The organism is Streptomyces sp. NPDC050164 (genome assembly GCF_044459945.1).
Taxonomy (GTDB): domain Bacteria; phylum Actinomycetota; class Actinomycetes; order Streptomycetales; family Streptomycetaceae; genus Streptomyces; species Streptomyces coeruleorubidus_A.
Genome location: NZ_JBITJK010000032.1, coordinates 53,799 through 110,071 on the forward strand (window position 1 = coordinate 53,799; position 56,273 = coordinate 110,071).

A 56,273-nucleotide genomic window follows, 5' to 3' on the forward strand; every position below is an offset into this window, starting at 1 on the left:
AGAAGCGCAACCGTGGCACCGTGGCCCTGCTCGCCGCCGTGGCGATCGTCGCCGCGGCGATCGGCGGCGGCACCGCCTACGGCATACAGGAGCTGACGGGCAGCGACACCGTCGCCTCCAGCTCCACCAGCACCAACGTGGTGCCGTCCAGCCAGAAGGGCACGGTCGCCGGCGTCGCCAAGGCGGTCAGCCCCAGCATCGTCGAGATCAGCGCCGACTCCAACGCCGGTTCCTCCACCGGCTCGGGCGTGATCATCACGAGCGACGGCGAGATCGTCACCAACAACCACGTAGTCAGCGGTGCCTCGCAGATCAAGGTGACGACCAACGACGGCAAGTCGTACTCCGCCAAGGTCGTCGGCACCGACAGCAAGAAGGACCTGGCGCTGATCAAGCTGGAGAACGCCGCCGGCCTGAAGGCGGCCACGCTCGGCGACTCCTCCGGGTTGCAGGTCGGCGACCAGGTCGTGGCCATCGGCTCCCCCGAGGGCCTGTCCGGCACCGTCACCAGCGGCATCGTCTCCGCCCTCGACCGTGACGTCACGGTCCCGACCGACGAGGACCAGGGCCAGCAGTCCCCGCAGGGCGACGGGTGGCCGTTCGAGTTCGGCGGGCGGCAGTTCAACGGCGACACCGGCTCGGACACCACGACGTACAAGGCGCTCCAGACCGACGCGTCCCTCAACCCGGGCAACTCCGGCGGCGCGCTGATCGACATGAACGGCAACATCATCGGGATCAACTCCGCGATGTACTCGCCGGCGGGCGCCGCCTCCTCGTCCTCCGACGCGGGCAGCGTGGGCCTGGGCTTCGCGATCCCGATCAACACCGTCAAGGCCGACCTCGCCAAGCTGCGGGCCGGCGCCACCGACTGAGTTCCCGCGAGTGAGGAGTACGGCGATGATCCAGCAGGTTCCGCACACGGTGCCGGGGACCGACCCGGCGGGGTTCGCGCTGGCGCTGGCGGTGGCGTACGAACTGCACGCACCGGCGACGGCATCGGCGACGCGAGCGCCCGAGGTGGCGACGGCCAAGTCCCGGCCCGCGCGCAGGGCCGCCGCCCGCCGGGCCGCCGCCGCCCGGCGCCGCGAGGTACGGGGCTGATCCGGGGGTGATCCTTCTCCCGGCCCTCCCCGCCGCCGTGCGAGGCTGAGAGCGTCAGCGACACCCCGCCCCGCCACACCACACCCGAGGAACCCGACCCATGAGCCCCGCAGACGGCGACCGTGACTCCCAGCGCATCCTGATCGTCGACGACGAGCCGGCGGTACGCGAAGCACTCCAGCGCAGCCTCGCCTTCGAGGGGTACGAGACCGAGGTCGCCGTGGACGGCGCGGACGCCCTGGAGAAGGCCGCGGCGTACCGCCCCGACCTGGTCGTCCTGGACATCCAGATGCCCCGCATGGACGGCCTGACGGCAGCGCGCCGCATCCGCGGCACCGGCGACACGACCCCGATCCTCATGCTCACGGCCCGCGACACGGTCGGGGACCGGGTGACGGGCCTCGACGCGGGCGCCGACGACTACCTGGTCAAGCCCTTCGAACTGGACGAACTCTTCGCCCGCATCCGCGCCCTGCTCCGCCGCAGCTCCTACGCGGCGGCCGTCGGCGCGGGCAACCCGGCCGACGAGGACGCCCTCACCTTCGCCGACCTGCGCATGGACCTCGCGACGCGCGAGGTCACCCGGGGCGGCCGGGCAGTGGAGCTGACCCGCACGGAGTTCACGCTGCTGGAGATGTTCATGGCACACCCACGCCAGGTCCTCACCCGGGAGCAGATCCTGAAGGCGGTCTGGGGCTTCGACTTCGAGCCGTCGTCGAACTCCCTCGACGTGTATGTGATGTACCTGCGCCGCAAGACCGAGGCCGGTGGCGAGCCGCGCCTCGTCCACACGGTGCGCGGTGTGGGCTACGTGTTGCGGCAGGGCGGCGCGGAGTGAACAAGGTCGTACGCCGGTTCCGCTCCCTGCCGATCCGGTCCCGGCTCGCGCTGCTGGTGGCGGCGGCGGTGGCGTTCGCGGTGGCGGCGGTTTCGGTGACGTGCTGGTTCATCGTGCAGGGGAAGTTGTACGACCAGGTGGACGGCGATCTGAAGTCGTCGTTCCGGACCCTTCAGGCGGACGATTTCGACGCGCTGACGAAGACGTGCCCCCAGACGCCCTCGAACACGCTCGGCGGGGCCCCGCGCCCGCAGACCTACGCGCAGGTCGTCAGGTCCGACGGCAGGGTCTGCCTGTTCAGCAACCTCATGCCCCAGGTGAAGGTCACGAGCGGCGACAAGGCCGTGGCCAGGAACCCCGACCCCACGACGGCCCAGCTGCGCAACGGCACCGACAGCGACGGCAACTCGGTGCGGGTGCTGACCACGGCGGTCGTCGTGAAGGACGGCCCGTTCCAGCAGGGCGTGGCCGCCGACTACGCGCTGGTCATCGCGGTCCCTCTCAAGGGCATGGAGTCCACGCTCAACGAACTGGCGCTGATCCTGCTGCTGGTCTCCGGCGTAGGGGTGGTGGGCGCCGGGGCGGCCGGGCTCATGGTCGCCCGGGCGGGCCTGCGCCCGGTCGACAAACTCACGGAAGCCGTCGAGCACGTGGCCCGCACGGAGGATCTGGACGTCCGCATCCCCGTGGACGACGCCGACGAAGACGAGGTGGCCCGCCTCTCCCGCTCCTTCAACTCCATGACCTCGGCCCTGGCCAGCTCCCGGGCACTCCAGCAACAGCTCATCGCGGACGCCGGCCACGAACTCCGCACGCCGCTCACCTCGCTGCGCACCAACATCGAACTCCTCACCCGCAGCGAGGAGACGGGCCGCCCCATCCCCGAGGCCGACCGCAAGGCGCTCCTCGCGTCGGTGAAGGCACAGATGACGGAGCTGGCCGCGCTCATCGGCGACCTGCAGGAACTGTCCCGGCCGGACACCGGCCAGCACTCCGGCCGGACGCAGATCGTCTCCTGGCAGGACATCGTCGACTCGGCGCTGCGGCGGGCGCGGCTGCGCGGCCCGGAACTGACGATCACGGCGGACGTACAGCCGTGGTTCGTGCGCGCGGAACCCTCCGCCCTGGAACGGGCGGTGGTCAACATCCTCGACAACGCGGTGAAGTTCAGCCCGGAGGGCGGCAGGATCGAGGTGCGCCTGTCCGAGGGTGTCCTGACGGTCCGCGACCACGGCCCGGGCATCCCCGCCGACGAACTCCCCCACGTCTTCGACCGCTTCTGGCGTTCGCCGAGTGCGCGCGCCCTGCCCGGCTCGGGCCTCGGCCTGTCGATCGTGGCGCGCACGGTGCAGCAGGCGGGCGGCGAGGTGTCGCTGTCCCACGCCGAGGGGGGCGGCACGGTGGCGACGGTACGGCTGCCGGGGGCGGCGGTGCCTCCGCCGGACAGCCCCGCCCTCGCCGACGAATAGCCCGGATCCGGTATCGATATATCGTGGTGTGTCGCACTGACGGGCGAGGAGGGTGACGCATGGCCGCGACGGCGGAACTGGATTCGGGCGATCTGATCGAGGTGTTCAAGGCCCTCGGCAACCCTGCCCGGCTGCAGATCATGCAGTGGCTGAAGGATCCCGACGCGCACTTCGGTGAGTACGAGCCGATCGCGGACCGTCGGGCGGTCGGCGTGTGCGTCACGCACATCCAGGCGAAGGCGGGACTCGCGCAGTCGACGGTCTCCAGCTACATGAGCACGCTCGAACGGGCGGGACTCGTGCGTCCCACCCGGGTGGGCAAGTGGACCCACTACCGGCGCGACGAGGAGCGACTGGGCCGGCTGGCACGGGCGATCGGCACGACCCTCTAATTGACGAATCGCGATACGTCGATATGATCTGCCCATGTCGACCTTCGCCGCTGCGCCCACAGCCCTGATCGTTCACGCCCACCCCGAACCTCACTCGTTCAGCACCGCCCAGATGGCGGCTGCGGCCCGGTCCCTGGGCGAGGCCGGGTACCGGGTCGACGTACTGGACCTCTACGCCGACGGCTGGGCCCCGGTCCTCGCCCGCGAGGAGTTCGCTCCGGTGGACGGCCCGTTCAAGCCGCAGGCCGAGCAGATGCGCGCCGTCGAGGAGGGGACGCTGGACGCGGCCGTCAAAGCCCATCTGGACCGGCTGCTCGCCGCCGATCTGCTCGTACTGTCGTTCCCGATGTGGTGGTTCTCGCTGCCGGCCGTCCTCAAGGGATGGGTGGACCGGGTCTTCGTGATGGGCGGGGTCTTCGGCGGCGACCACGGGCTCTTCGGCGACGCGGCGCTCGCCGGGAAGCGCGCGATGCTGCTGTTCACGACGGGCGGGCCCGGCGAGTCGTTCCGACCCGGTGGAGCCTTCGGTCCGATGGACGACTTCCTGTTCCACATCCACCGGGGAATGCTGGAGTTCGTCGGCTTCCAGGTCCTCGACCCCGTGATCACCTACGGCCCGGCCCGCATGACCGACCAGGAACGAACAGCGGCGCTGGACGCGGTCAGGGAGTCCGTCGCGCGCATCGCGGCCGATGCCGGAACCACCGTGGGCTGACGCCGACGCCGGCTGGAACCGGTGCCGTCACGTCTCCGTCCGGTACATCAGATCCACCTCGTGCGTGACGAACCCCAGCCGCTCGTACACCGACACCGCCGCCTTGTTGTCCGCGTCGACGTACAGCATCGCGGTCGGCACGCCCTGGTCCGCCAGGTGCCGCAGGCCGATCGTCGTGAGGGACTTGCCGAGGCCGCCGCCCTGGGCGCCGGGGGCGACACCGAGGACGTACACCTCGCCCAGGCCCTCCTCGGCGTGGACCTTGGTCCAGTGGAAGCCGATGAGTTCGTCGCCGCGGAAGGCGAGGAAGAACCCCGCGGGATCGAACCACGACTCGGCCTTGCGGTCGTCGAGGTCCCGCTGGGTGAGCGAGCCCTGCTCGGGGTGGTGGGCGAAGGCGGCGGCGTTGACGGCGAGCCAGGCCGCGTCGTCCTGGCCGGGGACGAAGGTGCGGACGGTGACGCCCTCGGGGAGGGCCGGCTCGGGCGCGTCGAAGCCGGTCAAGGGGCGGCGCATCTGGCGCAGTTCGCGGAACAGGGTCAGGCCGAGGACCTGCGCGAGGTGCCGGGCGGCGGAGTGGCCGCCGTGCGCCCACACCCGCAGCCGCTTGCCGGACGCGGCCAGCAGCGCGGAGCCCAGTGCCCGCCCGTGCCCCTGGCCCCGGTGCCCGGGGTGCACGACGAGTTCGGCGGCCGGCGGCTCCACCGGGTCGGTGTCCTCCAGTTGGGCGTACCCGACGAGTTCGCCGTCGACGGTGAGCAGCAGATGGGCGACGCCCGCGCGTTCGCCCCCGCGCAACTGCAACCGGCCCTGTTCGGAGACCGCCTGCTGCCCGTCGGCGCGGGCGGCCTCGGCGAGCAGTTCGAGGACGGCCTCGGTCTGTTCCGGGGGAAGCGCGGCATATGTGTCGATCGAGCGGGGGCGGCCGGGCCGTGCGGTGTCGTCGCTGGTCATGCGTACGAGGGTACGGGGGACTGCCGGTAAATCGGCGGCAAGAAGCAACCAGGATGTGACCCGAAAGCTCTGTCGCGCTACGCGCGTTGACTCTAGGCTGCGCCGGACGACATCACTGTCCCAGCAGAACCACAGGGGGGCGTATGCCAGCCACTTCACCGGCACCGGCGCACCAGGAACGCCGCAGACGTCGCACGAACCGTCTCGTCGCTCTCGCCGCCGGTGTCGCCACCGTCGGCGCGCTGGCCGCGGCGACGGTGCCCGGGTCGGCGTCGGCCGGCGAGAACCACAGCGGGGGCGGCCACTGGCCCGGCCGCTACCAGGACGTCCAGCTGCTGTCCTTCAACGACCTGCACGGCAACCTGGAGCCGCCCACCGGCTCCTCCGGCCGGGTCACCGACGGCACGACGAAGCCCATCGACGCGGGCGGTGTCGAGTACCTCGCCACCCATCTGCGTCAGGCCCGCGAGGGCGAGAAGTACTCCATCACGGCGGCCGGCGGCGACATGGTCGGCGCCTCCCCGCTGATCTCCGGTCTCTTCCACGACGAGCCGACCATCGAGGCGCTGAACAAGCTCGACCTCGACGTCACCTCCGTCGGCAACCACGAGTTCGACGAGGGCGCCGAGGAGCTGGCCCGCCTCCAGAACGGCGGCTGCCACCCCAAGGACGGCTGCTACACGGACCAGGAGTTCCAGGGCGCCGACTTCCCCTACCTGGCCGCCAACGTCCTCGACGAGAAGACGAAGAAGCCGATCCTCAAGCCCTACTGGGTGTGGAAGAAGAAGGACGTCAAGGTCGGCTTCATCGGCGTGACCCTGGAGGACACCCCGGGCGTCGTCTCCGCCGAGGGCGTCAAGGGCCTCTCCTTCAAGGACGAGGTCGAGACGATCAACAAGTACGCCAAGGTGCTCCAGCGGCAGGGCGTGAAGTCGATCGTCGCGCTCATCCACGAGGGCGGCTTCCCGGCGTCGACGTCGTACAACTACGACTGTGACGCCCCGGGCGCCGGCGACGGCATCTCCGGCCCGATCGTCGACATCGCCAAGAACATCACCCCGCAGGTGGACGCGCTGGTCACCGGCCACACCCACGCCGCGTACGCGTGCACCATCAACGACCCGGCGGGCAAACCGCGTACGGTCACCTCGGCCGCGTCCTTCGGCCGGCTGTACACGGACACCACACTGACGTACGACCGTTGGACGGGTGACATCGCCCGTACGGCCGTGGCGTCCGCGAACCACGTGGTCACCCGGACCGTCCGCCCGGCGAGCGACATGACCGATCTGATCGTCAAGTGGAACGACCTCGCGGCGCCCATCGGCAACCGCCCGATCGGACACATCGCCGCCGACATATCCAGCACCGGCACCGAGTCCCCGATGGGCGACCTCATCGCCGACGCGCAACTCGCGTACGGCAAGGGGCTCGACCCGGAGACGGACCTCGCGCTGATGAACCCGGGCGGAATCCGGGGCCCGGGCCTCGCCTACGCGGCCAAGGGGACCGAGGGCGACGGCGTGGTGACGTACGCCGAGGGCTTCACGGTCCAGCCGTTCGCCAACACCGTGAACCTCCAGGACTTCACGGGCGCCCAGCTGATCCAGGTGCTCAAGGAGCAGGTGACCGGCCCGAACGCGGCGGCGCCGAAGGTCCTCCAGGTGTCGTCCGGCCTCACCTACACGCTGGACCTCACCAAGTCCGGCGCCGACCGCGTGGTCACGGACTCGATCAAGCTGAACGGCGCGGCCATCGACCCGGCGGCCACCTACCGCGTCGCGACGAACAGCTTCCTCGCGGGCGGCGGCGACGGCTTCCCCACGCTCGGCCAGGGCACGAACGACGTCGTCGGCGCCGACGACCTGACCGCGCTGGAGCAGTACCTGACGGCCAACTCGTCGGCCACGAACCCGCTGGCCCCGCCGAAGGCGGACCGTATCGCGATCGTGAAGTAAATCGCATACAGGGGATTCAAGTTGCGACCAGGGGCGGTGCGCATGGTCGGATGAGACGATGCGCACCCCCCACCGCGTAGACACGCAGCACCTTTCCCAGGACCGCTCCGAGCAGCCCCACGACCGCTCCGAGCAGCCCCGCAACCCCTACGACGAACTCGGCGCACTCGACGACGGCCCGCTGGAGGAGACCCCTCTGGAGGACTTCCTCGGCGAGGACGCCGAGCGGCGGGACGAGCGGGAACCCCAGTGGTCGCCGCCCGACCACCGTCGTGGCGGACGGCGTCGGCGGAATCGTTTCGCCGGACTGCCGCTCGCGGTGAAGGCAGTGGTCGGGCTGGTCGTGCTCACCGCCTTCGTCGCCCTCGCCGACCGCTGGGCCCTGCTGTACGCCGAGCACCGGGCCGCCGACACGCTCAAGGACCGGCTGGACCTCGCGGCGGCGCCCGAGGTGGAGATCGGCGGCTTCCCCTTCCTCACCCAACTCGCCGACAAGCGGCTGGAGTCGGTGAAGGTGACCGTCCCGGACGTCGCCGCCGACCGGGTCTCACTGGCGAGGGTGTCGGCCACGGCGCACGACATCCGGCTGGACGCCGACGGCCTCACGTCCGTGCGCGGCGCCCACGTCCCCCGGTTCGACGGGGACGTCCTGCTGTCCTTCGAGGACCTCAACCGCGAACTGGGCGCCTCCCAGGTGACGTTCACCGGCGAGGGCCGCGACCGCGTCCGGGCCCGTGGCACCCTGCCCGTCGCCGGGCACGACCTGCGGCTGCGCGCCGAGGCCCGGATCCAGCGGCAGGGCGAGCGGGGCATCGCCACGGAGATCGGCGGGATGCGGCTCGACATCGGGGACCTGGCCACCTACCGCCCAGGCACCCGCGCCTCGGAGGGCCTGCACCTGACGCCCAAGGGGACCGCCGACCTCTCCCGGGAGACCCGCAAGGCCAAGGCGCTGCTCTCGGTCCCGGCGATCGTGCAGCGGATGGGCGTGCCCGAGGCGACCGTGCGCGAGGCCCTTGCCGACGACGGCAAGCTCGCCGAGCTGACCGGCTCCCCGAAATTCGCCCGCCAGGCCGAACGCCTCAACCTCATCGACCTGGCCCTGGACAACCCCGAGGTGCTGCGCCGCCTCGGCCTCGACCCCAACCTCCTCGACGAGCTGTCCGGCCTGACCCGCCCGGTCCTGGCCGACCGGCTGGCGCTGGCGTTCGAACTGCCGAAGCCGGAGCAGGGGGACGTACGGCTGGACGACGTGCGGGTGGAGGAGGACGGCATTCGGGTGCGGGTATCGGGGTCTGGGCTGACCGTGGGTTCGTAACCCTGCGGTCCGCAGCCTGTGTTCCTGATGAGATTTGGTGTGCAGATGTGTTGACCCCTGTTCGAGTCCTCTTCTAGTTTGCGGGAGCCAACGAGCCGCCGATCTGTACGCGAGTTCTGCGGACGCAACTGCTCGGAAGGGGACGTCGTGTCACGAGAGACTCATCGAGGGACAGCCGGCCTGGGGGCGCTGCTCGCCTGCGTCACGGCATTCGGCGGGGCCCTCGCCTCCCCCGCCGCCGCCTCCCCCGCCGCCCCACCGCCCGTCAGCGACTTCAAGGGCGTCAACTGGGCCGACCCGCGCGACAACTTCGCCGACGACGCGGTCGTGCCCTCGGGCCTGTCCGCCTCCGACAGCTACGCCACCACCTACGCCAAGTCCAGGGCGATCATCGGCGGGTTCTCCGAGCTGGGCGCCAACACCGTCCGCCTCCCGGTCAACCCGACCTCCGTGAACGGCCCGTTCTGGAAGTCGTACCGGGGCGCGATCGACGCCGCCACCGCCAAGGGCTTCAAGGTCATCCTGGGCTACTGGGAGGCCGACAACGCCAAGGACGGCAAGATCGACAACCAGGCCTCCTGGGACCAGATGTGGGCGCGGATCACCTCCGCCTACGCCCGCAACTCCAAGGTGTACTTCGAGCCGATGAACGAGCCGTTCGGCTACACCGCCCAGGAGTGGACCGACATAGCCGCGAAGTGGGTGACCACCCATGGCAACGTGCCCCGCGACCGGATGCTGATCGGCGGGTACAAGTACAGCGAGGACGTCAAGCCGGTGTGCGCCGACCCGCGCCTCAAGGGCACCCGGATCGCCCTGCACAACTACGGCTTCTGGCACACCGACTGGACCAGCGTCGACCAGTGGAAGCAGGACTTCAAGGCGCGCATCGGCGACTGCGCCTCGCGCACGATCCTCGACGAGTTCGGCGCATCGATGACGACCGGCCTGGACTACAACGGCCCGGTCAACGGCTCCAACGAGGTCGCCTACATCCAGGCCGCGACCGACATCATCCGGGAGATGGGCCTGGGCTCGGTCTACTGGCCCGGCCTGCGCAACGGTGACACCTACTCCCTCACCACGCTCCAGGGCACGGGCACGGACCTCAGCCTGAAGGTGAACAACCAGAGCGGCCTGGACCGGCTGCACTGGGCCTGGAAGCAGTAGAAGTCCCTACGGGGAACACCATGGTGGCCCTTCCGGGTCCGGCGCCGCTCGTCAGCCGGACCCGGAAGGGAGCCGTCAGGACGCCGAAGGCGTCCAGCCCGCGAGCCAGTCCGCGACCTCCTGGTTCGCGGCCTGGGCGTCACTCAGGTGCGGCCGGTTGGTGCTCGCCGGACCCGCGCCCGCGCCGTAGTTGCCGTACTCGGCGAACCGGTCGTCCTTCCACGAGAACCCGCTCATGTCGGTCCACGGCGTGGACTTGATCGCGGCGCTCAGGTTGGTGTTGCGGACCGTGGTCTGCGGGTCGAGCGAGGCGTCACCGCCCGCGTGCCAGGGCCGCCCGAGGTAGAAGCTGCCGCCCGACACATCGCCGTTCACCGTGGAGTTGGCGATCAGGATGCCCTTGCGGTTCGCGGCGGTGCTCGGCGCGGTGATGTACCCGGCCGAGGTGCCGTTCCAGCGCTTCTTCAGCGTGATGACGGACTTGTCGACGACGGCCGTGGCCCGCCCGAAGATGAAGTCGACGTTGCCGATGACGTAGGAGTTGCTGACGTAGACCCGGCCCAGCCGGTCCTTCGACGCGGTGTCGAGCAGCAGTGTGTCCTGGTCCCCGCTGACGATGATCCCGTCCAGGAACACCTTGTCGGCGGCGGTCCGCAGGGCGACGGCCTGGTGGCCGTTCAGACTCTGGTTCTTCGCCTCGTCGAAATCGTTGGAGATGGTCAGGTTGCGCGCCTGGAAGTCGTCGGCCTCGACGGCGACGGTGGCGCTGCCGGAGGTGCCGTACGTGCCACCGCCGGGCTTGGGCGTACCGGAGGCGTTGTTGTAGACGATCGTCGTGTCCTTGCGGCTGCTGCCGGTCCCCCGGATGGTGACGTGCGGCTTGTTGGACGGCACCTTCACCAGCTCCCGGTACGTCCCCGGCTTGACGGCGATCACGACCCGCGACGGATTGTTCGCCGGTACGGCGTTCACGGCGGCCTGCACCGTGCGGTACTGGCCACTGCCGTCCTTGGCGACGGTGAGGGTGGTGGCGGCCGCGGCTTTGGTGGAGGCGGCGGCCTTGCCGATGGAAGCGCGGGGCCCGGCACCGGACTTGAGGATCGACGGAAGGTCGGCGGCCTTGTCGAGGGTGTACCTGTAGTAGGCCTTCGGATCGAAGGCGGTCCCGCCGCTCTCGTTGCGCCCGCTGGTGCCGGAGAAGGAGTTCCCGCGCTGGACGATGGCGGCGCCGCTGTCCTTGATGACGGGATTCTTCACGCCCTGGAAGAGGGAGTTCTCCAGGACCATCCTGGTCGCGCCGCGCGCGTAGTTGCCGTAGGACGACTTGATGGCCGTGCCCGGGGCGTCCTCGAGGAAGTTGTTGTAGAGGTGGGCGTGGGCGGCGTTGTCGGTGGACGGGTTGCGCTGCTCGGTCTCGCGGATCCAGTTGTGGTGGATCGTGATGTCCGTCTTGACGTTCTCGGTCCAGCCGATGCCGAAGGTCTTGTTGTTGTCGCTCAGCTTGTTCCAGGAAACGGTGACGTTCGTGCTGTCCTTGCGGACGTCGATGAGCCCGTCGGCCATGTGCCGCAGATCGTTGTGGTCGATCCACACATGGTGGGCGCCGTCCATCTGAACGGCGTCGAAGTCGTGGTCCTTGTCGTTCCAGACGCCCTGGTACGAGTCCCGGATGGTCAGGTTCCGGATGATCACGTTGTGCACGCCCTGGCCGAGGAAGAACCCACCGCCGACGATGTGCCCGGAGGTCCCGGACCCGACGATGGTCTTGTCGGACTGCACCTTGATCTCTTTGCCGACCGGGTTCATGTTGATGGTGCCGGCGACGACGATGACGTACGGCTCGGTGGCCGTGGCGTACTTCTCCAGCTCGGCCTGCGTCTTCACGGTGACCGTCTTGCCGTCCCGGCCGCCGTACGTCCCTTTCTGCCCGAGGGAGTTGACGGAGGCGAACCCGTCGGCGGTGTCGGCGGCCCAGGCCGGGGCGGCGGCGGAGGCCTGCTGGGCGGTGGAGCCGAGGACGCCGAGGTCTGTGCCGTAGGCGAGGGTGCCGGCGGCGGTCAGGGCCAGCGGGACGCCGACCGCCAGGGCCGTGCGGCTTCTGCGGTGCCGGGGCTTGCTGGGCAGCTCACTCATGCGGCGAATCCGTTCCGTGCGGGGGGGGATGATCCGGTGGTGGGTCGCCGCCCCGCACGGAAAGGTTGCCGCGTCTTGCGTATGTTCCTTACTTGACGCAGGACTTGGGGTCGAGCTTCTCCTCGATCTTGTCCTCGCGGCCGTCGGGCTGGCCGTTGGGGAGGAGCTTGTCGGAGATGCCGTCGATGTAGTACCCGTGGGAGTAGATGGTCCGGTATCCCCGATCACGCCAGCTGTGCGCGGTGCGGTCGCCGTTGCCCTTGTTCCACTGGTAGTCCTCGACGTGGAAGACGGGGTTCACGCGCACCACGCGCTGATACGGCGTCCAGGTGACGGCGACCTGCCGGCAGGGCGGAATGGTCTTCTCGCTACGGGTCTCGAACTTGGACTCCTTCTCCCAGCCCCACTCGTAGCCGGCGCTGCCGCCCACGCTGCCGGAGAAGATGCTCTTGGCGAGGGAGAGGCTGATGGTCCCGCCGACGCTCTTCTTGGCGAACGTCTTGGTGCTGTAGCTGCTGACGAAGGTCTCCTTGTCGTCGGCGGAGCCCTTGTTGCCGATCCACCGGGACGTGCGGACGGTGTCGCCCTTGATGGACCAGGTCGAGGCCTCGGCGTACCCGCACCAGCCGCGGAACAGCTCCCACGGCCCGGCGGGCTTCCACAGCCCGAAGACGTCCCGCAGGTATTCGTCCTGGGTCTTGAACTCACCGGTCTCGACGTTGAGGGCGCCGTAGACGCCCGTCAGGCTCGCCTCCTGGTTGCAGAGCCGCTCGATCATCCGGTCGGTGTCACCGGGGTCGACGCCCCGGATGTTGGTCGCCCCGGCGGGCCCGGCCGTCGCGGTCCCCGCGCCGGCCAGCAGACCGGATATGGCGAGGGCGGAGGATGCGACAACGACGCCGCATTTCCTGAGAGTTGACTTGCGAATGAGACGCATGGGGGTGGCTCACTCCTGAGTGCGGTTCTGTGACGGCGATGAAGATGCCAGAACGGCTGCGGGAGTTCGCGGTACTGGTGAGTATGACAGGACATTGACAGCTGACCGGGTTTCATATCCTGCTTTATCGGATGTCGTCCCCACGACTACGACTGACCGCGACCCGCAACACGTCTCCCAGGGACTCCACAGCCCTCGTCAGTGCGAAGCGCACGGCGCGTTCACCGGCGTTGGGGTCCCCGAGTACGGCCTTGGCGCCCGCGAGGACCTGTTCGGCGGAGGCGAGTTGAGCGGCCTCGATGTCGTCGGCGAGCCGTGAGAGGAGGCTGTGGGGACTGTCGGTGGAGAGGTAACAGGGCTTGCCGTCGGTGCCGGTCCAGGGGAGCCGTCTCATGCGAAGACCTCCAGGGTGCGGAGGTACGGCCGTACGAGCGGGGTGTCCATCACCAGGGGCTCCTCCATGTCGAGGGGGCGGGCGGTTGGGGTCGGCGGGGAGTGGGGGATGGTCGCCGACCATCGGGCCGGCGTCGCTCGGTGACGCCCTCGGGCGGGCAGCAGGCTCCGCACGATGAGGAGCAGGACCGACTCGCAGAGCTCAGCGATACGCAGGCGCACGGGGGTGTCCCTTCTCAGGGCAGACGGGAGGGGTGTGACGAGCGGTGATTACCGTTCGTGCCTTCATCGTCACTGGTCGCCCGTACGCTGCGGAAGAGGCCAGGTGTTGCCTGGCGCTCCAGGCAACGGTGAGGGGTGACGGGGTCGAAGTGGTTGACGGGGAACGGGAGTCGGGGCGGGTTGCACTCGGCCGGACGCTGAGGTTCCTGCGCGAGCAGGCGGGTAAGTCGCTCGGTCAGTTGTCCGAGGACACGGGGTACGACAAGAGCTACTTGAGCCGCCTGGAGAAGGGGGAGCGGCTCTCCAAGCGGGCGGTCATGGAGGACCTGGACAGCTACTACGGGTCCGGTGACCTGCTGGTTCGTGAGTGGCGGGACGCGCGCAGGGAGGTCATCAAGGACAAGTACAGGGCGTTCATGGACCTTGAGGCCACGGCCCAGATCATGTGGATGTTCCAACTGCGCGTGCCGGGTCTCTTGCAGACCGAGGACTACGCCCGAGCGGTGTTGTCAGGGTTGTCTGGCGCGCAGACAACGGCAGGCAACAGTGAGGAAGTCGAGGAACAGGTGGCCGCGCGAATGGGGCGGCAGGAGTTGCTCTTCCGCGAGTCGGCGCCGGACGTACGCGTGATCCTGGACGAGGCGGCTCTGCGGCGGCCCGTTCCTGACGCGAAGGTGTGGGCAGAGCAGTTGTCACACCTCCTGGATGCGGCCGAGTTGCCGAACGTCGCGATCCAGGTACTGCCCTTCGCGGTCGGGGTACACGACCTCATGGATAGCCACCTCTGGCTCTTCTGGCAGCGCGTCGGCGATCCAGTTGCCTGGACGGAGGGCAACGGTTTTGGTGCGCTGATCCAGGATCCGGACAAGGTTCTGCACTTCCGTTTGTCCTACGATCGCGTCAGGGACGCGGCGCTGACTCCCGTGGAGTCGACGGCGTTCATCAAGCGCCTTCTGGAGGAGTGCAGAGAATGAACCGAGCCCCTGACCTCACCACCGCCGTGTGGCGCAAGTCGTCCTACAGCGACGGTGGTGGAACGAACTGCGTCGAAGTCGCCGACGACCACCCCGGCACCGTCCCCGTCCGCGACAGCAAGCAGTCGGACGGCCCGATACTCGTGTTCGGCGCAAGCCCCTGGGCGTCGTTCCTCGCCTGCGTCAAGGAGGAGAGCTCGGCGAACATCGCCGGGTGACTCGGGTGTCCGTGAAGTGATCGGCGTCGACATCAGCGACGCAAGGGGGACCGTCCCCAAGGACCGCTCGAGCGAACCTCCGCGCGTTGTATCTGTCGAGGGAAAGTGTTCGCTCGATCGAATGGTTGGGGGCGTCGAGGCGTGTCGTGAGGGTGGAGCGGGACAGGTTGTTGGGCGTCCCAACGACCAGTCGAAGGAGCACACCATGCATGTACGCCGATCCATGGCCGCGGCCACCAGTACGGCCGTGGCCTCCCCAAGCCGCCGGCGGTGGCGCCGTACGGCCGTCGCCACAGCCGCGATGTGTGCCGCGCTGAGTGGCGTCCTGGGCACTGCGACTCCCGCCGCCGCTGAGGTGTCCGGCGGCACCGGAGAGGTCCGCAACGCGAGCACCGGCCGGCACATCGGCACCTACGGCAACTACGGTCAGGTGCTTGCCGCGTTCACCGATGCGAACTGGCAGCTCTCCTCCGACAAGAGCTGGACCTTCACTCCGCGCGAGTACGGCAGGTACTACAGCATCCAGAGCACCACGAAGGGAACCTGCTGGACCTACAGTCCGAAGCCGGCAGCCGGTGGCGACTGGGATCGCTACGGCCCATGGGTCGTCACCCTGTCGCCGTGCAGCCCGACCGCCACGAACCAGCAGTTCCAGCTGCGGTCGGGGCCCTACTGGGCGCCGGGCGGGACGGTCTCCATTCACCCCCGGGATGACATCTCCACGGTCCTGAGGCGGACCAGCACCCCGCTCGGTGACGCCGGGACCTGGAACGCGCTGAGCCTGGAGAGCCCCCAGCACACCAACGACGAGTACTGGACGGTGCCGGTCGCTCCCAACGTCTAGTTGGTGATCCCGCAACCCTCCGGCACGTCCTCCTGACGTCAGGGCAATGCCGGGACCTCCGGTGCCGGAGCAAGACCGCGCTCCGGCACCGGAAGTGAGACATCTGTGGCAAACCGTCGACGGCAGGGAAGCCGCTTCTCCCGGCGGGTGCCGGGTCACGTCCGACACTCGTGTTTGGCGCGAACCCCCGGGCGTCGCTCCTCACGTACGTCACGAAGTAACGGTCGGGGCCGGCAGATTCTCTCGACTCACCTCGCCCAACTCGGCTTCCAGACCTCCCCCTCCGTAAGAAGCGGGCGCGTCGCCAACAGATGGTCGCGCAGGGCTGCCAGGCCCGGATGCGGATTGTCCGTGTGCCAGAGGAGGGAGTGCGGGTAGACCGGGATCGGGTCGCACACGGGCACGAGGCGCAGGTCGTGGTCGGCCGGCCAGACGAGCGGGGTTCGTTCACTGAGGAAGGTCGCCAGGGTCGAGGAGCCGGCGATGGTGTCGAGGAGGGCCTCGACACCGAAGTTGGGGCCGATCGTGTCGATGGCCGGGCCGAAGGTCTCGGCGAGTTCGTCGTAGTAGGCGGACCACTCCGTGCCGGGTGCGTTGCCCGGCATCCAGATCCGGTGCCCGGCCAGTTGCGCGGGTGTCACCGAGGCGGCTCGGGCGAACTCGTGGTCGGGGCCGACGCACAGCCGGAGCGGTTCGTCCAGGACGGGGACGGCCTCGATGCCGTCGGGGAGCCGATGCCCGGGCATGGTGACGGCACGGAACGTGGCGTCGACGGCTCCGTCCCGCACGGCGGCCACCGCCGTATCCGCGTCGAAGAGCGTGACGACGTCCAGGGCGATCTCCGGATGCGCCCGGTGGAAGTCCCGTACCAGTCCGGCCGTGGCGACCCGGCGCCCCAGGACGTCCACCCGCAGCGCGCGTTCCCCGGGGCGCACGGCTGCCACCGCCCGCTCCTCCGCCTGGAGCAGGGCCCGGGCGTGCGGCAGGAGCACCTGCCCGTCGATGGTGAGCTCCGCTCCACGCGGCGTACGCACCAGCAGCCGCACCCCCAGGTCCTTCTCCAGCGCGGCGATCCGCTTGGAGACCGCCTGCTGGGTGAGCGACAGGTCAACGGCGGCCTTCTGGAACTGCCCGGCATCGGCGATCGCCACGAAGGCTCGTACGGCTTTGAGGTCCACGGCGACATCCTAGATTTACAACCGACAGTTGTCTTCCAAGCCGACTGGTTGTTTGATCGAGCGAGCTCACACCCGGTTTCATGCGGAGAATGCCGAGCTCTTTCGCCCATCTGCACAACCACACGGAATACTCCATGCTCGACGGCGCACAGAAGCTGAAGCCGATGTTCGCCGAGGTCGCGCGGCAGGGCATGCCCGCGATCGCGATGAGCGACCACGGGAACATGTTCGGGGCCTATGAGTTCGCGCAGACCGCGAAGGGCTTCGAGGCCGTCAAGCCGGTCATCGGGATCGAGGCGTATGTGGCGCCCTCCTCCCGGTTCTCGCGGCGGCAGGAGTTCTGGGGGCCGGGCGGGCGTCGGGCCGTCGGTGAGGACGGAGAGGGGTCGAAGGACGTCTCCGGCGGCGGCCGGTTCACGCACATGACCATGTGGGCCCATGACGCCCGGGGGCTGCGGAACCTGTTCCGGCTCAGCACGCAGGCCAGTTACGAGGGCCAGTTCCCGGCCGGGAAGCCGCGCATGGACCGGGAGCTGATCGCCGAGCGGCCCGACGGCATCATCGCGACCACCGGCTGCCCCTCCGGCGAGATCCAGACGCGTCTGCGGCTCGGGCAGTACGACGAGGCCAGGGCCGCCGCGGGCGCCTACCAGGAGATCTTCGGCCGGGAGAACTACTTCCTGGAGCTGATGGACCACGGCCTGGCCATCGAACGCGACGTCCGCGACGGGCTGCTGCGTCTCGCCCGCGGGCTGGGCATCCCGCTCCTGGCCACCAACGACGCCCACTACGTCACCGAGGACCAGGCCGACGCCCACGACAACCTGCTGTGCATCGGCGTCGGCAAGAACAAGGACGACCCGCGCCGCTTCCGCTTCAGCGGCTCCGGCTACTACCTGAAATCGGCCGCCGAGATGCGCGCCCTCTTCGCCGACCTGCCCGAGGCCTGCGACAACACCCTGCTGATCGCCGAGCGCGTCGGGTCGTACGACGAGGTCTTCGACCATGTCGACGAGATGCCGCTGTTCCCGGACGTGCCGGAGGGCGAGACACAGGAGTCGTGGCTGCGGAAGGAGGTCCTGAAGGGACTGGCCCTGCGGTACGGGGATCCGGTGCCGGCGCACGTTCTGGAGCGGTTCGAGACCGAGATGTCGGTCATCGGGCCGATGGGCTTCAGCTCGTACTTCCTCGTCGTGGCGGACATCTGCCGGTACGCCCGCGAGAACCGCATCCCGCTCGGCCCGGGCCGCGGGTCGGCCACCGGCTCCCTCGTCGCGTACGCGACCCGCATCACCGAGCTGTGCCCGCTGGAACACGGGCTGCTCTTCGAGCGGTTCCTCAACCCCGAGCGCATCAACCCGCCCGACGTCGACCTCGACTTCGACGACCGGCAGCGCGACCGGATGGTCCGCTACGTCATCGACAAGTACGGCGACGAGTACACGGCCCTGGTGAACACCTTCGGCAGGATCAAGGCCAAGAACGCCATCAAGGACTCCGCGCGCATCCTGGGCTATCCCTTCGCCCACGGCGAGCGCATCACCAAGGCGCTCCCGCCCGACCAGAACGGCAAACCCGCCCCGCTGGACGCCGTCTTCGACTCCTCCCACCCGCGTTATCCGGAGGCCGGCGAGATCCGGCAGCTGTACGAGAGCGAGCCGGACGTGCGGCGGGTGATCGACACGGCCCGGGGCGTGGAGGGCCTGACGCGCGGCACCGGTGTGCACGCCGCCGCGGTGATCCTTTCCAAGACGCGGCTGACCGACCGCATCCCGCTGCATCTGCGGGCCTTGGACGGCGCGCGCATCACCGGCTTCGACTACCCGTCGTGCGAGGCGATGGGCCTGGTGAAGATGGACTTCCTGGGGCTGCGGAACCTGGGCGTCATCGACCAGGCCATCGCCAACGTCCGGGAGAACCGGGGCATCCGGCCGGCCACCGTCGACCCCGGCGACGGCGACCCGGACACGGTCGTCATCCCGCTGGACGACGCCCGCACCTACCGGCTGCTCGCCGAGGCCAACACGCTCGGCGTCTTCCAGCTCGACTCCGGCGGCATGCGCGCCCTGCTCAAGGCGATGGCCCCCACCCGGTTCGAGGACATCGCCGCCGCCAACGCCCTGTACCGGCCCGGCCCGATGGCCGCCAACGCGCACACCAACTACGCCCTGCGCCAGAACGGCAAGCAGGCAGCGACCCCGATCCACCCGGAGCTGGAGGAAGCCCTCGACCCGATCCTCGGCTCCACCCACCATCTGCTGGTCTACCAGGAACAGATCATGGCCATCGCCCGGCAGCTCGCCGGTTACACCCTGGGCGGCGCGGACATGCTGCGCCGGGCGATGGGCAAGAAGAAACCCGAGGTGCTGGCCGCCGAGTGGGAGAAGTTCCACGGCGGCATGACGGCGAACGGCTACTCCGACGAGGCGGTCAAGGCCCTCTGGGACGTGATGCTGCCGTTCTCCGGCTACGCCTTCAACAAGTCCCACACGGCCGGCTACGGCCTCGTCTCCTACTGGACCGCCTACCTCAAGGCCAACTACCCCGCCGAGTACATGGCCGCGCTGCTCACCTCGGTCGGCGACGACAAGGACAAGGCCGCGCTCTACCTCGCCGACGCCCGCGCGAACGGCGTCCGGGTGCTGCCGCCCGACATCAACGAGTCGGTGGCGGAGTTCACCGCGATCGGCGACGACGTACGGTTCGGGCTGCGGTCCGTGCGCAACGTCGGCGACAACGTCATCGAGGCCGTCATCGACGCCCGCCGCCACAACGGGCGGTTCACCTCCTTCTCCGACTTCCTGCACAAGGCCGGCCTGCCCGCCCTGAACAAGCGGGCGGTGGAGTCACTGATCAAGGCGGGCGCCTTCGATTCGCTCGGGCACTCCCGCAAGGGCCTGACCGCCGTGCACGAGGCCGCCGTCGACGCGGTCATCCCGGTGAAGAAGGCCGCGAGCTTCGGCCAGGACGACCTGTTCGCCGGACTGGGCGCGGCCGAGGAGGCCGGTCCCGCCTTCGGTCTCGACTTCCCCGTGGGCGAGGAGGAGTGGCCTCGCCGCCAACTGCTGTCGACCGAGCGGGAGATGCTGGGCCTGTACGTCTCCGCCCACCCGCTGGACGGTGCCGAACGGATCCTCGCCGCCGCCCGTGACTGCTCCATCGCCGAACTCCTCGCCTCCGGCCGCACCTCCGGGGAGGTACGGCTGTCCGGGCTGATCACCGGTGTGCAGCGCAAGGTGACCAAGCAGGGCAACGCCTGGGCCGTCGTACAGCTCACGGACCGGGACGCCGGCATCGAGGTGCTGTTCTTCCCCGCCGTCTACCAGCTCGTCCAGCACGCGCTCACCGAGGACGACGTCGTCTGCGTACGCGGCAGGATCGAGGACCGCGACGGCACACTGAGCCTCTTCGGCAAGGAACTCGCCGTGCTGGACGTGTCGCCTGCCGAGCACGGCGGCAGGCCCCCGGTCCACCTCGCCCTGCCCGCGCACCGCATCACCCGGCAGTCCGTGAGCGAACTGCGGCGGATCCTCACCGACCACCCCGGCGACACCCCCGTCCGCCTCCGGGTCCGCGGCTCCCGCACGACCACCGTCTACGCCCTGGACACCACGGTGAACCCCGCCACCATCGCCTCCGACGTGAAGGGCACCTTCGGGGCGGACGCCTGGGTGGGCCTCGCGTGACCCCGCTGGTCTGCGCCCGCTGCGCGGCCCCGGCCCTGCTGTCCGCCCGCTACCCGCACACCTGGCACAACACCGCCGGAGCCCCGGTCGAGGGCCTCAAGGAGACGGTCCTGTGCGGCACCTGCGACACGGACGATCCCGCGGCCGGACGGCTGCTGGCCCTGCTCGCCGAGGACGGCCCGCCACAGCAGGCCCGGCTCGCGGGGCTCATCACGGACTGGCTGACCGCCGTCCGCCACCGCGCCCCCGACCCCACCGCCCTCGCCGAGGAAGAGGCCCGCTGGCGGACCGGTCGCCTGTAGCCGCCCCACGCCCGGCGCCACGTCAGCGGCCCACCGGCACGGTGGCGGACCGGTGACCTGTAGCCCCCGTGTCCGGCATCCCGTCACCGGCTCACCGCCACACGCTGGGACACGGCCGGACCGATGCCCCGCAGGACAGGTCACCCGCCGGGCGCCACACGCCCGGACCCCACCCGGACCAACGGCCTCCGACCAGCCACCCAGAGCCAGCACCTGGCACCACACGCCAGGCCACAACCGGACCGACGCCCCGCAGACCAGCTCACCCACCCAGCACCCCACGCCCGAACACAACCGGGCCAACGACCTCCGACCACCTCACCCACCCGGCGCCACACGCCACGACCACCGCCGCAACGGCTCCACCACCCCCACCGCTCCCACGAGCACGGCCCCCGCCAGCACCACCGCCCACCGGTCGTGCGCCGCCGCCCACCGGTCGTCCTCCACCGGCACGAACAGCGCCCACCTCCCGGGCCAGAACAGCATGACCAGTACCGCCGAGGTCAGCAGGCCGGCCGCGACCCGCGGTCCGGGGCGCGTGACGTCGCTGAACCGCACCGCGACCGCCGCACCGGCCACCGCCAGGGCGAACGCCGCCCCGGCCTCCAGCGTGATGTCGGCGACCGGGGGCCGTAGGTCCGGCGGCACGAGCAGCAGTGCCGCGGTCCACCAGGCCGCCGCGGCCGGGACGACGAGGACCACTCGCAGCGCGACGCGGACCGGGCGCGGGGTCGGCACGGTGGCCGTGGTGTGCCGGGCCGGGTCGTCCAGGAGGAACACCAGGCCCATCGCGAAGGCCAGGACCGCGCCCCGCAGCAGGTGCAGGGAGAGCCGTTCGCCCGTCTCACCGGTGATCCGGGTGAGCGCGGCGAGGAGGAGTCCCGCCACGCCGGCCGTGCCGACCGCGCCCAGGGGCAGGGTCCGGCAGACGGGGAGGATCAACTGCCGTGTCAGTCCAGACACTTGTCGTCCCCCTCGGGCGCGCGCACGCCCAGCAACTGCGCCGCCCGGGCGGCCGTCACCTTCGGCGCGGTCAGCTCGGCCCACTGGGACTTCACGCGCGCGGTGACCTCGCCCCGGGGCCGGTCGAGCAGCTCGCGCAGGACCTCCGTCTGGGCGGCCGTCATGTACATCCCGTCCGTCGCCTGGAGCACGAGGGCCGAGCCGGTCACGCTGTCGTCGAGGCGGACGCGGCGCAGGGCCGCCATCGGGTCGGACTCCCAGCCCAGGGCCAGCCACATGACGGTGACCATGCGGCCGTCGCACATCGAGGTCGACGCCTTCTCGTTCCCCGCGACCAGCACACCGGCCACGGCCGCCGAGAACTCGGGGACGCGGTTTCCGCCCCACTCGGTGCCCACGGTCACCTCATGCGGACGCTCCAGGGGCATCAGCACACCCTGGCCGGAGGGCCCGTAACGGGCCTCGACCCGCTGCCGTACGACGACCTTCTGCTCATGGGCGCTGCCCCCGGCCAGGGACCGCACCCGGTCCACGACCCCGGCCCAGTCCGCGACCCGCGGTCCCCACTCGGGGAACGCGCAGTACGTCGACCCGTCCCGCCGGACACAGGAGTGCACTTGGTCCGGGTTCACCGTGGCCCGCTCCCGGGCCTTGACCAGCTCGGGCGAGTCGCCGCCCGTCTGCGCGACCCCGCCCACCAGCGTCATGGCCACCGCCCCGGCGACCCCGGCCATCACCACCGGCTTACGGCCACCGGCGACCAGCACCGCCACCAGGCCCGCGCACAGCGCCAGCCCGGCCAGATACAGCGCGTGCCACGCGGCGGGCCTGCCCAGCAGATCGGACGGCAGTGTGCCGACGGTCGGGTCGACGACCACCGGCATGAACCACCGGATCCCGCCGTCGCTCATGCCGCCCGTGAAGAAGAGGAAAAAGGACAGGAAGAACACCACCGTCAGCGGGCCGGCGAGAGCCGACGTCACCAGCCCGGCCATGAGCAGCCCGACCAGCCCGGACAGCAACACGGTCAGCGGTCCCACGAGCAGTTCGGCCACCGAGCCGTACCCGATCGCCCCGGGCCTGAGCGCCTCCCGGCCGAACTGCGCGGCCACGCACACGGCGGTGAGCAGGGCCGCGGCCACGACCGACAGCGCGTGGGCGACCGTACGCCGCCACGGTGGGAGGACCAGCACCGCGAAGTGCTGCTCCGTGCCGTGCCGTCGCGAGCGCAGCGCGGCGAGGTTGACGGACAGCAGGACCGCGAGGCCGACCAGCATCGGCGCGCTCTGGGTGGCGCGGTCGACGTCCTGGAGGGCCGGGTAGCCGTCCCAGTCCTTCCCGCCGCGCCACACGGTCCAGCCGAGGTACACGAGGAAGGCGATGATCACCGGCACTCTCGTCAGCAGCCGGCGCGTCTCGAACAGGGCCAGGGCGAACACGGCGGCCCGGGCACCGCCCGGCTCGGCCCGCAGGGCGGGCCCGACCGGCTTCTCCACCACCGCGGTCATGCCGCCACCTCCACGGCTTCACCGTCGAGGGTGAGCAGGTAACCGTCCTCCAGGGTGGGCTCGACGAGCTCGGCCCCGTCCGGCGGATCCCCCACGTTCCGGAAGGTCCCGGTCCCCGTACGCCACCCCGCCTTGGCACCCGGATCGCGCTCCGTGCTGCTCCACACCCGCCCCGCGGCCCGCGCCGTCAGCTCGGCCGGAGTGCCCTCGAACCGGACCCGGCCGCCGGCCATGACCAGCACCCGGTGACAGAGCATCGCCACGTCCTCCGTCTGGTGGGTGGACAGCAGCACCGTGCGCCCCTCCCCGGCCCCCGCGATCAGCTCCCGGAACCGCATGCGCTGTTCGGGATCCAGCCCGACGGTGGGCTCGTCCAGCACCAGGAAGCCGGGATCACCGACCAGGGCGGCCCCCAGGGCGACCCGCTGCCGCATGCCGCCGGACAGCTTGCGGATCCGCTTGCCCCGCACATCGGCCAGCCCCACCTCGTCGAGCACCCGCCGCACCTCGCGATGCCGGGCGGCCCGGTCGGTCATCTCCTTCAGGATCGCCACGTAGTCGACGAACTCGAAGGCGGTGAAGTCCGGGTGGAACCCCGGCGTCTGCGGCAGATAGCCCAGCCTGCGCCGTACCTCCTGCCTGCCCCGCGCGGTGCCCGGGTCGTGCCCGAGGACGGTGAAGGCGCCCCGGTCGGCCGGCAGGGCCGTGGCGAGGACCCGCAGCAGCGTGGTCTTCCCGGCGCCGTTGGGCCCGAGCAGCCCGGTGACGCCGCCGGTCAGCCGCAGCGACACGTCGTCGAGGGCACGGGTGCCGCCGTAGTGGAGGCTGAGCCCGGAGGCGGACACGGTCGCGGTCATACGGCACGTCCCTGGAAGAGATCGAAACGGTCACGGAAGACAAGGAGCAGCCCGGCGGCGAGCGCGGCGACCAGCGCCGCCACGCCCTGCCCGGCGACGGTGAACGGCGCGAGCGGCACCTCGGGCCCCGCCCGCAGCGCCTCGGCCAGCACCAGCAGCCCGACCCACGCCCCGCCGACCAGCGACGGCGCGAGCACCGGCCCCAGCCGGGGCGTCAGTGCCAGCCCGGTCGCGGTGAGCGCGAGCGCGGGCAGCAGCCAGGCCAGCGCACGCAGCCCGTACTCGGGCAGCGCGAGCGTCGCGAGCCCGTTCAGCCCCAGCACCACGCCCAGCACGGCCATCGTCCGGATCATCAGCAGCCGGAACCCGTGCATCGGCGCGACGACGGCCATCTCGTACGTCGGATCGAGCGCGGGCCCGTACGACAGCGCCACTCCCGCCAGCGGCAGCAGCGGCGCGAGGGCGAGGAACAGCGTGGGGAACTCTCCGCTGTGCGGGGCGTGCCCCGCCCCGACGCTCAGCAGCAGCACGGCGACGACGGCCCCCAGCCACGACCGCCGCAGCACCGGAGCCGCCGCCAGCAGCCGCGCGGTGTGCCCGGCCACCCCGATGCGCACCAGCAGCGACTCCACCACCCCCGCCCGGGGCGCGTCGAGCTCGGCGTCGAGCCGCTCCCACCCCGCGTCGAGCGCGACCGGGTCACTCACCTCGGCGAGCACGCCCCGGCACGCGGCACAGGCGCCCAGGTGCGCGTCGGCGGACCACAGAGCCGGTGCCGCCAGCTCGCCGCGCGCGTAGGCGCGCAGATCCTCTTCAGGCACGTGCCAGCTCATGCCAACGCCTCCCGCAACTGCTTGCGGGCCCGCATCGCCCGCGTCTTGACCGTCCCCGGCGGAATCCCCAGCAGCACGGCGGCCTCCCGGGTCGTCAGGCCGTCGATGACGGTCGCCTGCAACACCGCCCGCAGCTCCGGCGACAGCCGGACCAGCGCGCCGGCGAGGTCCCCGTGCTCCACCCCCGCGAGCACGCGCTCCTCCGCCGACACCTCGTCCCGGTGCCTGAGCCGCGCCAGCGCCTGCCGCAGCCGCCCGCGCGCTCCGTCACCGCGCAGCGCGTCCACCAGCCGCCGCGACCCGATGCGCCACAGCCACCCGGCCACATCGCCCTCCTCCCGGTAGCGGGCCTTGCCCCGCCACACCGCGAGGAACGTCTCCTGCACGACGTCGTCGACGACACCCACGTCGGCGCACCGGCCCCGCAGCCGGGCACGAAGCCACGGCGCGTACCGCCGGTACAGCTCCTCGAAGGCCCGCCGGTCGGCGTCCGCGGCAACGGCCCGCAGCAGCTCCCCGTCGCTTCTCGTATCGCTCACGTCTCCTCATCGGACGACCCCGTTCGACCGGTTCACGAAAGCACGCCCGACTTTCCGGCCGGCACCGAACGCACCCCCGCGATCCGCCCTGCGCTATCCCACACGTCATGTCTCCGTAACCATCGATTCAGACGAGCTTGCGAGGCTCAGCCAATGACTCCCGCCGTGCCAGAGCCTTCACCGCCCCGAGAGGGGCCTGGGAGGAACGGGAACACTCATGTGACGCCCCCGCTCCCTCCCGCGCTTTCCGACGCGCCCGTGATGCTCGCGGCGCGGAAGAATGGGTCCATGAGCCAGCCGAACAACCAGGCACAGGTCCAGCACGCGCAGCCCTCCGTGGGCTCCATAGCAGCCCACCGCCCGCACACCATCGCGGCAGCCGTCTCCGAACTCGAACCCGACATCGACGCCGACCTCGACGCCTACGAGGAGTCGCCGTACGACGGGCCCCAGCTGCCACAGGGCCGTTTCCTCGACCGGGAGCGAAGCTGGCTCGCGTTCAACGAGCGCGTTCTCGAACTCGCCGAGGACCCGAACACGCCCCTGCTGGAGCGGGCCAACTTCCTCGCGATCTTCGCCAGCAACCTGGACGAGTTCTTCATGGTCCGGGTGGCCGGTCTGAAGCGCCGTATCGCCACCGGCGTGGCCACCCGCTCCGCCTCCGGCCTCCAGCCGCGCGAGGTGCTGGAGATGATCTGGGCCCGCTCCCGCGAGCTCATGGCCCGGCACGCCGCCTGCTACCACGAGGACGTCGCCCCCGCACTCGCGGAGGAGGGCATCCACCTGGTCCGCTGGAACGAGCTCCAGGAGAAGGAGCAGGCCCGCCTGTTCACCCTGTTCCGGCACCAGATCTTCCCCGTGCTGACCCCGCTGGCGGTCGACCCGGCCCACCCCTTCCCGTACATCTCGGGCCTGTCCCTGAACCTGGCCGTCGTCGTGCGGAACCCGGTCACGGGCCACAAGCACTTCGCCCGGGTGAAGGTGCCGCCGCTGCTGTCCCGCTTCCTGGAGAGCTCCCCGGGCCGCTACGTCCCCATCGAGGACGTCATCGCCGCCCACCTGGAGGAGCTGTTCCCGGGCATGGAGGTGCTGGAGCACCACGCCTTCCGCCTCACCAGGAACGAGGACCTGGAGGTCGAGGAGGACGACGCCGAGAACCTTCTCCAGGCCCTGGAGAAGGAGCTCATGCGGCGCCGCTTCGGGCCGCCGGTGCGCCTGGAGGTCGAGGAGTCCATCGACCGCGAGGTCCTGGACCTGCTGGTGCGCGAGCTGAAGATCAGCGAGGCCGAGGTGTACCCGCTGCCGGGCCCCCTGGACCTCACGGGCCTGTTCCGGATCGCCTCCCTGGACCGGCCGGAGCTGAAGTACCGCAAGTTCGTCGCCGGCACCCACCGCGACCTCGCCGAGGTCGAGTCGGCGTCCGCGCCGGACATCTTCGCCGCCCTGCGCGAGCGGGACGTCCTGCTGCACCACCCGTACGACTCGTTCTCCACCTCCGTCCAGGCCTTCCTGGAGCAGGCGGCCGGCGACCCGGACGTCCTCGCGATCAAGCAGACCCTGTACCGGACCTCGGGCGACTCCCCCATAGTCGACGCGCTCATCGAGGCCGCCGAGACCGGCAAGCAGGTCCTGGTCCTGGTCGAGATCAAGGCCCGCTTCGACGAGCACGCCAACATCAAGTGGGCGCGCAAGCTGGAGGAGGCCGGCTGCCACGTGGTCTACGGCCTGGTCGGCCTGAAGACCCACTGCAAGCTGTCGCTGGTGGTCCGCCAGGAGGGCGAGACGCTGCGCCGCTACAGCCACGTCGGCACCGGCAACTACCACCCGAAGACGGCCCGCCTCTACGAGGACCTCGGCCTGCTCACGGCCGACCCGCAGGTCGGCGCGGACCTCTCGGACCTCTTCAACCGCCTCTCCGGCTACTCCCGCCGGGAGACCTACCGCCGTCTGCTCGTGGCGCCCAAGTCGCTGCGCGACGGCCTGGTCGCGCGGATCACCAAGGAGATCCAGCACCACCGCGCCGGACGTCCCGCGTACGTCCGTATCAAGGTCAACTCGATGGTCGACGAGGCCGTCATCGACGCCTGCTACCGCGCGGCCCAGGCGGGCGTGCCGGTGGACGTGTGGGTGCGCGGCATCTGCGCGCTGCGCCCGGGCGTGACGGGCCTGTCGGAGAACATCCGGGTCCGCTCCATCCTCGGCCGCTTCCTGGAGCACTCGCGCGTGTTCGCCTTCGGCAACGGCGGCGAGCCCGAGGTGTGGTTCGGCAGCGCCGACATGATGCACCGCAACCTCGACCGCCGGATAGAGGCCCTGGTCCGGGTCACCGACCCGGCGCACCGGGCAGCCCTGAACCGGCTGCTGGAGACCGGCATGTCCGACGCCACCGCCTCCTGGCGCCTCGGCCCGGACGGCGAGTGGACCCGGCATGCGACCAACGCGGACGGCCAGCCCCTGCGCAACGTCCAGGAGATGCTCATAGACGCCCGGAGGCGCCGGCGTGGCACAGCAACACCTTGACCCGACGGACCCCGTGGCAGGCCCCGCCCCCACCGGGGACGCCCTCGCGGGCTACCTGCGGGCCCAGGCCACGGAGTTCCTCCGCGCGCTGCGCCTGCACCGGGAGACCGGTTCCGGGGCGAGCGGCTCGGAGGGGTCCGTCGACGCGGCCCGCGCGCTCCGCCGCTCGGCCCGCCGCATCAGCGCCAGCCTGCACACGTTCCAGCCCCTCCTCGACACGGACTGGTGCGAGGGCATGCGCCCCGAACTGGCCTGGGTCTCAGGCACCCTGGCCATGGAACACGCGTACACGGCACGCTTGGAACGCCTGCTGAGCGCGTTGCACCGCTTGTCGGGGTCTACTGCGTTGCCGGCAAAGACGGCAGGCACAGCAGCCGATGCCGCGGACGTGGCTGCGGGCAGTCGTGCCGCTGGGGCGGCGCCCGTCCCACAGAGAGCGGCACCTCGTCACGCCGAGCTGCGCACCCCCCCGACCCCAGCGCAAGAACGCGGCAACCTCACAGTCGGCGCAGCAAAAGCAGGCGCCCTACTGGACCGCCAGCTAACCCTCGCCCGCACCCGAGCCCACTCCACAGCCCTGCAAGCCCTGGGCTCCAGCCGCTTCCACGCCATCGCGGACAAGGTCGCCGTCCTGGCCAGCGAGGTCCCCCTGACCCGATCCGCGGCCGGCACAGACCTCCGTCCCCTGGCCGCCGCCGCGAAGGACCGCCTCACCGACGCCGTAGCCGCCCTCCCCCTCCTCACCGCGGGCCACCCGTACAACGCCGCCGCGCTCATCCACGGCCTGTCCCCGGACACGGTCCCGCACCCGCAGGACGCCCCCTGGCACCAGGTCCGCCTGCTCCTGCGCCTGCACCGCTACGCCCGCGAAGCGATCCGCGGCGAACCCAACGGCAACTCGGTCGTCGACCTGCGCCTGCTCTCCGCGGGCCAGGCCCTGAACCGCCACCGCGACGCCTCGGAGGCGGCGGCAGCGGCGGCCCAGGCAGCCCGTACCCCTCGTATCGCCCCGGCCACGGCATACGCCCTCGGCGTCCTGCACGCCGACCAGCGGCACGAGGTGGAGGCGGCACGCTTCGCGTTCCAGCAGGCCTGGCAGAAGGAGGCGGTGAGTACCCGGTGAGCTCCGGCTCCCCCGAGGACACCACCGTTCAGGCGGCCGGCTGCGTCCTGTGGCGCCACTCCCCCGTCACCGGCGGGCTGGAGGTCTGCCTCGTGCACCGGCCGAAATACGACGACTGGTCCTGGCCGAAGGGCAAGCTGAAGCGCGGCGAGGAGCCGCTCGCCGGCGCCCTGCGCGAGGTCGCGGAGGAGACGGGCTGCCGGGCCGAGCCGGGCGCCGAGCTGCCCACCCAGCGCTACCTGGTAAACGGCCGCCCCAAGCAGGTCCGCTACTGGGCGGCCAAAGCCATGTCGTGCGCGTTCGCCCCGACGGACGAGGTGGACCGGGTGCTGTGGCTGACACCTGTCGCCGCCCGCGCCCGCCTCACCCAGCCCCACGACCGACCCTTGGTCGACGCGCTGCTCGCCGTGCTGAACCGGCCACGACCCGCCGGAAAACCGGACTGAACCCTTCAGGTCCGGAAAGCGGAACCCGTACGTACTCTCCCCGTAAGCATTCCGTGACCTAACCACACCGTCGGCAGGGGTTCACCTTGCGTTCATTCGCGGCCATCGGCGCCTTCATCTGATCTGCCTAATTTCAGCCGTACAAGATGCGAGCTGCGCCTGCCGTGCGCGGCCTCGTCCCGCGACACCCAGACTTCGCACGCCGCCGATCAGGACGGCGGCTCCTGGAAGGAACTCAAGTGAAGCTTCAGCGCATGAACCGGCGGGCCCTCGCTCTCGGTGCTCTTGCCGTCTCCGGCGCCCTGGCCCTCACGGCGTGCGGCTCCGACGAGACCGGCAACCCGGACGGAGGCTCCTCCAACGCCGCCGCGCCGAGCAACATCAAGTGTGACGACGCCTCTGGCCAGGTACTCGCCGACGGCTCCTCCGCGCAGAAGAACGCGGTCGACGCGTGGGTCAAGCAGTTCTCGGCGGCCTGCAAGGTGGAGATCAACTACAAGGCCGGCGGTTCCGGTGCCGGTATCACCGCGTTCACGCAGGGCCAGGTCCCCTGGGCCGGTTCGGACTCGGCGTTGAAGCCGGACGAGGTCGAGGCCTCCAAGAAGATCTGCTCCGGCGGCCAGGGCATCGACCTGCCGATGGTCGGCGGCCCGATCGCCGTCGGCTACAACGTCCCGGGCGTCGACAAGCTCGTCCTGGACTCTGCGACGATCGCCAAGATCTTCGACAGCAAGATCACCAAGTGGAACGACCCGGCGATCGCGAAGCTGAACCCCGACGCGAAGCTCCCCGACCTCAAGATCCAGGCGTTCCACCGCTCGGACGAGTCCGGCACCACGGACAACTTCACCAAGTACCTGATCGCCACCGCCAAGAAGGACTTCCCCTACGAGGGCGGCAAGGCCTGGCAGGCCAAGGGCGGCCAGTCCGCTCCGCAGTCCTCCGGCGTCGCCGCGCAGGTCAAGCAGACCGCCGGCGCGATCGGCTACTTCGAGCTGTCGTACGCCAAGGACGGAATCAAGACCGTCGCCATCGACACCGGCGCCGACAAGCCGGTCGAGGCCACCGTCGACAACGCCACCAAGGCGATCGCGGAGGCCAAGGTCGTCGGCACCGGCAAGGACCTCGCGCTGGAGCTGAACTACGGGACCAAGGCCGCCGGCGCCTACCCGATGGTCCTGGTGACGTACGAGATCGTCTGCGACAAGGGCAACAAGGCCGAGACCCTGCCCGCGGTCAAGGCGTTCCTGCGCTACGCGGCCTCGGAGGACGGCCAGAAGATCCTCGCCGAGAACGACTACGCGCCCATGCCCGAAGAGATCATCACCAAGGTTCGCACGACCGTCGAGAGCCTGAGCTGACCTGAGTGCGGTCCGGTCCCCCAGCGGGACCGGACCGCACCGTCCGGTGCACCGCCGCCAAGGGCCGCACAGCACGTGCGGTTCCGCAGACCGGAGAACCCGATGGACACACAGATAGCTGACGTACCTCCCCCCACGCAGCCGCCCACGGCCGAGCAGAAGCGCGCGGCCCGTGGCGCCACCCGACCCGGAGACCGGATCTTCCTCGGTCTGTCCCGTGGCTCGGGCATTCTGCTGCTGGCGATCATGGCCGCGATCGCGGGCTTCCTCACCTACCGCGCCGTCCTCGCCATCAGCAAGGACAACGGCAACTTCCTGACCACCTTCGAGTGGAACACCGGTGTCAACCCGCCGGTCTTCGGCATCGCGGTCCTGGCCTACGGCACGATCGTCTCCTCGATCATCGCCATGGTCATCGCGGTCCCGGTCTCGGTCGCCATCGCGCTGTTCCTCACTCACTACGCCCCGCGCCGACTGCGCGGCCCCATCGCCTATGTGATCGACCTGCTGGCCGCCGTGCCGTCCATCGTCTACGGCCTGTGGGGCGCCCTGGTGCTCGTCCCGCACATGAGCGGCCTCTTCGGCTGGCTGAACGACTACCTCGGCTGGACCGGCATCTTCTCCTGGCAGGGCGGCGCCGCACGCTCCATGCTCACCGTGGGCATCCTGCTCGCGATCATGATCCTGCCGATCGTCACCAACGTGAGCCGCGAGGTCTTCCGCCAGGTCCCGCAGATGCACGAGGAGGCCGCCCTGGCGCTCGGCGCCACCCGCTGGGAAGTGATCCGCATGGCGGTCATCCCCTTCGGCCGCTCCGGTGTCATCTCGGCCTCGATGCTCGGCCTCGGCCGCGCCCTCGGCGAGACGATGGCCGTCGCCACCGTGCTCTCGCCCGACTTCCTGATCCACACCAGCCTGCTCGACCCGGGCGGTGGCACCTTCGCCCAGAACATCGCCAGCAAGTTCAGCGAGGCCAGCGAGTTCGGCCGTGACGCGCTGATCGCCTCCGGTCTGGTCCTGTTCGTCATCACCCTGCTGGTCAACGGCGCGGCCCGCGCGATCATCGCCCGCCGCAAGGAGTACTCGGGGGCCAACGCATGAGCACCACACCCTCCCTCGCCGCCAAGCGCCCCAGCACCCTGCGCGGCGGCCATCTGCCCAAGTGGGCCCCGTGGGCCATCGCCGCCGGATCCGTCGCCCTCGGACTCGGCGTCAGCGCCGCCGCCGGCCTGCACAGCAGCGTCCAGTGGGCGCTGATCGCCGCGGTCCTGCACGTCCTCGGTACGTACGTCATCGCGGCCCGGGTCGAGAATCGCCGCCAGGCCAAGGACCGCGTGGTCACCTCGCTGGTGTGGGTCGCGTTCCTGCTCGCCGTGGTGCCGCTGGCCTCGCTGGTGTGGTCGACCGTCCAACGCGGCGTGAAGGTCCTCGACGTCTACTTCCTGACCCACTCGATGGGCGTGGTCACCGACGCGGAGACGGGCGGCGGCATCTACCACGCCATTCTCGGCACGCTGGAGCAGGTCGGCCTCGCCACGCTGATCGCCGCTCCGGTCGGCGTACTCACCGCGATCTACCTGGTGGAGTACGGGCGCGGCAACCTCGCTCGGGCCGTCACCTTCTTCGTCGACGTCATGACCGGCATCCCGTCGATCGTCGCCGGCCTGTTCATCCTCAGCCTCATGCTGATGTTCGATCTGGAGCCCTTCGGCTTCGCCGGGTCACTCGCCCTCGCGATCCTGATGATGCCGGTCGTCGTCCGCTCCACGGAGGAGATGCTCAAACTCGTCCCGAACGAGCTGCGCGAAGCCTCTCTTGCGCTCGGCGTGCCCAAGTGGCGCACCATCCTGAAGGTGGTCCTGCCGACCTCGCTCGGCGGCATCACCACCGGCATCATGCTGTCCATCGCCCGCATCGCCGGTGAGACCGCGCCCGTGCTGCTGCTGGTGTTCGGCAGCAAGTTCATCAACGCCAACCCCTTCGAGGGCGCGCAGGCGTCGCTCCCGCTGTACATCTACCAGCAGTACGGATCGGGCGAGGTCACGGCGTACGACCGCGCCTGGGCGGCGTCGCTCACCCTGATCGCCTTCGTGATGATCCTGAACCTGGTGGCCCGCGGGATCGCCCGCTGGAAGGCCCCGAAGACCGGTCGCTGACGCGGCCACAGCGACTGATCTGACTGTCTGGAAGTGAAGTAATCATGGCCAAGCGAATCGACGTAAGCGGACTGACCGCCTACTACGGCTCCCACAAGGCGATCGAGGACATCTCGATGACCGTCGAGCCGCGCTCGGTGACGGCGTTCATCGGCCCGTCCGGATGCGGCAAGTCGACGTTCCTGCGCACCCTGAACCGTATGCACGAGGTCACCTCGGGCGGCCGGGTCGAGGGCAAGGTGCTCCTCGACGACGAGGACCTCTACGGCTCGGGCATCGACCCGGTGTCCGTGCGCCGCGAGGTCGGCATGGTGTTCCAGCGCCCGAACCCCTTCCCAACGATGTCGATCTTCGACAACGTGGCGGCGGGCCTGCGCCTGAACGGCAACTACAAGAAGAGCGAGCTGAGCGACATCGTCGAGAAGTCGCTCAAGGGCGCGAACCTCTGGAACGAGGTCAAGGACCGCCTGAACAAGCCCGGCTCCGGCCTCTCCGGCGGCCAGCAGCAGCGTCTGTGCATCGCGCGGGCGATCGCGGTCGAGCCGAACGTCCTGCTCATGGACGAGCCCTGCTCCGCCCTCGACCCGATCTCCACCCTGGCGATCGAGGACCTGATCGGCGAGCTGAAGGAACGCTTCACGATCGTCATCGTCACGCACAACATGCAGCAGGCGGCGCGGGTCTCCGACCGCACGGCGTTCTTCAACCTGTCGGCGGTCGGCCAGCCCGGCAAGCTCATAGAGATCGACGACACGGAGCGCATCTTCTCCAACCCGTCGGTCCAGGCCACGGAGGACTACATCTCCGGCCGCTTCGGCTGATCCACCCCCGCCGAGACCCCTCGCGGTGCTGCATGGCGGTGCCACCGCGAGGCCGAAAAGGGCCCGCCCCTCTCCCAGGGGCGGGCCCGTTCGCGTACTCACTCAGCCGCGCCCGGCAACGACTACAGGAACGCCAGATTCACGACCCAGAACGACAACGCAGCCACCAGCGCGGCGGCCGGCATCGTGATGAACCACCCCAGAATGATGTTCTTGGCGACACCCCACCGCACGGCATTCACCCGCTTCGTCGCCCCGACCCCCATGATCGCCGACGTGATGACATGCGTCGTCGAGATCGGCGCCTTGAACAGGAACGCCGTGGCGAACATGATCGACGCCCCCGTCGTCTCCGCCGCGAACCCCTGCGGCGGATCCAGCTCGATGATCTTCCGTCCCAGCGTCCGCATGATCCGCCACCCACCGGCGTACGTCCCCAGCGACAGCATCACCGCACAGGCGATCTTCACCCACACCGGAATCGGATCGCCGTAGTCCTCGACATCCGCGATGACGAGCGCCATCACCACGATGCCCATCGTCTTCTGCGCGTCCTGCAGACCGTGCCCCAGCGCCATCCCGGCCGCCGAGACGGTCTGGGCTATCCGGAACCCCCGCTTGGCCCTGTGCGGATTGGCCTTCCTGAATATCCACATGATCGCGGTCATCACGAGATAGCCGGCCAGCAGACCGACCACCGGAGACACGAACATCGGAATGACGATCTTCTCCAGCACCCCGTGCCAGTAGACCGTCGTCCCACCGGCGAGCGCCGCCCCCACCATGCCGCCGAACAGCGCGTGCGAGGAGGACGACGGCAGCCCGAAGTACCAGGTGATCAGGTTCCAGGTGATCGCACCCACCAGCGCGGCGAAGAGGATCCCCATCCCCTTCGAACCCTCGGGGGTCTGGATCAGCCCCTCGCTGACGGTCTTGGCGACCCCGGAGCCCATGAACGCACCGACGAGGTTCATCACCGCGGCCATGGCCAGCGCGGCCTTCGGCGTCAGCGCCCGTGTCGACACGGACGTGGCGATAGCGTTCGCCGAGTCGTGGAAACCGTTGGTGTACGTGAAGAAGAGCGCGACCCCGATGGTCACGACCAGAGCAAAGGTGTCCATGAAGGGCTCAGGACTCCTTGACGGCGATGGTCTCCACCGTGTTCGCGACGTGTTCGAACGCGTCCGCCGCTTCCTCCAGCACGTCCACGATCTGCTTGAGCTTCAGGACCTCGATGGCGTCGTACTTGCCGTTGAAGAGGTGCGCGAGCAGCTTGCGGTGGATCTGGTCGGCCTGGTTCTCCAGCCGGTTGACCTCGATCCAGTACTCGGTGAGGTTCTCCATCGTCCGCAGGTGCGGCATCGCTTCGGCCGTCAGTTCGGCCGCGCGAGCCAGCACCTCGATCTGCTGGTCGACGCCCTTGGGCAGTTCCTCGACGTTGTAGAGGACGACCAGGTCGACGGCCTCCTCCATGAAGTCCATGATGTCGTCGAGGGACGAGGCGAGGGAGTAGATGTCCTCGCGGTCGAACGGCGTGATGAACGAGGAGTTCAGCTGGTGGAAGATCGCGTGCGTGGCGTCGTCACCTGCGTGTTCCGCTGCCCGCATACGCTCTGCGATCTCGGCCCGGGCGGAAGCGTCCGCCCCGAGCAGTTCCATCAGGAGCTTCGAGCCCGTGACGATGTTGTCCGCAGAAGCGGCGAACATGTCGTAGAAGCTCGTCTCCCTGGGGGTCAGACGAAAGCGCACGTGGGGTCCTCGGCTTGCTTCGGTTTCGGTCAGGCTGATGCTAGGCGCATCATCCGGCCACGGCTATCGGGCCGCCCACCAGTGTCGCCCATCAGGCACAGTGATGAGCACGGGGGCGGTCCAGGGGTCGGATCAGGCCGTTACGCGAGGCTTCGGCCAAGGGGCATATACCCAGCAAAGTTCGGTACCATATACCCGCCAGGGGTATATGTCGGCTCACAGCCCACCAGGAGGACGCGATGACGGACGTGACCGACGTTACGGATGCCGGGGATGTCACGGATGTCACCGCCGGAGCGGACGTCGTGACCGATCACGACCGAGGCGTGCACGGGTACCACAAGCAGAAGGACGAGCACCTCAAGCGCCTGCGCCGCATCGAGGGCCAGATCCGCGGCCTGCAGCGGATGGTCGACGAGGACGTCTACTGCATCGACATACTCACCCAGGTCTCCGCCTCCACCAAGGCCCTTCAGTCCTTCGCCCTGCAACTGCTGGAGGAGCACCTGCGCCACTGCGTCGCCGACGCCGCAGGCAAGGGCGGTGACGAGATCGACGCGAAGGTGAAGGAGGCGACCCAGGCGATCGCCCGCATGCTGCGGACGTGAGTCGGCCTCAGTCCGCCGCGGCGCCCCGCTCCTCGGCCACCTTCAGCACCTCGTCGATGCTCTCCAGGCTGAGCCGCTCCTCGTGGGCGGCCGACGCCGCGATGATCAGCTCTCCGCACAGCTCGATCTCGGCGAGGGCCACGTGGTCCTGAACTGCCGTACCGCCGACCGGAGCCACGTGCATCACCTCATCTCTGCCGCTACCGACTTCCTAGAGTAGGGAGCGGCCTACGCACCGCGCATGGCACGGACGGGCTAGTTCACGCCGGTCACTCCTCGGCGATCTTGCCCGCGTAGATGTCGTCGGTGTCCGGCAGCCGTACGCGCACCGAGGCCCCGAAATCGTAGAGCAACGTGGTCGAGGCGACGGCCACGGGGCTCTTCTGCTGCCCGCCCACGAAGCTGAACCGGTGCCGGACCTTACGGATGCGCCCCTCGTCGTCGAGGTAGACGTCGAACGGCACTTCGGCCGTGGCGAACCCTTTCGCCGCCGCGCTCAGGGACTCTTTGTTGCCCTCGGAGGCCTTCTTCGCGGCAGCGCCGAGATCCGCCGTGCCCCGGTAGTGCAGCACCCCGGTGCCCGCGACCTCGGTCCTGCCGACGAACCTCGCCGACCGCGTCCCGCGCAGCACCTCGGCCGCCGCGAACGGATCGGTGGCCCCGCCGGTGACGAGGTTCCCGTCGGACAGGGTCCGCGTCTCCACCCGCACCCACTTGTCCGGGGGCACACCGGCGCCCCGGTTCTTCATGAAGAGCGCTCCCGGCGCGAGCAGTTCGGTGATGGGCCGGCGCTCCGTGGCCCCCGCGGGATCCTGCGGCAGCAGTACCTTCAACTGCCCCATCCGCTTGCGGTAGTCGTAGACCCCCGCGCCCCGGATCGTGACCCGGGTCCCGCCGGCGGCCATCTCCATCGACGTACGGGCCTTCGAACTCCCCGCCGCCACCAGCCGGTCCGCGGCCCGGTGCAACACTGCGACCGCGTCCCCGCCACGGGTGTCCCCGGCCACCGCGTCACCGCCCGCACATCCTCCGGCCCCCAGTCCCACCCCGGCCACGACGCCGGCCGCGACGACCGCCGCACCCGTCCGCCTGTGCCGCCGTTCCCGCTGCCGCCCAGTCATCGCCTGCCTACCCCCAGCCGGTACGTCCGTCACGGGCCCCCTTGTTGTTCCGGTTAACGACCGGTATGTGCCGCCGTCACGCGAGCCCGCCGGAGTCGGCATACGAAGCCTTTACCCGCGCTGGGTAACGTGGTTGTCGTGGCGCAGCAGGACGGGCTGGAGGCTCCCCCCAACCTCCCCGAACACCGCACGACTACAAAGGAGATGGGCCACTTCTGCATGGCTCACTGCACCTGCGGCTGGCGCGGCCCGGCCAGAAGAGCGAGAAGCCAGGCGCGCACGGACGCGGAAAGGCACGTGGCCGGCTGACGCAGTCGTGCTGCGTCGATGGGCCTCCCCATGGAACCCTCACCCCCACCACCCCGTCTCCCACGACGGAACCACCGGGAGGCCCCATGGAACGGCGCACATTCCTCACCGTCGGCACGGCAGGCATCGCCGCAGCCGTGACCCCCCTCGCCACCGCCTGCACGAAATCAGACACCGGCTCCAGGGCCACGACCACCGCCAGGACCACGCGCACCAAGGCCACCGCCGCCAACTGGTCCGCCCTCGCCCGCGATCTCGACGGCCCCCTCATCCGCCCGGGCGACACCGACTGGAAGACGGCCCGGCAGCTCTACAACACCCGTTTCGACGCGCTCAAGCCCGCCGCGGTCGCGTACGTGTCCCACCCGGACGACATCCGCACCGCCCTGGCCTACGCCCGCGCCCACGCCCTGCGCGTGGCGATCCGCAACGGCGGCCACTCCTACGCCGGCTGGTCCTCGGGCGACGGCCGCCTGATCATCGACGTCTCGAAACTCAACCGCGTCCGGGCCTCCGGCAACACCGCGGTGATCGGCGCCGGCGCCAAACTCATCGACGTCTACCGCGCCCTCACCGCGAAGGGCATGACGATCCCCGCCGGCTCCTGCCCCACCGTCGGCGTCTGCGGCCTCACCCTCGGCGGCGGGCACGGCATGGTCTCCCGCGCCTACGGCCTGACCTGCGACAGTCTCACCCAGGCCACCCTGATCACCGCGGACGGCAAGCAGCTCACCGCGGGCGCCCGCGAGCACAAGGACCTCTTCTGGGCCCTGCGCGGCGCCGGCAACGGCAACTTCGGCGTCGTGACGGAACTGCACTTCAAGACCCACCCGGCCCCGCAGGGCGTCTCGGCGTACATGTCCTGGCCCTGGTCCAAGGCGGCCGCGGTTGTGCAGGCCTGGCAGGAGTGGGGCCCGACCCAGCCGGACGAGATCTGGTCGTCCCTCCACCTGGCCGGCGCCCCCGGCGGCAACCCGACCGTCTCCGTCGCGGCCTTCTCCCTCGGCACCTACGGCGAACTCCAGAACGCGGTCGACCGCCTCGCCGACCGCGTCAGCGCCCCGGCGAGCAGCGTCTCCCTGCGGCGCCGCTCGTACGAGGAGTCGATGGAGGTCTACGCCGGCTGCTCCTCGTTCCCGACGGACGCCCAGTGCCATCTGCCCGGCTCCACCCCGGGCCGTTCCCCGCAGGGCGCGCTGGGCCGCGAGACGTACGCCGCGGCGTCGGACTTCTTCGACCGCTCCCTGTCCGCGGCCGGCATCCGCACGCTGCTGTCCCAGATCAGGTCGGTACGCGCATGCGCCGGCAGCATCGCGCTCACCGCCCTGGGCGGAGCGGTGAACCGCGTCTCCCCGACCTCCACGGCCTTCGTCCACCGCCGCTCCCGCATGCTGGCCCAGTACATCGCCTCCTGGCGCCCGGGCACGACGGGCACCACGGCCCGCTCATGGCTCACCTCGGCCCACAAGTCCATGCGTCCCCACGCCTCAGGCGCGGCCTACCAGAACTACACGGACCCAACCCTGACCAACTGGCGCAAGGCGTACTACGGCGACGCGGCACCCCGCCTGACAAAACTGAAGAACGAGTACGACCCGACTCGCTTCTTCACGTACCCCCAGGCGCTCTAGGGCCCACTGAGCTGCGGGCACCCGCCCCGCTCAACTACGCCCACCCATCCCACCAAGCTGCGGGCAATCGTGCCGCTTGGGGCGGCACAGGTGGGCGCAGCGGCACCCCGCTACGCCGGGCTGCGCACCAACCCCGCCCCAGCAAAAACGCCGAGAACTAAGCAGCAAGGTCCCGCTCAGAAGCCCCCGCAGCCCGCTCACTCCGAGCCCCAGGAACCACCGCATCCGCCCCGTCGCCGACCCCACGCCCCCGGCCCCGCACAAGCCACCCCACCCGAGGCGACCGCTCGACAGCCCGGGTAACCGGCGTCAACAGCGCCATAGCCAACGGCGACAACAGCAACGCCACAGCCGTCCCCAGCGCGAACCCACCCACGACATCGGTCGGGTAATGCACACCCATGTAAACGCGAATGAACCCGCCGAACACCGCCAGCACCAACGCGACCAGCCCGAACTTCCGGTTCGCGACGAACAGCCCGACCGCCATCGCCATGACGATCGTCGCGTGGTCGCTCACGAACGAGTAGTCGGTCTTGCCGCTGACGAGCACCTCGAGCCCCTGATGGTCGAGGAACGGCCGGGGCCGCTCCACGAACCCCCGTATCGGCACGTTGACCAGCACGGCGATCCCCGCCGCGAGCGGCGCCCAGACCAGCGCCGCGACGGAGGACGCCGCGTCCTGTTCACCCCGGCGCCGTACGGACCACCAGCACCAGAGCACGAGCAGGACCATGGCGAGCAACACCCCGTACTCGCCCACGAACTCCATGACCCGGTCGAACCACGACGGCGCGTCCTTGGCCAGGCCATTGATGTCGTAGAGCAGGTCGACGTCGGGGTTCGACCCGGATTCGGCGAGTCCAGCCATGATGCTGCGGCCCCTTCGTCGTCTCTCCCGGCGCACCTGTGTGTGCGCCGCTCCTGCCACCCCCGTGGTTGTAGATCCGCTTCCGCTGCACGCGTGACACGTGCCGACTCACGTCTGCTCGGCTACGTCACCAGGAACGCACGGTCCCCGTTGATACGTTCCACACTCCACCGAATGATCACCGAGACGTTATCGAAGAGAGACACGTCTTCGCAGCTCAGGGGGTGGGTTCACGCTCGGCTCACACCGTCGTGGGCAGTGCTTTCGCGCCATCTTCGGTCACCCGGGTGGCCCCGAAGTAGTCGGGGGTGTCGATCGGGTCGAACCGGATCACCGCACCCGTTCGCGGCGCGTCGATCATGTACCCACCTCCGACATAAATGCCGACATGCCGGATGGCACGCGAATTGGTGAGGTCGTCCGAGAAGAACACGAGGTCGCCGGGGAGCAGTTCGTCCCGCGCGGGGTGCGGCCCGGCGTTGTACTGGTCGTTGGCGACGCGCGGCAGCTTGATGCCCACCGTCTCGTAGGCGGCCTGGGTCAGTCCCGAGCAGTCGAAGCGTCCGCCCTGCTCAGCGGTGCCGGTGCCGCCCCACAGGTAGGGCGTGCCCAGCTTCTTCTGCGCGTACTCGATGGCGCCGGCCGCCTGCTCCGAGGGGTCGACCCGTCCGACGGGCGCGGCGAAGCTCTCCGAGAGCGTCGTGATCCTCTTCACGTAGTTCCGGGTCTCGCTGTACGGCGGCACGCCCCCGTACTTGATCACCGCGTACGCCCCCGCGTTGTAGGCGGCCAGCATGTTTTCGGTCTGATTCCCGCCAACCTTCTTCACGTACGACGCGAGTTCGCAGTCGTACGAGGCGGCAGAGGGAATCGCGTCCTTCGGGTCCCACACGTCCCGGTCCCCGTCCCCGTCTCCGTCGACGCCGTGCGTGGCCCACGTACCGGGAATGAACTGCGCTATCCCCTGGGCGGCGGCATGGCTCTGGGCCTTCGGGTTGAACCCGCTCTCCTGGTAGAGCTGGGCGGCGAGCAGGGCCGGGCTGATGGCGGGACAGAGGTTGCCCCACTTCTGCACGAGGTCGGAGTACGCGGCGGGCACCGCCCCCTTGGCGAGCGCTTTCGCCCCGCCGCCGACCCCGTTGGCCAGGTTCCCGGCGACGACGTAGACCCCGACGACGAGCAGCATCACGAAGGCCAGGGCGGAGCTGATCGCAACAGTCGCCACGATCCATGCCTTACGCACCGTCAACCGCCCCTCGCCGACCAGGAGTCCGTCGCCTGGTCAGTGTAGAGGCGGCCGCCGTGTGCCGGAATGATCACGGGCAGGAGAGTCGGGGCGGAAAGGGGAACACCCAAGAGCACGGGGCGGCACGGAACGGCACGGCGGGGGCAACCGGCGCACGGACCCGTCACGGGTCGCCCGCCGCCTCCCGGTACAGCCGCTCCACCTCCGAACCGAGCACCACGCTGAAGGACACGTCGGGAGTCGTCCCGCCCTCGTCATGACCGCCGAGGATCCCCACGACCTGCCCGTCCCCGTTCACCCAGGGGCTTCCGCTGGTGCCGCCGGCGAATCCCGGGCACTCGATGCGCTGCTGGGTGGGGCTGTGCGCGGTCGGCTTGTTGGTGCAGCTGATGGGCGTCTCGCGGGAGTCGGGGTATCCGGTGAGGGTCACCGCCGTCGCCCCCGTCGCCGTACCTGTGGCGAGCCGGTACCCACCGACGACGTCCTCGACTCCCTTCCCGCCCCGCGGCGCGACCACGGCGAACACCACGTCACTGTCCTCCCGCCGCCCCGCGACCCACCCCCGGGGCAGGAACCTCCGCTTCACCTTCCACACGCCATAGGGCGCACGACCGTTCCGATACCCGGGCACGAACACGAGCTCCCCACGCCCGTCCAGACAGTGCGCCGCGGTGACGAGCAGATTCCGGTACGGCGCCCGCACCACGGAGGCGGTACAGAAATGCCCACCGGCCGGCCGGGACACGCGATCGGCGGGCAACAACACCCCCACCCGCGCGCTCCCCGCCCCCGCCCCCGCGGCGACGGTCACCCCGAAGGGCCCGGCCCCGTCGTCGGCCACCGCGGTGGACGCGGAGGTGAGGGCGACAAGAACCACGGCAATGGAGAGGACGCGCTTCATCGGCGCACTGTGCCCGACGAAGGTGAGAGAAACGTCAGACCCGTTCCGGTGGCGGGCCGTAGGTCGGGAATCCGTCGGTGGCGATCTCGATACCCAACGGCTGGGGCAGGCACACGGACTCCCCGAACTTGCCGGCCAGTACGTCCTGATAGGCACCGCTGTCCGGACGAGTATGGAGGGCCCAGGTCCCCTTCCGGGGGTCGATGACGAGGAGAACGGGCACACGGGCGACGGCGTACCAGTCGGCTTTGTCCCTGATCTCGCGGGACTTCTCGGACTGGGAGATGACTTCGACGGCGAGTGCGGCGTCCTCCGGGTCCGCCAGCCAGTCGTCGTCCTCCTCCCATTCCCTGGGCAGGACGATCAGATCCGGCGTGACGTAGTCGTCCGGGTCGTCAGGCAAGGCGATGGAAGAGACCTCGTACGAGTCCAGCCCCTCAGGTAGAGCAGCGCTCGCAAGCTGCCGCCGCAACTGCTTCACGACGCCCGCGTGTTTGCCACGCGGCGTAGGGGACATCACGAGCTTCCCTCCCACGACCTGCACCCGCAGACCGGTCTCTTCCTCGATCTTCTCGGCGATCTCGCGAAGGTTCCCCGGACGGGGACTCAGACGGGGCCGGGCACCTGGTGACACGGACATGGCTCCTTGCCTCCGCCCCTCCGCCTCCACGACGTTCTCGGCTCCGCGAGCGGGTTCGCTGGGAGGTCCGACGTCCCGCTCGGTCTCGAATCCACCGTACTGTGCAGCCTCCTCCCGCGCCTGTGCGTCCTGCTCTCCGCGCGCGTGGACGGCCTTCCTGAGCCGGTGCTCAACCTTCGCCACAAGACTCTCCCTTCACGCTCCGAACACGTTCCGTCACTGTAGGCCATCACTCTGACACTCGGCCCACAGCAGCTTCCCGCCCGCCGACTCACCCAGCTCGCGCAGCACCGAGGCGCCCCACGCGTCCGCGCAGGCCCGTACGAGGCGCAGACCGCGGCCGGTCTTGATGTCGTCGGGCGGTGGAGATACGACGACGGGGGCACCGCCGGCTCCGAAGCCGGGCGGAACACGCGGGTTGCTGTCCCACACGCCGACTCGGAGCCGGCCGGGTTCCGCCGAGCGAATGCGGAGGGAATAAGGGCCGACGGTGTGCCGGTGGGCGTTGGCGAGGAGCTCGGCGGCCAGCAGTTCCGCAGTGGGGGTAAGGCCGGCGCGCCCACGGGCGGCGAGAACGGTACGGAGGGTTGCGCGGGCGATCCCCGGAGAGCGTGGATCGTGCGGGAGGTGGAGGGTGTAGGCCCAGGGCGGGGTTACGGTGGGCATGGAAGTCTCCGATCACTGAGGGGAGTTGGTTACGTGCGTACGGTTGCCCGGTGTCGGTGCCACCCCGTCGGGCGGTGCGCTTCCGAGCAGGGCGCCGAGATATAAACTAGCGACAATCGTGTAACTACTTACACGTCTTCAATGAAGAGACTTAGACATCCCTCATGTGAGTGACACGCTTTGGCAAGGAGGCGGACCAGTCCGTGAGAAGCAATCCGACGGGTCGCCAGCTCCGCTTGGCCACTGAACTGCGCAAACTTCGAGAGCGTGCGGGCCTGACAACAGCTGAGGCCGGTCAACTGCTGGGCGTCAAGCCGAATCAGGTCAGCAACATCGAGGCCGGACGGGCCGGCGTGAGCCCGGAGCGGGTTCGCGCCATGGCCTGCGTTTACGACTGCTCGGACCAGGCCCACGTGGAAGCCATTGCCGCGATGACGGGAGAACGCAGCCGCGGCTGGTGGGAGGAGTACCGCGACATCCTGCCCGCCGGCCTGCTGGACCTCGCCGAGCTCGAACACCACGCCACGCGTTTGCGTACTGCCGTGACCGTGCACATCCCTGGCCTGTTCCAGACCACGGAGTACGCCCGCGAGATCTTCCGTCAGGCAGTACCGGAACTTCCACCGCCAGACGTGGAGCACCGGGTGTCGTTCCGGATGAAACGTCAGACAGTCCTCTTCCGGGATCCACCGACCCCACAGCAGGTGATCCTCCACGAGGCAGCCCTGCGCATGAAGTTCGGCGGCCGTGAGGTGACCCGCGACCAGCTCAAGTACCTGCTCGGGCTGAACGAACGGGAGCACATCGCGATCCAGGTGGTTCCGTTCGAGGCAGGCACCTTTGCCGGCTCCGGGCAGTCGGTCTATTACGCCGAGGGCCCCGTACCGCAGCTCGACACCGTGAACCTGGACCAGTCGCACGGCCCGGTATTCCTCGACGCGGAGGCCCAGCTGAGCAAGTACCGCGTAACCCTCGACCGCTTGGAAGCCGCGGCCCTCCCTCCCGAGGAATCGCAGAACTTCATCCACACCATCCTCAAGGACCTGTGAAGGAGCCTTCGATGTCCACGCTCACGTGGCAGAAGTCGTCGTACTGCCCGGAAGGCAACTCCTGCGTGCACGTCGCCGCAACCCCGCAAACCGTCCACATAACCGAATCCGGCGACCCCACCGGCGCGATACTCACCGCCACCCCCACCGCCTTCGGCGCCCTCCTTCAGATACTCAAGAAGGACACGCACCGTGGATGACATCCCCCCGAACCTCACCTGGGAACGCGCCGCCCCGCCCGACGCCACCGACCACGGCCCCTGGATCGAGATCGCATTCGGCGAGGGAGAAGACGGCGACGCCCCCGTCTACATCCGCGAGACCAGCGCTCCTGACAACGTGATCACCACCAACCGCCATAAATGGGGTGCCTTTGTACTCGGCGTACAGGCGGGCGAGTTCGACCACTTCGCGGAGGGGGTGCAGTAACCGAAGCCCTGCCTCAGCTCTACGAGTGCGCGGGCGGCGGAGGAGCCAAGCCGGTGTCAGCTTGTCGCCGACACCTGACCTGGGTGCTCGTTTGCACTGGATTGGACCTCCCCGCAGTTCAGCGGCACCCAGCCTGCTCTGTGGTCCCGGCCGTGCCAATCGGTGGTCGACCATCCGCTCACCGAATCGCTCAGGCACGGATGATCGGATCTGCCCGGCCGGAAATATGGCCGACCACAGGGACCACGATCTACGGCTACTGTGGCTGGCCTCCTGCAGCGGGCAGGTCGTCGAACTTGAGGGTGCGGCCGATGTGCGCGAGGCGAGCGCTGTAGGAATCGAGGAGGAAGACGGAGGGGGTGGAGATCGTGACGTACACGCAGTAGCTGTGTGGTGCGGGCACGATCATTTGCAGTGCGGCCATCGGGAGCGGAGGCGTTGCGAGCCCAGCCTCGATGGGAGGCAGATGCAAGGTACGTAGAGACGTGGACATGATGGCAGGACCGCACGGGAGTTTGGCCGCGAGCACCATGTCCTGCGGCCCCTGGAGTCCTTCGCCGAGCGGATAACTGAGCTCCTCAAGAGTGTCTTGGGCCACTCCGGAGAAGAATTTCCGCGCCGTTGCCTGGTAGATCCCTTCTGCGGTGAAGAACCGTGTGGCGGGGCTGTGTTCACTCGACCGTACGGTCACGGCGAGCAGGCCCATGGACAAACGCTCCCCTCCGTCCACCTCCTCGGTGCCAAGGCACATGGCGGTGAGGACGATGTTCTCCCCGGCGCTCATGAGCGGTAGCTGGCGGCGCAAACCTGCGCTGGCGGCAGTCAGCTGCTCTTCGTCGGCCTCGGGCATCATCTGTGCCATGGCCTGCTGCCAGCCCTCGGAGGCCGTCGGCTCGGGGAGCCGGACGAATTCGTCAGGCACTTCATAATGAAAGCCGTAACGGAACGGTGCTGTGTCGCTGTGTGCGATGTCGCCGGTCATACTGCGTTCCGTGACGCTCATGCGGCCGTGCCCATCTGTGATGGATCGAGGTGTCTGGCGAAGGTGCTGCCGGATGAAGCGAGGGTGGTGGGTGCGTCGAATGTGGACAAGGGGGAGCCCGGAGCCATCACTTTGCCCTCGTCCGTCGGCCCGAAGTAGTCCATGAAGGGCCCGACCACCGGGATATCGCCGATCTTGAATTGGTCATCGGTCCAACGTCCTTGGTCCCAGGTTCCGTTATGCATGTTGGACCCAATGGCCAAGGCGGCACCGGTCCAAGTGGCGGCCTTGTCGACCGCCGTACCTGAGGCGATGAAGGACCATCCCTTGCCTGCCATGGCCAGGCCCCGGGCTGAGTTGGTAACGCCACTGGGCAGCCCTTTCAGCCCACCCCAGATGTTGCCAAACTTGACGTTGCCGAGCGCCTTCATGAAGCCTGAGGAAAGGCGGAGTTCACGTCCGGCTGCGACGAGAGGACGGCCGGCTTGAGCGAGTCGCGAACCTGCCAGACTGACGCCGCCGGCGATGACACCGACGGCGTCCCAAGCAATTGTCTCCCAAGTCACGTCGGCACCACCGGCCTTGGCGGCAAGATGGAAGGCGAGAGCGAGGCCGGCGATGATGAAGGCGGCCACGCCAAGGCCGGAGAAGAAGAGGGCGAGAACGCCGACAACCATGGCGATGTCGGCCAGGATGTCGCCGATCAGCTTCCAGAAGTTCGGATCCGTGATGGTGTCCCACGCGTCCGAGATCAAATCACCAACGGCGTCAAGGGCTTCCTCGAACCAACCGGGCTCAGGAGGGGCATCGTCAGCCGCATCCTTGACCAGACGTGAGACGTTCGTCGCGGCTTCTTCGTGCTCAGCCTGAAGGGTGCGGGCCCGGCTGCGGATGTCGGAAAGCTCGCTGTTCGCGGACTCCAGGGAGTCCTTCTTGTCCTTGGAGTGCTTCTCGTATTCTGCTTTCTCTTTGTCCGACATCCCCGACGTGGATGAGGGCAGGGAGTCAACTGCGGTCTGGGCGGCGTTGACTCGCCGGGCCGCTTCCGCCGCCTCCGACTCCAGCTTTCTGGCCCTGGCTTGGAAGGTATCCAGTCGTATTTCCCAGGAGTTGAGGGCGCGGTGCGCCGAGTCCAGTGAGCCCAGGGCCTTCTTCAGATACGGGGGGACCGCGGAGAACGTGTCCTTGAACGCGTCAGCGGCCCTGCCCGCCCACACGCCGTCGGAGGAGCCCATCTTGCGCAGTTCCGTCTGCGCCGTGCCGCTTCCTTCGATGACTCGGCCGACCGCCTTGGCCAGGCCCCTTACGGACTCAAGATCACCCGGCGCCGGGTCGAACCCCAGATTCGAGTATTTATCGGAACTCATCGGACTTCTCCCCGTGACCTTATGTCGCCCATGTGCGACATCCCCCTTCCTTCGACTGCTCTCCGGATGAGACGGTAAGTTATCAGTGGCACTTGCGTGTCACCATGAGCACCCCATCTCGTAGCGGCCGAAGGAGGAAGTGGTATGGATGAACGACACCTGTTGAATGGGTTGATGAAAGCCGTGGCCGAAGAGAAAAGCGAGTACGTGGTAAGGCCGTTCTTCCCTGGCATGAAGAAGTTCGCAGCCTTCGCGTACATTGCGGAGAGGTTCGGCTATCGATATATGGGACATGCGCCGGGTAACGCCGCCTTGAATAATCCCTATTTCCTGTTCCAGCGCGCATCCGACGCTCGCGAGCGAGCTGCCGCCACCATGGCCAGCCGTCCCGGTCTGCCTGGCAAGCATGCGCTGCCCGGGATGCGGCCCGGTCGTGGGCTCACGCCGGATGCGGCGGCTCAACCCGAAGTGGATCTGTTGTATTCACGGATGATCATCGATGCGTGTAGTCGCTATAACCCGCGAGTTTTGAGTAATGTCCTTCTCTTCCCGGTTGTTGCTGCGATCTTCCTCATTTTTCCCGGCTACACGGCTGAACGTGTGGTGATCGCTGGAGGAATCTGGCTCGCACTCATTACTCTTTACCTCGTGGGCCTTTCCGTGACACGGTATAGGCGTGCCAAGCATCTCGCCCGCCTAAGCGCTGCAGGGGTGGAGTGGCCGCCCCGTGCAGCTGCCTGAGTACGCGATGGCCATGTGGTGACAGCCTGCCAGGGCGGCAGATCGAGCTCACTTCTTTTTCTTCCCTGCAGAGCTCTTCAACTCGTCGTAGAGTGCCTGGTCCAGCTTGAGGAATTCCTCGGAAGCCTTGTTGGCGAACTTGGAAACGCCTTTCGTCAGCTTGGAGAGCTGGCCGAAGCCGTAGTCCCAGGATTCGGCAAATTCGTTGCATGCGGACTCAAGGCCGCCGTGGCCCAGCTGGCTGGAGTCCGAGCGAGACATTTCCTTCGATGCATCTTTCATACGGCCACCGCTGTTCTCCAGGGTGCGAGCCATCTCCTTCACGTCATCGGAGAAGAACCTCAGGAACGACATGTGCACCTGCCCCGTGTTTCTGGTCAGCGGTTGACTACTTGGATCTCCTGGACGACGACGTCCTGATCAGCGCCGAACGTGCCGTTCGGAAGATCGCCGCCCTGTCCCGTTGTGCTCGTCCAACTGATCTTCCAGGTGGTGGTCGCCTGAAGCTTGTACGAACCGCCGCCCGAGGAGCGCAGGTACTTCACACCGCATGGAGGGGTCTCGTCGGCCTTGCCTTTGGCGTAGGGTTCGCCGATCTGTCCGTCACGGATCTCGCACTCGCCGGAGGCGGGGTAGGTGACCGCATCCTCCGTGCCCGGTGTGATCTTCAGCGAGACCGGCTCGGCCGTGGTCGTGGCGCTGAGGCCGAGCACTGGCACAGACGCGGTGACGGAGACCGGCTTGAACGCCGCAGTATCCAGCCATGCCCAGGTCGGCAGGTTGACTTTCGTGGTGTTCTGCGGGGCAAGTTCGACGTTGGTAGACGGAACGCGGATCTCGGCGTACGCGAGCTGAGCGAGCATTTCGGACGTGATGGCCTGCGGGCGATCAGCCGGCGGAGCGCCGCCTTCGTCGACCCAGAAGGGCAGTTCGTCGCAGTCCTGGGCCGCTGGGTCCGCCTCCCGTCCCTCCGTGGTGTACGCATCCCACCAGTAGCCCTCGTCCGCCTTGTCCTTGTTGAAGTTCTTGTAGGGCTTGCCGTTGACGAAATAGTTCCGGGTCTTCAGGGACCACTCGGGGCTGGGTGCGCTACTTCCCCACACCTGCCGCATCTGCGCCTCAATCTCCTTGGCCGTGTACTTCGGCGCGTAGTAGCAGGCGGGAGGAGTCCAGGATGTCGTCGGCGTAACAGCACCGGCCGATGTACCGCTGCCGTTCTTCGAGGTGTCGATAACCACCCCAGCGGAGACCCCCGATGAGATCTTGCCGTTGCCAGCCCCGGCTGAAGCGCTGCTGTCCGCCTTGGAGCCGTTGGTGCTGCCGTCGTGTCCATAGCCCGCGAATGCTTGGGGTGAACAGAACGAAAGGGCAATAGCCGCAGCGGAGGCAACCACGGCCGGCTTCCGGTACTTCAGGACTGGCACGCGGCACTCCCCCGTTGCGACGTCAGCGTCTCGGTGATCCAGACGCCCTGCTTGTCGGCCCGAAGTCGGCTGCTGTAGAGGACGTAATTGTCCTTTGATGCCGGACTCACGTCGGTCTTACCGGTCTTGAGGTTCTTATTGTAAGCTTTATTCTGATCTTCGCAGTAGACGAAGCCCGCCGTACCGTCACTATTGATCTTGACTTTGGCGTCGTAGTATCGCTTGGCTCCGGTGATGCGGTCCTTGTAATCCACGAATTCCTGGATGAACCTCTGGCTGCTCGCTGCGGCTTCACCATCGGAGTAGAAGCGGTACGCCTTGCTGTGCGGGTCTTGCTCAGCGATAGCCATGTCGACGGCCTTGATGAACTGTGCGCTGTCGGCCAGGACTGCATCCTTGTCCTTGTCGCCAGTCTTGGGCCAGTCGAAGGCGTATGTCAGATCCGACGGCAATTCAATCTTCGGCCGATCAGATGCGGTCGCTGTCGAAGCGGTCGGAGACACCGATGCCTCACCCCCCGTGTCGGCCCCCGCGATCTTGTCTTGGCTCCCGGAGCTGTCACCGCCGCTCCCGCAGGCGGATAGCGCCATGGCCACGACAGCGGTTAGCGCGGCGGCTGTGAGCAGAGTGGGACGGCGCTTCACGGATGGCTCCCGGTGGGGCGAGGGTCGCACGAATGCGCCAACGCTATCGACGGCTCATGAGTGACACCAGTTGCGTTTACGTCATGCACGCCCCTTCCAACCAGGCAAATCCTGACAGAAGCTGCCACATGAGCACGGTTTCCGGATCACTGTTCTGCAACGCAAACGAATCCTTTGAACATGGCCCCACTGCCGACGTCGACTCCTGGCGGCGGCGCTGATCCACAGAGGCAACGGCCCAGGCCCCGCGGTGGGTCAGCCGTCAGGAATTCGCGGCGGGGAACATCTCCTACGGCGGCAGGGCAACTGGGTCACCCTGCCGCCTGGCGCACTGCTCTTCCGTGGGGGGCCTCACCACCTTCACCGACTGACGCCCCTCACCTCCGTGACAGACCGTCACTGAAGAACGCCACCCGGCCGCACGGGTCACTGGGCACGGCAGGGGGGACAAGCCGCGGCCCGTTCGCCGCGCCAGGTAGCCTTCACCCGGAGAACACCGACACGACTCGGTACGACCACTCACCCGACCGACCGTCAGAAACGGTCCGGAAAGATGACGTAGGTCATAAAAGGGCACAACGACGGAACCACACGACAGGTTTCGCCCAGGCCTCATTGCCCGACGTGACCCGCCGTGATACACAGAGTGACCATACGATCCTTCGTACACCGTCCGGCGCCTCCCTTAGGGGCAGGCGCGGAACGGTGGCAAGGTATTCGTACGAAACCCGCCAATCAATGACGCCAAGTCGACATACGACAGCGTCATCGTCGGCGAGAATGAGGCCTGACCTCTGCACGACCGCAGAGGATGCGGAACTACCCAACAGGGGCGGTGACTTACATGCTCTTTGCGGCCGATAAGGGAGACATCAACACCATCATCGGCGGGATCGCTCCGGACTGGGGCCCCTTCGGCAGCCTGGGCAACGAGGCCAAGGTGATGATCGAGGTCGTGATGGCGGTCGCCATCCTGCTCTGCCTCGGCATCGCCATCTGGGGCGCCGCCAAGCAGCGCATCGGTGCCACCGCCCTGCGGGACACCTTCAGCGCCGAGCAGGGCAAGGGCCTCATCATCGCGGGCCTGACGGGCGTGTTCATCATCGGCTCACTCGGCACGCTCTTCACCATCGTGTACGGCATGGCCGTGTAGGCCGGGCACGGTCCGTCCCGGCCGGGCACGCCCGGCTCCCCCTCCATCCCACCCGCCCGTCGTGCCCACCGGCGAAGGTTGCGTTTCCCTGATGTCGAGTCACCACACCGCGCCCGCGCGGGAACCAGCACGGCTACCGTCGTACGAGGAGTACGAGCAGTACGACCGGTACGAGGTGTTTCCGCACGACGTCGAGGGGGCGTACGCGGCATGAGTCTCGGTGACGAGCACGAAGCCTCCGGCGGCTACGGCGGCACGGGCCAGACACGCACCCGCCTGCCCGACACCGGATCCGACCCCTACGGCACCCCCCGCCGCCCCCGCTCGTCGTCCCGCAGCCTGGTCACGGTGGTCGGCGTGGTGGTCCTACTGATCGCGGCGATCGCCTTCGCGAACCGTGGGGGAGGCGACGGTTCCTCATCCGCGGGCGGCAGTGCCAACAAGCCGGAGGCCGCGTCGACGGCGCCTTCGGGGCAGCGGCCGGTGCAGGCGAAGACCGGGGCAATTCCATCGGGGTTCGCACATGACCAGCAGGGAGTGGAGAGTGCGGCGGCCAACTATGCCGTCGCGCTGGGCTCGGCCGACATGTTCGACAAGGCCAAGCGCGACGCCGTCCTGCGGGGCATCATCGCTCCCTCCCGGGTGGCCGGCTTCGAAGCGAGACTGGACAAGGCGTACACACCGGAGTTCAACAAGAACATCGGCCTGAACGAGGACGGCTCAGCCCCTGAGGGCTTCACGTTCGTGTCCCGGACGAGCCCGATCGGCACCAAGGTCACCGAGTACTCGGCCGGCAGCGCGGCCGTCGAGGTCTGGTGCAGCGGCCTCCTTGGCCTTGCGGGCGAGAACTCCACGACCCCGGTCACGAACAGCTGGTTCACCATCACGATGCAACTCGAGTGGACCAATAGCGACTGGAAAATCGTGACGCACTCTCAGAAGGACGGCCCGACGCCCGTTCCCGGCGATGACAGGGCCTCCAGCGCCGACGAAATGGCGAAGGCCGTCGAAGAGTACGGAGGCTTCACGTATGCCCGGTAGCTCGCACCGCGTGCTCAAGCTCGTCGGCTTCGTGGCCGCCGCACAGGCGTCCGCCGTACTGTTCGCCACACGAGCCTTGGCAGCGCCCACGCCCACGCCCACACCGAGCGAGAGCGGCGACTGCTCGCTGATCGCTCCGCCTGCCAGGAAGTACTGCGAGGAAGGCGGCGGCTCCGGCGGAGGGGGCGGCGGCACCTCCCGCCTGGACCCCACCTCCACCCTCGACCCCCTCTCCTCCCTCGCCAAGGGCTGTGCCGACGCCGCCTCCTGGACCGTCGAGAAGCTCAGCGAGGCAGTGAAGGAGACGGCGAACGTCGACTTCACGAACCCGAAGTTCCTCCAGCAGTACGCCGTCGTCTTCGCCGCGTCGACGATCCTCACGCTCCTGCTCTGGCTCCTGGCCGTCGCCAAGCGAGCCGTCCGCGGCGTGCCCCTCACCACCGCCATCTCCGAAGCCATCGGCTTCCTCTGGCTGACCGTGCTGGCCTCCGCCTTCACCCCGCTGATCCTCTACACCGTCGTATCAGCCACCGACGGCGTCACCGAGGTCCTCGCCAAAGCCACCGGCGACCAGACCGACGCCTTCTTCGGCACGTTCTCCGAGGCCCTCAAGAAGGGCGAGGACATCGGCGGCGGCCCGATCATGCTGATCGTCGTCTCCCTGGTCAGCATCCTCGCCGCCGGCGTGCTGTGGCTGGAGCTCGTCATCCGCGCCGCCCTGCTCTACGTCGGCGCCCTCCTCGGCACCGTCGTCTACGCCGGCCTCGTCGACAAGAACCTGTGGGGCCACGTCCGCCGCTGGGCCGGCATCATGATCGCCGTGATCCTGGTCAAGCCGGTGATCGTCATCGTGCTCGGCCTCGCCGGCGCGCTCTCCGCCGACGACGGCCCAGACGCCTTCTCCGCCGTGGTCTCCGGCCTCGCCATCATCCTGCTCGCCATCTTCGCCAGCGCGATGATCTACCGCTTCGTCCCCGGCTTCGGCGACGAGATCGCCGGCTCCCGCAACAACCGCCTCATGCAGGGCGCCGAGGGCAAGGCCGCCGCGGTCATCAGCTCCCCGGCCACCCTGGTCGCGCAGGGCATCAAGACCCACAGCTCGCGCGCCGACAACAATGGCGGAGGCAGCCAGTCCTCCGCCCCCCGCCCCAGCAACCCCGCCTCCGGTGGAGTCGCCGCGCACAGCTCGCGCACCTCGAACGGCGGCGGATCTGTCCCCTCCGCCGCACCCGCACCCCGTTCGAGCAGCCCCGTCAACACTCCCCACGCCAGCAGCACCCGCAACAGCAGTACCAACCGCACGGGAGGTGAAGGGCGTTGACGACCGAGTCCCACGTGTCCCATCCGGTCACGCCCCGCCGGACATATCTGATCGGCCGCGCCCGGCCGAACGCGATCATCGGCCGCAACCGCGAGACCGGCGAGATCGCCCTGATCGTCGTGGGCGCGTTCCTCGGCATGATGTGCGGGCTCCTCGTCCCCGTGCTGTCCCTGCGCATCGTGCTGCTCGCCGGCTTCCCGATGCTCGCGCTGGCCGCCGTCTACGTGCCGTACAAGCACCGCACGTTCTACAAGTGGTTCGAGATCAACCGCAGCTACAAGCGGACCCTGAAGCAGGGCACCGCCTACCGCTCCTCCGTCATCGAGGCCGGGACGCGGCTGGACGGGCGCGAGGTCGAGATCGGACCGCCCCCGGGCATCGGCAGGATCACCTGGCTCTCCGCCCCCTTCGGCCCCGACGAGATCGCCGTCCTGCTGCACGCCGACCGCAAGACCGTCACCGCCGCCATCGAGATCGAGGGCCCCGGCGTCGGCCTGCGTGACAGCGAGGACCAGGAGGCCCTCGTCGACCGCTTCGGCACCCTGCTCAAGCACGTGGCCAACGGCGACGGCTTCGTCACCCGCCTCCAGATGCTCGCCCGCACCCTCCCCGCCGACCCGGACGCCCACGCCAAGGACGTCGCCGTCCGCGGGGACGACAAGGCACCGCCGTGGCTCCAGCAGTCGTACGACCAGCTCCAGTCGATGGTGTCCACCAGCAGCGAGCAGCACCGCGCCTACCTCGTCGCCTGCATGCACTACACCCGCGACCTCGCCGCCGAGGCCAATGCCATGGCCCGGGCCGCCCGCGCCCACGGCGGCAAGGTCGACCGGGACGCCGGACTCGCCGTCGTCATGGCCCGCGAGCTGACCGACATCTGCTCGCGCCTGCAGGAGGCCGACATCCGCGTACGGCAGCCGCTCGGCCAGAGCAGACTGTCCTCGCTGATCCACTCCATGTACGACCCGGACCACCCGATCGACCACATCCAGGCGATGACGAAACGCAATGCCTGGCCGGCCGAGCTGGACGCCATGGAGCCCACCTACCTCCAGGCCAAGACCCGCGAATCCTCCACCCGCGCCCCCTGGTGCCACGCCACCGCCTGGGTGAAGGAGTGGCCGATGACCCCCGTCGGCGTCAACTTCCTCGCACCGCTGCTCGTCCACACCCCGGACGTCATCCGCACGGTCGCCGTCACCATGGACCTCGAACCCACCGAGGTCGCCATCGAGCGCATGCTGACGGAGAAGACCAACGACGAGGCCGAGGCGTCCCGCGCCGCCAAGATGAACCGCACACTCGACCCGCGAGACGTGGCCGCGAACTCCCGGCTCGACCAGCGCGGCGAGGACCTCGCCAGCGGCGCCGCCGGCGTCAACCTCGTCGGCTACATCACCGTCTCCTCGCGCTCCCCCGAGGCCCTCGCCCGCGACAAGCGGACGATAAGGGCCTCGGCAGGAAAGTCGTACCTGAAGCTGGAATGGTGCGACCGCGAGCACCACCGCGCCTTCGTGAACACCCTTCCCTTCGCCACCGGCATTCGGAGGTAGGACCTGATGCGGGACCCGCTGTCCGTCCTCACCGACGCCTTCACCTCCTTCCTCTTCGGGAAGGTCGAGACGACCCGGCTCCCGGTGCGCACGTCCACGGGCCAGGCCCAGGCGGTCTACCTGCCGACCGCCGCCCCGGGCCTCGGCGACTCCGGCGTCATCATCGGCCGCGAGGTGTACTCCGGAAAGGGCTACATCTACGACCCCTTCCAGCTCTACGGCCAGCAGCTCCCCGCCCCCCACTGGCTGGTCCTCGGCGAGTCCGGCAACGGCAAGTCGGCGCTGGAGAAGACGTACGTCATGCGCCAGCTCCGCTTCCGCGACCGCCAGGTCGTCGTCCTGGACGCCCAGGGCGAGGACGGGGTCGGCGAGTGGAACCTCATCGCGCAGGAGCTGGGGATAACCCCCATCAGGCTGGACCCGATGGCGGCCCTGGACATGGGTATCCGGCTCAACCCGCTCGACCCCGCGATCACGAGCACGGGCCAGCTCGCGCTGCTCCGGACCATCATCGAGGTCGCGATGGGACACGGCCTGGACGAGCGCTCCGGCTTCGCCCTGAAGGTCGCGCACGCCTACGTCAACGAGACCATCGTGGACCGCCAGCCGGTCCTGTCCGACATCGTCGAGCAGCTGCGCCACCCCGAGCCCGAGTCGGCCGAGGCGATGAACGTCGCCATAGACGACGTACGGGCCTGGGGCCTGGACGTGGCACTGGTCCTGGACCGTCTCGTCGACGGTGACCTGCGCGGCATGTTCGACGGCCCCACCACGGTCGGCATCGACCTGGACGCCCCGCTGATCGTCTTCGACCTGTCCCACATCGACCGCAACTCCATCGCCATGCCCATCCTCATGGCGATCGTCGGCGTGTGGCTGGAGCACACCTGGA

The 56,273-nt window shown here is 69.1% G+C and carries 58 protein-coding genes (2 of these 58 cut by a window edge); 33 read left to right on the forward strand and 25 right to left on the reverse strand.

Annotated features, from left to right (window positions below; translation table 11 throughout):
- From ACIBNA_RS32635 to ACIBNA_RS32660, 6 genes are all read left to right on the forward strand, one after another.
- Positions 1-875, forward strand: partial view of a S1C family serine protease gene (locus ACIBNA_RS32635; protein ID WP_399168783.1) — the 3' portion only. Its footprint begins 118 nt before the window's first position; only the last 875 of its 993 coding nucleotides appear in the window; its start codon lies beyond the left edge, outside the window; it ends in the stop codon at positions 873-875.
- A 25-nt stretch (positions 876-900) separates the two neighbouring features.
- On the forward strand, positions 901-1,104 hold the full coding sequence (locus tag ACIBNA_RS32640; protein ID WP_399168784.1) for a hypothetical protein: 204 nt from the start codon (positions 901-903) through the stop codon (positions 1,102-1,104).
- A gap of 100 nt (positions 1,105-1,204) precedes the next feature.
- Positions 1,205-1,942 (forward strand): response regulator transcription factor, encoded by a 738-nt coding sequence (locus tag ACIBNA_RS32645; protein WP_399168785.1) that lies wholly within the window; start codon positions 1,205-1,207, stop codon positions 1,940-1,942.
- Positions 1,939-3,411, forward strand: coding sequence for a sensor histidine kinase (locus tag ACIBNA_RS32650; protein WP_399168786.1), 1,473 nt, complete (start codon positions 1,939-1,941; stop codon positions 3,409-3,411). Before ACIBNA_RS32645 ends, ACIBNA_RS32650 begins: the two co-directional genes overlap by 4 nt.
- Before the next feature lie 59 nt (positions 3,412-3,470).
- Positions 3,471-3,803, forward strand: coding sequence for an ArsR/SmtB family transcription factor (locus tag ACIBNA_RS32655; protein ID WP_399168787.1), 333 nt, complete (start codon positions 3,471-3,473; stop codon positions 3,801-3,803).
- Between the two features lie 34 nt (positions 3,804-3,837).
- Positions 3,838-4,518, forward strand: a complete 681-nt coding sequence (locus ACIBNA_RS32660) for an NAD(P)H-dependent oxidoreductase (protein ID WP_399168788.1) — start codon at positions 3,838-3,840, stop codon at positions 4,516-4,518.
- Between the two features lie 27 nt (positions 4,519-4,545).
- Here the strand turns inward: ACIBNA_RS32660 and mshD are convergent, their stop codons facing one another.
- Entirely contained in the window at positions 4,546-5,472 is a 927-nt protein-coding gene (gene mshD / locus ACIBNA_RS32665) for a mycothiol synthase (protein ID WP_399168789.1), read from the reverse strand.
- A 143-nt stretch (positions 5,473-5,615) separates the two neighbouring features.
- On the opposite strand from mshD, the gene ACIBNA_RS32670 reads away from it, so the two are divergent.
- The 3 genes from ACIBNA_RS32670 to ACIBNA_RS32680 all read left to right on the forward strand — a co-directional run bounded on the left by ACIBNA_RS32670 (position 5,616) and on the right by ACIBNA_RS32680 (position 9,918).
- Entirely contained in the window at positions 5,616-7,430 is a 1,815-nt protein-coding gene (locus ACIBNA_RS32670; RefSeq protein WP_399168790.1) for a bifunctional metallophosphatase/5'-nucleotidase, read from the forward strand.
- 58 nt (positions 7,431-7,488) lie between these two features.
- Positions 7,489-8,748, forward strand: coding sequence for a DUF2993 domain-containing protein (locus tag ACIBNA_RS32675; protein WP_399168791.1), 1,260 nt, complete (start codon positions 7,489-7,491; stop codon positions 8,746-8,748).
- Positions 8,749-8,895: 147 nt separating this feature from the next.
- Complete coding sequence (locus ACIBNA_RS32680; protein ID WP_399168792.1) at positions 8,896-9,918, forward strand: glycoside hydrolase family 5 protein; 1,023 nt, start codon at positions 8,896-8,898, stop codon at positions 9,916-9,918.
- 75 nt (positions 9,919-9,993) lie between these two features.
- Here the strand turns inward: ACIBNA_RS32680 and ACIBNA_RS32685 are convergent, their stop codons facing one another.
- The 4 genes from ACIBNA_RS32685 to ACIBNA_RS32700 form a co-directional block, all read right to left on the reverse strand.
- A complete protein-coding gene (locus ACIBNA_RS32685; protein ID WP_399168793.1) occupies positions 9,994-12,051 on the reverse strand; it encodes a pectinesterase family protein in 2,058 nt (685 codons plus the stop codon).
- 88 nt (positions 12,052-12,139) lie between these two features.
- Complete coding sequence (locus ACIBNA_RS32690) at positions 12,140-12,988, reverse strand: hypothetical protein (protein ID WP_399168794.1); 849 nt, start codon at positions 12,986-12,988, stop codon at positions 12,140-12,142.
- A gap of 124 nt (positions 12,989-13,112) precedes the next feature.
- Entirely contained in the window at positions 13,113-13,382 is a 270-nt protein-coding gene (locus ACIBNA_RS32695; protein ID WP_399168795.1) for a hypothetical protein, read from the reverse strand.
- A complete protein-coding gene (locus ACIBNA_RS32700) occupies positions 13,379-13,603 on the reverse strand; it encodes a hypothetical protein (RefSeq protein ID WP_399168797.1) in 225 nt (74 codons plus the stop codon). The genes ACIBNA_RS32695 and ACIBNA_RS32700 overlap by 4 nt, the downstream gene beginning before the upstream one ends.
- Before the next feature lie 128 nt (positions 13,604-13,731).
- Between ACIBNA_RS32700 and ACIBNA_RS32705 the strand changes: the two genes are divergently transcribed.
- From ACIBNA_RS32705 to ACIBNA_RS32715, 3 genes are all read left to right on the forward strand, one after another.
- Positions 13,732-14,577, forward strand: coding sequence for a helix-turn-helix domain-containing protein (locus tag ACIBNA_RS32705; protein WP_399168846.1), 846 nt, complete (start codon positions 13,732-13,734; stop codon positions 14,575-14,577).
- Positions 14,574-14,795: a DUF397 domain-containing protein gene (locus ACIBNA_RS32710; protein ID WP_399168798.1), complete on the forward strand. Its 222-nt coding sequence runs from the start codon at positions 14,574-14,576 to the stop codon at positions 14,793-14,795. The genes ACIBNA_RS32705 and ACIBNA_RS32710 overlap by 4 nt, the downstream gene beginning before the upstream one ends.
- Positions 14,796-15,000: 205 nt before the next feature.
- Entirely contained in the window at positions 15,001-15,639 is a 639-nt protein-coding gene (locus ACIBNA_RS32715; protein ID WP_399168799.1) for a hypothetical protein, read from the forward strand.
- Between the two features lie 248 nt (positions 15,640-15,887).
- On the opposite strand, the gene ACIBNA_RS32720 is transcribed toward ACIBNA_RS32715, so the two are convergent.
- Positions 15,888-16,817, reverse strand: a complete 930-nt coding sequence (locus tag ACIBNA_RS32720) for a LysR family transcriptional regulator (RefSeq protein ID WP_399168800.1) — start codon at positions 16,815-16,817, stop codon at positions 15,888-15,890.
- A gap of 89 nt (positions 16,818-16,906) precedes the next feature.
- On the opposite strand from ACIBNA_RS32720, the gene dnaE reads away from it, so the two are divergent.
- Complete coding sequence (gene dnaE / locus ACIBNA_RS32725; protein WP_399168801.1) at positions 16,907-20,503, forward strand: DNA polymerase III subunit alpha; 3,597 nt, start codon at positions 16,907-16,909, stop codon at positions 20,501-20,503.
- Entirely contained in the window at positions 20,500-20,805 is a 306-nt protein-coding gene (locus ACIBNA_RS32730; protein ID WP_399168802.1) for a DUF6300 family protein, read from the forward strand. The genes dnaE and ACIBNA_RS32730 overlap by 4 nt, the downstream gene beginning before the upstream one ends.
- 318 nt (positions 20,806-21,123) lie before the next feature.
- Here the strand turns inward: ACIBNA_RS32730 and ACIBNA_RS32735 are convergent, their stop codons facing one another.
- From ACIBNA_RS32735 to ACIBNA_RS32755, 5 genes are read right to left on the reverse strand one after another with little or no spacing between them, the layout of a single operon-like run.
- Positions 21,124-21,771: an ABC transporter gene (locus tag ACIBNA_RS32735; protein ID WP_399168803.1), complete on the reverse strand. Its 648-nt coding sequence runs from the start codon at positions 21,769-21,771 to the stop codon at positions 21,124-21,126.
- Positions 21,759-23,279, reverse strand: coding sequence for an ABC transporter permease (locus ACIBNA_RS32740; RefSeq protein ID WP_399168804.1), 1,521 nt, complete (start codon positions 23,277-23,279; stop codon positions 21,759-21,761). Before ACIBNA_RS32740 ends, ACIBNA_RS32735 begins: the two co-directional genes overlap by 13 nt.
- Positions 23,276-24,136 carry an ABC transporter ATP-binding protein gene (locus ACIBNA_RS32745; protein WP_399168805.1) on the reverse strand — a complete coding sequence of 287 codons (861 nt, stop codon included), beginning with the start codon at positions 24,134-24,136 and terminating at the stop codon, positions 23,276-23,278. The genes ACIBNA_RS32740 and ACIBNA_RS32745 overlap by 4 nt, the downstream gene beginning before the upstream one ends.
- Positions 24,133-24,969: a zf-HC2 domain-containing protein gene (locus ACIBNA_RS32750; RefSeq protein WP_399168807.1), complete on the reverse strand. Its 837-nt coding sequence runs from the start codon at positions 24,967-24,969 to the stop codon at positions 24,133-24,135. The genes ACIBNA_RS32745 and ACIBNA_RS32750 overlap by 4 nt, the downstream gene beginning before the upstream one ends.
- Positions 24,966-25,508 (reverse strand): RNA polymerase sigma factor, encoded by a 543-nt coding sequence (locus ACIBNA_RS32755; RefSeq protein WP_399168808.1) that lies wholly within the window; start codon positions 25,506-25,508, stop codon positions 24,966-24,968. The genes ACIBNA_RS32750 and ACIBNA_RS32755 overlap by 4 nt, the downstream gene beginning before the upstream one ends.
- Positions 25,509-25,661: 153 nt before the next feature.
- Between ACIBNA_RS32755 and ACIBNA_RS32760 the strand changes: the two genes are divergently transcribed.
- From ACIBNA_RS32760 to pstB, 7 genes are all read left to right on the forward strand, one after another.
- The gene (locus ACIBNA_RS32760) at positions 25,662-28,028 is read left to right on the forward strand and encodes an RNA degradosome polyphosphate kinase (RefSeq protein ID WP_399168809.1); all 2,367 of its coding nucleotides are present in this window, start codon (positions 25,662-25,664) and stop codon (positions 28,026-28,028) included.
- Positions 28,009-29,151 (forward strand): CHAD domain-containing protein, encoded by a 1,143-nt coding sequence (locus tag ACIBNA_RS32765; RefSeq protein WP_399168810.1) that lies wholly within the window; start codon positions 28,009-28,011, stop codon positions 29,149-29,151. The genes ACIBNA_RS32760 and ACIBNA_RS32765 overlap by 20 nt, the downstream gene beginning before the upstream one ends.
- Complete coding sequence (locus ACIBNA_RS32770; RefSeq protein WP_399168811.1) at positions 29,148-29,597, forward strand: NUDIX hydrolase; 450 nt, start codon at positions 29,148-29,150, stop codon at positions 29,595-29,597. Before ACIBNA_RS32765 ends, ACIBNA_RS32770 begins: the two co-directional genes overlap by 4 nt.
- Before the next feature lie 239 nt (positions 29,598-29,836).
- Positions 29,837-30,958 (forward strand): phosphate ABC transporter substrate-binding protein PstS, encoded by a 1,122-nt coding sequence (gene pstS / locus ACIBNA_RS32775; RefSeq protein WP_399168812.1) that lies wholly within the window; start codon positions 29,837-29,839, stop codon positions 30,956-30,958.
- A 102-nt stretch (positions 30,959-31,060) separates the two neighbouring features.
- Positions 31,061-32,059, forward strand: coding sequence for a phosphate ABC transporter permease subunit PstC (gene pstC, locus ACIBNA_RS32780; RefSeq protein WP_399168813.1), 999 nt, complete (start codon positions 31,061-31,063; stop codon positions 32,057-32,059).
- Entirely contained in the window at positions 32,056-33,114 is a 1,059-nt protein-coding gene (gene pstA, locus ACIBNA_RS32785; RefSeq protein ID WP_399168814.1) for a phosphate ABC transporter permease PstA, read from the forward strand. The genes pstC and pstA overlap by 4 nt, the downstream gene beginning before the upstream one ends.
- A gap of 44 nt (positions 33,115-33,158) precedes the next feature.
- Positions 33,159-33,935: a phosphate ABC transporter ATP-binding protein PstB gene (gene pstB / locus ACIBNA_RS32790; RefSeq protein WP_274817384.1), complete on the forward strand. Its 777-nt coding sequence runs from the start codon at positions 33,159-33,161 to the stop codon at positions 33,933-33,935.
- Between the two features lie 122 nt (positions 33,936-34,057).
- Here the strand turns inward: pstB and ACIBNA_RS32795 are convergent, their stop codons facing one another.
- Positions 34,058-35,056, reverse strand: a complete 999-nt coding sequence (locus ACIBNA_RS32795; protein WP_399168815.1) for an anion permease — start codon at positions 35,054-35,056, stop codon at positions 34,058-34,060.
- A gap of 7 nt (positions 35,057-35,063) precedes the next feature.
- A complete protein-coding gene (locus ACIBNA_RS32800) occupies positions 35,064-35,684 on the reverse strand; it encodes a DUF47 domain-containing protein (protein WP_010036288.1) in 621 nt (206 codons plus the stop codon).
- Positions 35,685-35,923: 239 nt separating this feature from the next.
- Here ACIBNA_RS32800 and ACIBNA_RS32805 point away from each other — a divergent pair, with 239 nt between their 5' ends.
- Complete coding sequence (locus tag ACIBNA_RS32805; protein ID WP_274817386.1) at positions 35,924-36,292, forward strand: metal-sensitive transcriptional regulator; 369 nt, start codon at positions 35,924-35,926, stop codon at positions 36,290-36,292.
- Positions 36,293-36,299: 7 nt separating this feature from the next.
- On the opposite strand, the gene ACIBNA_RS32810 is transcribed toward ACIBNA_RS32805, so the two are convergent.
- On the reverse strand, positions 36,300-36,470 hold the full coding sequence (locus tag ACIBNA_RS32810) for a hypothetical protein (protein WP_399168848.1): 171 nt from the start codon (positions 36,468-36,470) through the stop codon (positions 36,300-36,302).
- A 91-nt stretch (positions 36,471-36,561) separates the two neighbouring features.
- Positions 36,562-37,413 (reverse strand): hypothetical protein, encoded by an 852-nt coding sequence (locus tag ACIBNA_RS32815; RefSeq protein WP_399168816.1) that lies wholly within the window; start codon positions 37,411-37,413, stop codon positions 36,562-36,564.
- A 395-nt stretch (positions 37,414-37,808) separates the two neighbouring features.
- Between ACIBNA_RS32815 and ACIBNA_RS32820 the strand changes: the two genes are divergently transcribed.
- Positions 37,809-39,353 carry an FAD-dependent oxidoreductase gene (locus ACIBNA_RS32820; RefSeq protein WP_399168817.1) on the forward strand — a complete coding sequence of 515 codons (1,545 nt, stop codon included), beginning with the start codon at positions 37,809-37,811 and terminating at the stop codon, positions 39,351-39,353.
- Between the two features lie 157 nt (positions 39,354-39,510).
- On the opposite strand, the gene ACIBNA_RS32825 is transcribed toward ACIBNA_RS32820, so the two are convergent.
- The 5 genes from ACIBNA_RS32825 to ACIBNA_RS32845 all read right to left on the reverse strand — a co-directional run bounded on the left by ACIBNA_RS32825 (position 39,511) and on the right by ACIBNA_RS32845 (position 43,677).
- Positions 39,511-40,224, reverse strand: a complete 714-nt coding sequence (locus tag ACIBNA_RS32825; RefSeq protein WP_399168818.1) for a phosphatase PAP2 family protein — start codon at positions 40,222-40,224, stop codon at positions 39,511-39,513.
- Positions 40,225-40,465: 241 nt separating this feature from the next.
- Positions 40,466-41,473, reverse strand: a complete 1,008-nt coding sequence (locus tag ACIBNA_RS32830) for an NlpC/P60 family protein (RefSeq protein ID WP_399168819.1) — start codon at positions 41,471-41,473, stop codon at positions 40,466-40,468.
- Between the two features lie 160 nt (positions 41,474-41,633).
- Entirely contained in the window at positions 41,634-42,371 is a 738-nt protein-coding gene (locus ACIBNA_RS32835; protein ID WP_399168820.1) for a trypsin-like serine peptidase, read from the reverse strand.
- Between the two features lie 34 nt (positions 42,372-42,405).
- The gene (locus ACIBNA_RS32840) at positions 42,406-43,011 is read right to left on the reverse strand and encodes a Uma2 family endonuclease (protein ID WP_399168821.1); all 606 of its coding nucleotides are present in this window, start codon (positions 43,009-43,011) and stop codon (positions 42,406-42,408) included.
- Between the two features lie 216 nt (positions 43,012-43,227).
- Complete coding sequence (locus ACIBNA_RS32845) at positions 43,228-43,677, reverse strand: ATP-binding protein (RefSeq protein WP_399168822.1); 450 nt, start codon at positions 43,675-43,677, stop codon at positions 43,228-43,230.
- A 236-nt stretch (positions 43,678-43,913) separates the two neighbouring features.
- Between ACIBNA_RS32845 and ACIBNA_RS32850 the strand changes: the two genes are divergently transcribed.
- From ACIBNA_RS32850 to ACIBNA_RS32860, 3 genes are read left to right on the forward strand one after another with little or no spacing between them, the layout of a single operon-like run.
- Positions 43,914-44,726, forward strand: coding sequence for a helix-turn-helix transcriptional regulator (locus ACIBNA_RS32850; RefSeq protein ID WP_399168823.1), 813 nt, complete (start codon positions 43,914-43,916; stop codon positions 44,724-44,726).
- An 11-nt stretch (positions 44,727-44,737) separates the two neighbouring features.
- A complete protein-coding gene (locus tag ACIBNA_RS32855; RefSeq protein WP_399168824.1) occupies positions 44,738-44,926 on the forward strand; it encodes a DUF397 domain-containing protein in 189 nt (62 codons plus the stop codon).
- On the forward strand, positions 44,919-45,155 hold the full coding sequence (locus tag ACIBNA_RS32860) for a DUF397 domain-containing protein (protein WP_399168825.1): 237 nt from the start codon (positions 44,919-44,921) through the stop codon (positions 45,153-45,155). Before ACIBNA_RS32855 ends, ACIBNA_RS32860 begins: the two co-directional genes overlap by 8 nt.
- A 256-nt stretch (positions 45,156-45,411) precedes the next feature.
- Here the strand turns inward: ACIBNA_RS32860 and ACIBNA_RS32865 are convergent, their stop codons facing one another.
- Together ACIBNA_RS32865 and ACIBNA_RS32870 are read right to left on the reverse strand one after the other, a co-directional pair.
- Positions 45,412-46,137 (reverse strand): hypothetical protein, encoded by a 726-nt coding sequence (locus ACIBNA_RS32865; protein WP_399168826.1) that lies wholly within the window; start codon positions 46,135-46,137, stop codon positions 45,412-45,414.
- A gap of 17 nt (positions 46,138-46,154) precedes the next feature.
- Complete coding sequence (locus ACIBNA_RS32870; RefSeq protein WP_399168827.1) at positions 46,155-47,504, reverse strand: putative T7SS-secreted protein; 1,350 nt, start codon at positions 47,502-47,504, stop codon at positions 46,155-46,157.
- A 144-nt stretch (positions 47,505-47,648) separates the two neighbouring features.
- Between ACIBNA_RS32870 and ACIBNA_RS32875 the strand changes: the two genes are divergently transcribed.
- Positions 47,649-48,245, forward strand: a complete 597-nt coding sequence (locus ACIBNA_RS32875) for a hypothetical protein (protein WP_399168828.1) — start codon at positions 47,649-47,651, stop codon at positions 48,243-48,245.
- 48 nt (positions 48,246-48,293) lie between these two features.
- On the opposite strand, the gene ACIBNA_RS32880 is transcribed toward ACIBNA_RS32875, so the two are convergent.
- From ACIBNA_RS32880 to ACIBNA_RS32890, 3 genes are read right to left on the reverse strand one after another with little or no spacing between them, the layout of a single operon-like run.
- A complete protein-coding gene (locus ACIBNA_RS32880) occupies positions 48,294-48,599 on the reverse strand; it encodes a hypothetical protein (protein WP_399168829.1) in 306 nt (101 codons plus the stop codon).
- Positions 48,600-48,622: 23 nt separating this feature from the next.
- Complete coding sequence (locus ACIBNA_RS32885) at positions 48,623-49,669, reverse strand: hypothetical protein (RefSeq protein ID WP_399168830.1); 1,047 nt, start codon at positions 49,667-49,669, stop codon at positions 48,623-48,625.
- Positions 49,657-50,313, reverse strand: a complete 657-nt coding sequence (locus tag ACIBNA_RS32890) for a hypothetical protein (protein ID WP_399168832.1) — start codon at positions 50,311-50,313, stop codon at positions 49,657-49,659. The genes ACIBNA_RS32885 and ACIBNA_RS32890 overlap by 13 nt, the downstream gene beginning before the upstream one ends.
- Positions 50,314-51,157: 844 nt before the next feature.
- On the opposite strand from ACIBNA_RS32890, the gene ACIBNA_RS32895 reads away from it, so the two are divergent.
- The 6 genes from ACIBNA_RS32895 to ACIBNA_RS32920 form a co-directional block, all read left to right on the forward strand.
- Positions 51,158-51,466, forward strand: a complete 309-nt coding sequence (locus tag ACIBNA_RS32895) for a hypothetical protein (RefSeq protein ID WP_003991275.1) — start codon at positions 51,158-51,160, stop codon at positions 51,464-51,466.
- Positions 51,467-51,557: 91 nt separating this feature from the next.
- Entirely contained in the window at positions 51,558-51,680 is a 123-nt protein-coding gene (locus tag ACIBNA_RS32900) for a hypothetical protein (RefSeq protein ID WP_268250144.1), read from the forward strand.
- The gene (locus ACIBNA_RS32905; protein WP_399168833.1) at positions 51,677-52,507 is read left to right on the forward strand and encodes a hypothetical protein; all 831 of its coding nucleotides are present in this window, start codon (positions 51,677-51,679) and stop codon (positions 52,505-52,507) included. Before ACIBNA_RS32900 ends, ACIBNA_RS32905 begins: the two co-directional genes overlap by 4 nt.
- Positions 52,497-53,828, forward strand: a complete 1,332-nt coding sequence (locus ACIBNA_RS32910; protein ID WP_399168834.1) for a hypothetical protein — start codon at positions 52,497-52,499, stop codon at positions 53,826-53,828. The genes ACIBNA_RS32905 and ACIBNA_RS32910 overlap by 11 nt, the downstream gene beginning before the upstream one ends.
- The gene (locus ACIBNA_RS32915) at positions 53,825-55,381 is read left to right on the forward strand and encodes an SCO6880 family protein (RefSeq protein ID WP_399168835.1); all 1,557 of its coding nucleotides are present in this window, start codon (positions 53,825-53,827) and stop codon (positions 55,379-55,381) included. Before ACIBNA_RS32910 ends, ACIBNA_RS32915 begins: the two co-directional genes overlap by 4 nt.
- A gap of 6 nt (positions 55,382-55,387) precedes the next feature.
- Positions 55,388-56,273, forward strand: the 5' portion of a protein-coding gene (locus tag ACIBNA_RS32920; RefSeq protein WP_399168836.1) for an ATP-binding protein. The gene runs 527 nt beyond the window's last position; the window shows 886 of its 1,413 coding nt (coding positions 1-886); the start codon lies at positions 55,388-55,390; the stop codon falls past the right edge of the window.

Bases quoted from the DNA above. Each gene is read 5' to 3' on its own strand.
- ACIBNA_RS32645 (WP_399168785.1), top strand. From the start codon at position 1,205: ATGAGCCCCGCAGACGGCGACCGTGACTCCCAGCGCATCCTGATCGTC.
- ACIBNA_RS32675 (WP_399168791.1), top strand. From the start codon at position 7,489: ATGCGCACCCCCCACCGCGTAGACACGCAGCACCTTTCCCAGGACCGC.
- dnaE (WP_399168801.1), top strand. From the start codon at position 16,907: ATGCCGAGCTCTTTCGCCCATCTGCACAACCACACGGAATACTCCATG.
- ACIBNA_RS32685 (WP_399168793.1), bottom strand. From the start codon at position 12,051: ATGAGTGAGCTGCCCAGCAAGCCCCGGCACCGCAGAAGCCGCACGGCC.
- ACIBNA_RS32870 (WP_399168827.1), bottom strand. From the start codon at position 47,504: ATGAGTTCCGATAAATACTCGAATCTGGGGTTCGACCCGGCGCCGGGT.
- ACIBNA_RS32900 (WP_268250144.1), top strand. From the start codon at position 51,558: ATGTCGAGTCACCACACCGCGCCCGCGCGGGAACCAGCACGGCTACCG.
- ACIBNA_RS32655 (WP_399168787.1), top strand. From the start codon at position 3,471: ATGGCCGCGACGGCGGAACTGGATTCGGGCGATCTGATCGAGGTGTTC.
- pstC (WP_399168813.1), top strand. From the start codon at position 31,061: ATGGACACACAGATAGCTGACGTACCTCCCCCCACGCAGCCGCCCACG.
- ACIBNA_RS32710 (WP_399168798.1), top strand. From the start codon at position 14,574: ATGAACCGAGCCCCTGACCTCACCACCGCCGTGTGGCGCAAGTCGTCC.
- ACIBNA_RS32910 (WP_399168834.1), top strand. From the start codon at position 52,497: ATGCCCGGTAGCTCGCACCGCGTGCTCAAGCTCGTCGGCTTCGTGGCC.
- ACIBNA_RS32740 (WP_399168804.1), bottom strand. From the start codon at position 23,279: ATGACCGCGGTGGTGGAGAAGCCGGTCGGGCCCGCCCTGCGGGCCGAG.
- ACIBNA_RS32805 (WP_274817386.1), top strand. From the start codon at position 35,924: ATGACGGACGTGACCGACGTTACGGATGCCGGGGATGTCACGGATGTC.
- ACIBNA_RS32815 (WP_399168816.1), bottom strand. From the start codon at position 37,413: ATGACTGGGCGGCAGCGGGAACGGCGGCACAGGCGGACGGGTGCGGCG.
- ACIBNA_RS32745 (WP_399168805.1), bottom strand. From the start codon at position 24,136: ATGACCGCGACCGTGTCCGCCTCCGGGCTCAGCCTCCACTACGGCGGC.
- ACIBNA_RS32760 (WP_399168809.1), top strand. From the start codon at position 25,662: ATGACTCCCGCCGTGCCAGAGCCTTCACCGCCCCGAGAGGGGCCTGGG.
- ACIBNA_RS32905 (WP_399168833.1), top strand. From the start codon at position 51,677: ATGAGTCTCGGTGACGAGCACGAAGCCTCCGGCGGCTACGGCGGCACG.
- ACIBNA_RS32840 (WP_399168821.1), bottom strand. From the start codon at position 43,011: ATGTCCGTGTCACCAGGTGCCCGGCCCCGTCTGAGTCCCCGTCCGGGG.
- ACIBNA_RS32855 (WP_399168824.1), top strand. From the start codon at position 44,738: ATGTCCACGCTCACGTGGCAGAAGTCGTCGTACTGCCCGGAAGGCAAC.
- ACIBNA_RS32695 (WP_399168795.1), bottom strand. From the start codon at position 13,382: ATGAGACGGCTCCCCTGGACCGGCACCGACGGCAAGCCCTGTTACCTC.
- ACIBNA_RS32880 (WP_399168829.1), bottom strand. From the start codon at position 48,599: ATGTCGTTCCTGAGGTTCTTCTCCGATGACGTGAAGGAGATGGCTCGC.
- mshD (WP_399168789.1), bottom strand. From the start codon at position 5,472: ATGACCAGCGACGACACCGCACGGCCCGGCCGCCCCCGCTCGATCGAC.
- ACIBNA_RS32820 (WP_399168817.1), top strand. From the start codon at position 37,809: ATGGAACGGCGCACATTCCTCACCGTCGGCACGGCAGGCATCGCCGCA.
- ACIBNA_RS32690 (WP_399168794.1), bottom strand. From the start codon at position 12,988: ATGCGTCTCATTCGCAAGTCAACTCTCAGGAAATGCGGCGTCGTTGTC.
- ACIBNA_RS32750 (WP_399168807.1), bottom strand. From the start codon at position 24,969: ATGAGCTGGCACGTGCCTGAAGAGGATCTGCGCGCCTACGCGCGCGGC.
- ACIBNA_RS32895 (WP_003991275.1), top strand. From the start codon at position 51,158: ATGCTCTTTGCGGCCGATAAGGGAGACATCAACACCATCATCGGCGGG.
- ACIBNA_RS32825 (WP_399168818.1), bottom strand. From the start codon at position 40,224: ATGGCTGGACTCGCCGAATCCGGGTCGAACCCCGACGTCGACCTGCTC.
- ACIBNA_RS32875 (WP_399168828.1), top strand. From the start codon at position 47,649: ATGGATGAACGACACCTGTTGAATGGGTTGATGAAAGCCGTGGCCGAA.
- ACIBNA_RS32670 (WP_399168790.1), top strand. From the start codon at position 5,616: ATGCCAGCCACTTCACCGGCACCGGCGCACCAGGAACGCCGCAGACGT.
- ACIBNA_RS32795 (WP_399168815.1), bottom strand. From the start codon at position 35,056: ATGGACACCTTTGCTCTGGTCGTGACCATCGGGGTCGCGCTCTTCTTC.
- ACIBNA_RS32865 (WP_399168826.1), bottom strand. From the start codon at position 46,137: ATGACCGGCGACATCGCACACAGCGACACAGCACCGTTCCGTTACGGC.
- ACIBNA_RS32660 (WP_399168788.1), top strand. From the start codon at position 3,838: ATGTCGACCTTCGCCGCTGCGCCCACAGCCCTGATCGTTCACGCCCAC.
- pstB (WP_274817384.1), top strand. From the start codon at position 33,159: ATGGCCAAGCGAATCGACGTAAGCGGACTGACCGCCTACTACGGCTCC.
- ACIBNA_RS32640 (WP_399168784.1), top strand. From the start codon at position 901: ATGATCCAGCAGGTTCCGCACACGGTGCCGGGGACCGACCCGGCGGGG.
- ACIBNA_RS32845 (WP_399168822.1), bottom strand. From the start codon at position 43,677: ATGCCCACCGTAACCCCGCCCTGGGCCTACACCCTCCACCTCCCGCAC.
- pstA (WP_399168814.1), top strand. From the start codon at position 32,056: ATGAGCACCACACCCTCCCTCGCCGCCAAGCGCCCCAGCACCCTGCGC.
- ACIBNA_RS32835 (WP_399168820.1), bottom strand. From the start codon at position 42,371: ATGAAGCGCGTCCTCTCCATTGCCGTGGTTCTTGTCGCCCTCACCTCC.
- ACIBNA_RS32715 (WP_399168799.1), top strand. From the start codon at position 15,001: ATGCATGTACGCCGATCCATGGCCGCGGCCACCAGTACGGCCGTGGCC.